At 65.6% G+C, this 57,671-nt stretch carries 49 protein-coding genes (2 of these 49 running past the window's edge); 35 read left to right on the plus strand and 14 right to left on the minus strand.

Annotated elements, in window-relative coordinates; all coding sequences use genetic code 11:
- The 4 genes from AC1DGP_RS15015 to AC1DGP_RS15030 all read left to right on the plus strand — a co-directional run.
- Positions 1-200, plus strand: partial view of an ABC transporter permease gene (locus tag AC1DGP_RS15015; protein ID WP_476832255.1) — the final stretch only. 661 nt of this gene lie to the left of the window's left edge; the window shows 200 of its 861 coding nt (coding positions 662-861); the start codon falls outside the window, past its left edge; it ends in the stop codon at positions 198-200.
- Between the two features lies 1 nt (position 201).
- A complete protein-coding gene (locus AC1DGP_RS15020; RefSeq protein ID WP_441506391.1) occupies positions 202-1,194 on the plus strand; it encodes an ABC transporter ATP-binding protein in 993 nt (330 codons plus the stop codon).
- A complete protein-coding gene (locus AC1DGP_RS15025; protein WP_476832256.1) occupies positions 1,191-2,159 on the plus strand; it encodes an ABC transporter ATP-binding protein in 969 nt (322 codons plus the stop codon). The genes AC1DGP_RS15020 and AC1DGP_RS15025 overlap by 4 nt, the downstream gene beginning before the upstream one ends.
- 71 nt (positions 2,160-2,230) lie before the next feature.
- Positions 2,231-3,139 (plus strand): MurR/RpiR family transcriptional regulator, encoded by a 909-nt coding sequence (locus tag AC1DGP_RS15030; protein ID WP_441506393.1) that lies wholly within the window; start codon positions 2,231-2,233, stop codon positions 3,137-3,139.
- A gap of 130 nt (positions 3,140-3,269) precedes the next feature.
- Here the strand turns inward: AC1DGP_RS15030 and AC1DGP_RS15035 are convergent, their stop codons facing one another.
- Positions 3,270-3,554 (minus strand): acylphosphatase, encoded by a 285-nt coding sequence (locus tag AC1DGP_RS15035; protein ID WP_441506394.1) that lies wholly within the window; start codon positions 3,552-3,554, stop codon positions 3,270-3,272.
- Positions 3,555-3,761: 207 nt separating this feature from the next.
- On the opposite strand from AC1DGP_RS15035, the gene AC1DGP_RS15040 reads away from it, so the two are divergent.
- Genes AC1DGP_RS15040 through AC1DGP_RS15065 form a run of 6 tightly spaced genes read left to right on the plus strand, consistent with a single transcriptional unit; the run spans position 3,762 to position 9,758 of the window.
- Positions 3,762-4,550 (plus strand): FadR/GntR family transcriptional regulator, encoded by a 789-nt coding sequence (locus AC1DGP_RS15040; protein WP_441506395.1) that lies wholly within the window; start codon positions 3,762-3,764, stop codon positions 4,548-4,550.
- Entirely contained in the window at positions 4,510-5,055 is a 546-nt protein-coding gene (locus AC1DGP_RS15045) for a TRAP transporter small permease (RefSeq protein WP_441490745.1), read from the plus strand. The genes AC1DGP_RS15040 and AC1DGP_RS15045 overlap by 41 nt, the downstream gene beginning before the upstream one ends.
- On the plus strand, positions 5,052-6,335 hold the full coding sequence (locus AC1DGP_RS15050) for a TRAP transporter large permease (RefSeq protein WP_441490744.1): 1,284 nt from the start codon (positions 5,052-5,054) through the stop codon (positions 6,333-6,335). Before AC1DGP_RS15045 ends, AC1DGP_RS15050 begins: the two co-directional genes overlap by 4 nt.
- Positions 6,336-6,367: 32 nt before the next feature.
- Positions 6,368-7,381 (plus strand): TRAP transporter substrate-binding protein, encoded by a 1,014-nt coding sequence (locus AC1DGP_RS15055; RefSeq protein ID WP_441490743.1) that lies wholly within the window; start codon positions 6,368-6,370, stop codon positions 7,379-7,381.
- A 44-nt stretch (positions 7,382-7,425) separates the two neighbouring features.
- Positions 7,426-8,544: a mandelate racemase/muconate lactonizing enzyme family protein gene (locus tag AC1DGP_RS15060; protein WP_441506396.1), complete on the plus strand. Its 1,119-nt coding sequence runs from the start codon at positions 7,426-7,428 to the stop codon at positions 8,542-8,544.
- Between the two features lie 8 nt (positions 8,545-8,552).
- A complete protein-coding gene (locus tag AC1DGP_RS15065) occupies positions 8,553-9,758 on the plus strand; it encodes a mandelate racemase/muconate lactonizing enzyme family protein (protein ID WP_441506397.1) in 1,206 nt (401 codons plus the stop codon).
- Between the two features lie 94 nt (positions 9,759-9,852).
- Here AC1DGP_RS15065 and AC1DGP_RS15070 read toward each other — a convergent pair whose 3' ends face one another.
- The gene (locus AC1DGP_RS15070; protein WP_441506398.1) at positions 9,853-10,629 is read right to left on the minus strand and encodes an SDR family oxidoreductase; all 777 of its coding nucleotides are present in this window, start codon (positions 10,627-10,629) and stop codon (positions 9,853-9,855) included.
- 57 nt (positions 10,630-10,686) lie between these two features.
- Positions 10,687-11,451 carry a GntR family transcriptional regulator gene (locus AC1DGP_RS15075; RefSeq protein ID WP_441490739.1) on the minus strand — a complete coding sequence of 255 codons (765 nt, stop codon included), beginning with the start codon at positions 11,449-11,451 and terminating at the stop codon, positions 10,687-10,689.
- A 118-nt stretch (positions 11,452-11,569) separates the two neighbouring features.
- On the opposite strand from AC1DGP_RS15075, the gene AC1DGP_RS15080 reads away from it, so the two are divergent.
- The 5 genes from AC1DGP_RS15080 (at position 11,570) to kce (ending at position 18,404) form a co-directional block, all read left to right on the plus strand.
- A complete protein-coding gene (locus AC1DGP_RS15080) occupies positions 11,570-12,835 on the plus strand; it encodes an ABC transporter substrate-binding protein (protein ID WP_441490738.1) in 1,266 nt (421 codons plus the stop codon).
- Positions 12,836-13,035: 200 nt separating this feature from the next.
- Positions 13,036-13,911 carry a branched-chain amino acid ABC transporter permease gene (locus tag AC1DGP_RS15085; protein WP_441506399.1) on the plus strand — a complete coding sequence of 292 codons (876 nt, stop codon included), beginning with the start codon at positions 13,036-13,038 and terminating at the stop codon, positions 13,909-13,911.
- 7 nt (positions 13,912-13,918) lie between these two features.
- A complete protein-coding gene (locus tag AC1DGP_RS15090) occupies positions 13,919-16,444 on the plus strand; it encodes a branched-chain amino acid ABC transporter ATP-binding protein/permease (protein ID WP_476832257.1) in 2,526 nt (841 codons plus the stop codon).
- A gap of 55 nt (positions 16,445-16,499) precedes the next feature.
- Positions 16,500-17,438: a 3-hydroxyacyl-CoA dehydrogenase gene (locus AC1DGP_RS15095; RefSeq protein ID WP_441506401.1), complete on the plus strand. Its 939-nt coding sequence runs from the start codon at positions 16,500-16,502 to the stop codon at positions 17,436-17,438.
- Positions 17,439-17,471: 33 nt separating this feature from the next.
- Entirely contained in the window at positions 17,472-18,404 is a 933-nt protein-coding gene (gene kce, locus AC1DGP_RS15100; RefSeq protein ID WP_441506402.1) for a 3,5-dioxohexanoate:acetyl-CoA acetone transferase, read from the plus strand.
- A gap of 113 nt (positions 18,405-18,517) precedes the next feature.
- Here the strand turns inward: kce and AC1DGP_RS15105 are convergent, their stop codons facing one another.
- From AC1DGP_RS15105 to AC1DGP_RS15120, 4 genes are all read right to left on the minus strand, one after another.
- Complete coding sequence (locus tag AC1DGP_RS15105) at positions 18,518-19,849, minus strand: MFS transporter (protein ID WP_441506403.1); 1,332 nt, start codon at positions 19,847-19,849, stop codon at positions 18,518-18,520.
- A gap of 941 nt (positions 19,850-20,790) precedes the next feature.
- Positions 20,791-22,626 (minus strand): SLC13 family permease, encoded by a 1,836-nt coding sequence (locus AC1DGP_RS15110; protein WP_441478691.1) that lies wholly within the window; start codon positions 22,624-22,626, stop codon positions 20,791-20,793.
- A 100-nt stretch (positions 22,627-22,726) separates the two neighbouring features.
- On the minus strand, positions 22,727-23,932 hold the full coding sequence (locus tag AC1DGP_RS15115; RefSeq protein WP_441506404.1) for a M20/M25/M40 family metallo-hydrolase: 1,206 nt from the start codon (positions 23,930-23,932) through the stop codon (positions 22,727-22,729).
- Between the two features lie 54 nt (positions 23,933-23,986).
- Complete coding sequence (locus tag AC1DGP_RS15120; RefSeq protein WP_441506405.1) at positions 23,987-25,537, minus strand: AbgT family transporter; 1,551 nt, start codon at positions 25,535-25,537, stop codon at positions 23,987-23,989.
- Between the two features lie 355 nt (positions 25,538-25,892).
- Between AC1DGP_RS15120 and AC1DGP_RS15125 the strand changes: the two genes are divergently transcribed.
- The 11 genes from AC1DGP_RS15125 (at position 25,893) to AC1DGP_RS15175 (ending at position 41,328) form a co-directional block, all read left to right on the plus strand.
- Entirely contained in the window at positions 25,893-27,044 is a 1,152-nt protein-coding gene (locus AC1DGP_RS15125; RefSeq protein ID WP_441506406.1) for an alpha/beta hydrolase, read from the plus strand.
- A 178-nt stretch (positions 27,045-27,222) separates the two neighbouring features.
- Positions 27,223-28,305, plus strand: coding sequence for a helix-turn-helix transcriptional regulator (locus AC1DGP_RS15130; RefSeq protein WP_441490728.1), 1,083 nt, complete (start codon positions 27,223-27,225; stop codon positions 28,303-28,305).
- 23 nt (positions 28,306-28,328) lie between these two features.
- Entirely contained in the window at positions 28,329-29,537 is a 1,209-nt protein-coding gene (locus AC1DGP_RS15135) for an MFS transporter (RefSeq protein WP_441490727.1), read from the plus strand.
- 251 nt (positions 29,538-29,788) lie between these two features.
- Positions 29,789-30,895, plus strand: a complete 1,107-nt coding sequence (locus tag AC1DGP_RS15140) for an efflux RND transporter periplasmic adaptor subunit (protein ID WP_441490726.1) — start codon at positions 29,789-29,791, stop codon at positions 30,893-30,895.
- Positions 30,892-33,981, plus strand: a complete 3,090-nt coding sequence (locus AC1DGP_RS15145) for an efflux RND transporter permease subunit (RefSeq protein ID WP_476832258.1) — start codon at positions 30,892-30,894, stop codon at positions 33,979-33,981. Before AC1DGP_RS15140 ends, AC1DGP_RS15145 begins: the two co-directional genes overlap by 4 nt.
- Entirely contained in the window at positions 33,978-35,150 is a 1,173-nt protein-coding gene (locus AC1DGP_RS15150; RefSeq protein ID WP_441506408.1) for an efflux RND transporter periplasmic adaptor subunit, read from the plus strand. Before AC1DGP_RS15145 ends, AC1DGP_RS15150 begins: the two co-directional genes overlap by 4 nt.
- A 113-nt stretch (positions 35,151-35,263) precedes the next feature.
- Complete coding sequence (locus AC1DGP_RS15155; RefSeq protein ID WP_441506409.1) at positions 35,264-36,817, plus strand: leucyl aminopeptidase; 1,554 nt, start codon at positions 35,264-35,266, stop codon at positions 36,815-36,817.
- The gene (locus tag AC1DGP_RS15160; RefSeq protein ID WP_476832259.1) at positions 36,814-37,356 is read left to right on the plus strand and encodes a DUF1269 domain-containing protein; all 543 of its coding nucleotides are present in this window, start codon (positions 36,814-36,816) and stop codon (positions 37,354-37,356) included. Before AC1DGP_RS15155 ends, AC1DGP_RS15160 begins: the two co-directional genes overlap by 4 nt.
- Positions 37,353-39,089, plus strand: a complete 1,737-nt coding sequence (locus AC1DGP_RS15165; protein ID WP_441506410.1) for a hypothetical protein — start codon at positions 37,353-37,355, stop codon at positions 39,087-39,089. The genes AC1DGP_RS15160 and AC1DGP_RS15165 overlap by 4 nt, the downstream gene beginning before the upstream one ends.
- Positions 39,090-39,126: 37 nt before the next feature.
- A complete protein-coding gene (locus AC1DGP_RS15170; protein WP_441506411.1) occupies positions 39,127-40,197 on the plus strand; it encodes a patatin-like phospholipase family protein in 1,071 nt (356 codons plus the stop codon).
- A 63-nt stretch (positions 40,198-40,260) separates the two neighbouring features.
- A complete protein-coding gene (locus AC1DGP_RS15175; protein ID WP_441490720.1) occupies positions 40,261-41,328 on the plus strand; it encodes an AI-2E family transporter in 1,068 nt (355 codons plus the stop codon).
- Here the strand turns inward: AC1DGP_RS15175 and AC1DGP_RS15180 are convergent.
- Positions 41,318-43,069, minus strand: coding sequence for a metallophosphoesterase family protein (locus AC1DGP_RS15180; RefSeq protein ID WP_476832260.1), 1,752 nt, complete (start codon positions 43,067-43,069; stop codon positions 41,318-41,320). The two genes, AC1DGP_RS15175 and AC1DGP_RS15180, sit on opposite strands and share 11 nt — an antisense overlap.
- 570 nt (positions 43,070-43,639) lie before the next feature.
- Here AC1DGP_RS15180 and AC1DGP_RS15185 point away from each other — a divergent pair.
- From AC1DGP_RS15185 to AC1DGP_RS15220, 8 genes are all read left to right on the plus strand, one after another.
- A complete protein-coding gene (locus tag AC1DGP_RS15185) occupies positions 43,640-44,140 on the plus strand; it encodes a Na+/H+ antiporter subunit E (protein ID WP_441506413.1) in 501 nt (166 codons plus the stop codon).
- On the plus strand, positions 44,133-44,423 hold the full coding sequence (locus AC1DGP_RS15190; RefSeq protein ID WP_441506414.1) for a monovalent cation/H+ antiporter complex subunit F: 291 nt from the start codon (positions 44,133-44,135) through the stop codon (positions 44,421-44,423). Before AC1DGP_RS15185 ends, AC1DGP_RS15190 begins: the two co-directional genes overlap by 8 nt.
- Positions 44,420-44,713, plus strand: coding sequence for a cation:proton antiporter (locus AC1DGP_RS15195; protein WP_441506415.1), 294 nt, complete (start codon positions 44,420-44,422; stop codon positions 44,711-44,713). The genes AC1DGP_RS15190 and AC1DGP_RS15195 overlap by 4 nt, the downstream gene beginning before the upstream one ends.
- Positions 44,710-45,642 carry a hydrogenase subunit MbhD domain-containing protein gene (locus AC1DGP_RS15200; RefSeq protein ID WP_441506416.1) on the plus strand — a complete coding sequence of 311 codons (933 nt, stop codon included), beginning with the start codon at positions 44,710-44,712 and terminating at the stop codon, positions 45,640-45,642. The genes AC1DGP_RS15195 and AC1DGP_RS15200 overlap by 4 nt, the downstream gene beginning before the upstream one ends.
- Positions 45,639-45,989: an NADH-quinone oxidoreductase subunit K gene (locus tag AC1DGP_RS15205; protein WP_441490714.1), complete on the plus strand. Its 351-nt coding sequence runs from the start codon at positions 45,639-45,641 to the stop codon at positions 45,987-45,989. The genes AC1DGP_RS15200 and AC1DGP_RS15205 overlap by 4 nt, the downstream gene beginning before the upstream one ends.
- The gene (locus tag AC1DGP_RS15210) at positions 45,986-47,521 is read left to right on the plus strand and encodes a complex I subunit 5 family protein (RefSeq protein ID WP_441506417.1); all 1,536 of its coding nucleotides are present in this window, start codon (positions 45,986-45,988) and stop codon (positions 47,519-47,521) included. Before AC1DGP_RS15205 ends, AC1DGP_RS15210 begins: the two co-directional genes overlap by 4 nt.
- The gene (locus AC1DGP_RS15215; RefSeq protein ID WP_441506418.1) at positions 47,518-49,146 is read left to right on the plus strand and encodes a complex I subunit 5 family protein; all 1,629 of its coding nucleotides are present in this window, start codon (positions 47,518-47,520) and stop codon (positions 49,144-49,146) included. Before AC1DGP_RS15210 ends, AC1DGP_RS15215 begins: the two co-directional genes overlap by 4 nt.
- Positions 49,147-49,337: 191 nt before the next feature.
- Entirely contained in the window at positions 49,338-51,149 is a 1,812-nt protein-coding gene (locus AC1DGP_RS15220) for an SLC13 family permease (RefSeq protein ID WP_441506419.1), read from the plus strand.
- A 67-nt stretch (positions 51,150-51,216) separates the two neighbouring features.
- Here AC1DGP_RS15220 and AC1DGP_RS15225 read toward each other — a convergent pair whose 3' ends face one another.
- The 6 genes from AC1DGP_RS15225 to AC1DGP_RS15250 all read right to left on the minus strand — a co-directional run bounded on the left by AC1DGP_RS15225 (position 51,217) and on the right by AC1DGP_RS15250 (position 57,490).
- Entirely contained in the window at positions 51,217-52,704 is a 1,488-nt protein-coding gene (locus AC1DGP_RS15225; RefSeq protein ID WP_441506420.1) for an alpha/beta hydrolase, read from the minus strand.
- A gap of 51 nt (positions 52,705-52,755) precedes the next feature.
- Positions 52,756-53,313, minus strand: coding sequence for an HdeD family acid-resistance protein (locus AC1DGP_RS15230; RefSeq protein ID WP_441490709.1), 558 nt, complete (start codon positions 53,311-53,313; stop codon positions 52,756-52,758).
- Positions 53,314-53,570: 257 nt separating this feature from the next.
- Positions 53,571-54,386, minus strand: coding sequence for an ABC transporter permease (locus AC1DGP_RS15235; protein ID WP_441490708.1), 816 nt, complete (start codon positions 54,384-54,386; stop codon positions 53,571-53,573).
- Positions 54,383-55,213, minus strand: a complete 831-nt coding sequence (locus AC1DGP_RS15240) for an ABC transporter permease (RefSeq protein WP_441490707.1) — start codon at positions 55,211-55,213, stop codon at positions 54,383-54,385. The genes AC1DGP_RS15235 and AC1DGP_RS15240 overlap by 4 nt, the downstream gene beginning before the upstream one ends.
- Before the next feature lie 67 nt (positions 55,214-55,280).
- Entirely contained in the window at positions 55,281-56,411 is a 1,131-nt protein-coding gene (locus tag AC1DGP_RS15245) for an ABC transporter substrate-binding protein (RefSeq protein WP_441504863.1), read from the minus strand.
- 14 nt (positions 56,412-56,425) lie between these two features.
- Positions 56,426-57,490, minus strand: coding sequence for an ABC transporter ATP-binding protein (locus AC1DGP_RS15250; RefSeq protein ID WP_441504864.1), 1,065 nt, complete (start codon positions 57,488-57,490; stop codon positions 56,426-56,428).
- A gap of 4 nt (positions 57,491-57,494) precedes the next feature.
- Between AC1DGP_RS15250 and AC1DGP_RS15255 the strand changes: the two genes are divergently transcribed.
- Positions 57,495-57,671: the 5' portion of a 2'-5' RNA ligase family protein gene (locus AC1DGP_RS15255; RefSeq protein WP_441504865.1), read on the plus strand. Its footprint extends 513 nt past the window's final position; only the first 177 of its 690 coding nucleotides appear in the window; the start codon lies at positions 57,495-57,497; its stop codon lies off the right edge, out of view.

Consider the following 57,671-nt stretch of genomic DNA (forward strand, 5'->3'; position numbering starts at 1 on the left):
TGTCCTTCCTCGGCGCGGGTGTGCCGCCGGAGACGCCGACCTGGGGCACGATGATCGCGTTGGGCCAGCAATATGCCGAGGACGCATTCTGGGTCGTCGGATTTCCCGGTGTCGCGATCGTTCTGGTCGCGCTCTCGCTGCAGATCGTCGGCGATGGCCTGCGCGACATGCTCGACCCCAAGCTCAGAAAGGCGCTGTGAGATGACCGCGCCCCTTCTCGCCATCGAAGATCTCGCCGTTTCCTTCCGCACCGAAGAGGGCGAGGTGACGCCGGTGCGCGGCGTTTCGCTACAGATCTCGGAGAACGAAACCGTCGCGGTGGTCGGCGAGTCCGGCTCCGGCAAGTCAGTGACGAGTTTCGCCACCATGGGCCTGCTGCCACGCCCGTCGGGGCGGGTCTCGCAGGGCCGCATCCTGTTCCGTCGCCGCTCCGGCGATACGATCGACCTCGCCACCGCGCCCCGGGCCACCATGCAGGCGCTGCGCGGCGCAGAGATCGCGATGATCTTCCAGGAGCCGATGACCAGCCTGAACCCCGTGCTGACCGTCGGCGAGCAGATCGCCGAGGCGGTGCGGCTGCATCTCGGCTATGACCGGCGCAAGGCCTGGGCTCACGCCGTCGAGATGCTTGGCCTCGTCGAAATCCCCGATGCGGCGCGCCGCGCCTCGGACTATCCGCATCACATGTCGGGCGGCATGCGTCAGCGCGTCATGATCGCGCTGGCGCTCTCCTGCCGGCCGGCCCTGCTGATCGCCGACGAGCCGACCACGGCACTGGACGTCACGATCCAGGCGCAGGTGCTGACACTGCTTGACCGGCTGCGGCGCGAGCTTGGAATGGGCGTGCTCTTCATCACGCATAATCTCGGCGTCGTCGCCGAGATCGCCGACCGCGTGACGGTGATGTATGCGGGCGAGGTGGTCGAAAGCGCGCCGGTTCGGGACCTCTTCAACGCACCGCGCCACCCCTATACGCGCGCCCTGCTGGAGTGCATGCCGTCGCGCGCAATCCAGGACGCAAGCGGTCGGCGCGTCGTGCGCTCGATCCCGGGGCAGGTTTCGCGCGTCGAGCGCGGCTGCGCCTTTGCGCCGCGCTGCGCTGATGCAACGCCTGCCTGCTCCATCGAGGCCCCCATGCTGGAGAATGATGCGGGGCGGCAGACACGCTGCCTGCGCTGGAGGGAACTTGCATGAGCACGGAACCGCTCCTCACGATTGCAGGCCTTTCCAAGAGCTTTGGCAAGGCACCCCACCTGGTGCGCGCCGTCAACGACGTCAGCTTCTCGCTGGCGCGCGGCGAAGCGCTCGGGCTGGTCGGCGAATCCGGATCGGGCAAGAGCACGATCGGCCGGCTTGCGCTGCGTCTGATCGATGCATCGGCAGGTCAGATCCGTTTCGAAGGACAGGACATCACGGCAGCGCCGGAACGCCGGTTGAGACTGTTCCGTCGCCAGGCGCAGATGGTGTTCCAGGACCCCTATGCCAGCCTCAATCCGCGGCTGCGCGTCAGCAGCATCGTCGGCGAGGCGCTCGATGCCCATGGCCTTGCGCGCGGCGCGGCACGCAAGGCGCGGATCGCCGAACTGCTCGAACTCGTCGGCCTTCCCGCCGCACATATGGAGCGCTACCCTCATGAGTTCTCCGGCGGCCAGCGGCAACGCATCGGCATCGCGCGGGCTCTCGCCGTCGAGCCGAGACTGATCATCGCCGACGAGCCGGTCTCGGCCCTCGATGTCTCGGTGCAGGCACAGGTGCTGAACCTGATGCAGGACCTGCGGCGGCGGCTCGGCCTGGCGATGCTGTTCATCTCGCACGACCTCGATGTCGTCGAGCTGATGTGTGACCGGATCGCCGTGCTCTATCTCGGCCGCATCATGGAAATCGGCTCGACGAAGCAGGTCGCCCGCCATCCGCGCCATCCCTATACGCGGGCGCTGATCGCCGCATCGCCGAGGCCTGACCCGGACGCGCCGCCGCGCGAGCGCATGCTGACCGGCGACATCCCGTCTCCGCTCGCTCCGCCCTCCGGCTGCGTTTTCCGCACCCGCTGCCTGCACGCGACGGAGCGTTGCGCCAAGGAGGCTCCGGTCCTGCGCGGGACGGGATCGGAACATCAGTTTGCCTGTCATTTCGATATCAGCCACAGTCCGAGCGCATGACAGACATCGTCCCTGCTGACGCAGCCGGCCGCCCCAGCGGCCCCGACGATTCGATTGGCGCCTCCGACATCATGAGCTCCATCAGGCAGGGGCTCGGCGCGATGTCCGAGAGCCAGCAGAGGGTGGCGCGCCTGTTCCTCGACGAAGTCGAATGGGTGGTGAAGGCGAATGTCGAGGATATCGCGGCGCGCGCCGGGGTCAGCGCGCCGACAATCGTACGCTTTGCCCGGCTGGTCGGTTGCCAGGGCCTGAGGGACCTCAAGCTGAAGCTCGCCGGCGCGGTGGCGCTCGGCGCGCCGTTCCTGCACCGTTCCGTGCGGATGGGGGAGACCGCGAGCGACGTGCTGCGCAACGTCACGGGCAGCATCACGACCGTGCTCGCCGAATGGCAACGCCGCATCGATCCGCTCGATCTCGATCGCGCCGCGGCTGCGATCAGCAAGGCAAGGCGGATCGATTGCCTCGGCACCGGCGCGACATCGCATTTCCTGGCGCAGGATCTGCAGGCGCGGCTGTTCCGCCTCGGCCTGAACGCCAATGCCTTTTCCGATGCGCATTTTCAGCTCGTCGCAGCGGCAACGCTGACCTCGGAGGATGTGCTGGTCGCGATCTCCTTCGTCGGCCGCATGCCGGCACTGCTGCGCGCCGTCGAGGTCGGCAAGGCCCGTGGTGCGACGATCATCGCGCTGGCCCAGGGCGGAACGCCGCTTGCGCAGCTTGCCGACGTCGCGCTGCCGCTGGATGTTCCGCACGACACCGCAATGCTGGTCGGGACGGATGCCTATGTGGTCCAGCTCATCGCCATCGAAGTGCTGATGATCCTTGTCGGCTTGCGTCAGGGCCCGCAGCTGATCGGCCGCATGAACGATGTTCAGCACGTCCTGCGCCATTACAGCGTCGACCGTGAAGACCCGTCGGTGCTGCATGCGGGCTGGCGCCAGATGCTGGACCCCGACCCGAACGCCGATCCAAAGGACTGATCGTGGGGGCCGGTGCGGCTCCGCACAGGCCAACCTCTTCGTGTCCGATCGCGCCACGATGGCGGGCAACGCGGGAGACCGGCCCGTCGCGGGACCTCGTTCTCTTCCTGTCGCCGTGCCCATCACCCGTTCAGACGCTGGGCGCGATGACGAAGCCCCGGCCCGGAGCCCCGACGAGCGAGCCATCAACCTCGCTCCGATCGATGTCCTGGACGCCGGCCCCAGGAGGCCCATCGAAGGCATCCGCGGCTAGCGTCTCGACGATGTCGGACGGCCCCGAGACCACGGCCTCCACCGTGCCATCGGCCCGGTTTCTCACCCAGCCCGCCACGCCCGCAGCGCGTGCGCGCGCACAGAACCACTGCCGATAGCCAACGCCCTGAACGCGGCCCGAGATGATCAGGTGAAGGTTCATGCCCTTCCCGTCCCTTGCGCACCCGCGATAACCGCACGCGCACCGCATCGCTCAACGGTCGCTCCCTCAGGCTGGCCCTCGCAGCCGGGCGAACGGACATCCCCATACTACCGGACACCCTTCGACGACGCATCCCCGGCAATGCCGATGCGGGCGCGTGACCGACGGCTTGCGCGCCAATCAATCATATGATGATATGATCATACGATGGCGCGCCCCTCCAATTTCCATTCGCATCTGGTCGACCGCCTTGGCCGCATGATCGTCGGAGGCCAGATCGGCAACGACGGCGCATTGCCGCGGGAAGACGAGCTCGCCACCCAATTCGCCGTCAGCCGCACGGTGATCCGCGAAGCGACGAAGACCCTTCAGGCGCTCGGGCTGATCACGACGGGGCCCCGCGTAGGCTCGCGCATCCAGCCGATATCATCGTGGCGGCTGCTCGACCCTCAGGTGATGGACTGGATCACCGATGCCGACATGGCGAGCGGGTTCGAGCGCGATCTTCTCGAGCTCCGCAGCATGATCGAACCTGCGGCAGCAGCCTTCGCCGCCGAGCGCGGCACTCCCGCTCAGATCGGGGCCGTCGCGGCGGCGCTGGAAGGGATGTCCGGCGCTCCGGGCAAAGCGGAACACGAGGCGGCCGATTTTCGCTTCCACGAGGCGATTCTGGAGGCGTCCGGGAACAGTCTGCTGCTTCAACTCAAGCCGATCCTGCACGCCGTGCTGAGGGCCTCGTTCCGGTTGTCGATGCACGACCACGAGCGGGCCCAGGCGTCCGTTGCGATCCACCGCCATGTCGCATCAGCGATCACTGCGCGCAGGCCCGAGCAGGCTCGCGAGAGCATGATCGCGCTTCTGAAAGTGGCCCAGGCCGATATCGACCTCGTCCCCGGACGGACGACCTCCGTCGCGGAAAGGAGCGAGGGAACAAGAAACTCACAGGAAACGCACCATGCTCGCAAAAGCCGAAAGATGGATCCTACGAGGGCTTGAGGCTGTCCTGGTCATCCTGCTTGCCGGGATGGTCGTGATGGTCTTCGGCAATGTCGTCCTGCGCTATGCCTTCAACTCCGGCCTCGACCTGTCCGAGGAGCTGTCGCGCTATTTCTTCGTCTGGCTGACCTATATCGGCGCCGTCGTGGTGATGCGCGAAAACGGTCATCTCGGCGTCGACACGCTGGTTGGTGCGCTTGGCCGCCAGGGCCGGCTGATCTGCATGATCATCAGCGACGCCTTCATCCTGGCCTGCTGCGTGATGCTGCTCGACGGAACCTGGAAGCAGCACGAGATCAACGCCACCGCGGTCGCGCCGGTCACCGGGCTGAGCATGGGCTATGTCTATGGTGTGCTGTACTTCGCCGGGATTGGCATCGGCTTCATCACGCTTGCCCGGCTCGTTCGCGCCCTGACGGGAAAACTCGGCGAATTCGAACTGGCCGAGTTTGCCGGCGACTACAGCGGCAACCCTTCACATGACCTGAAGGGCCACCTCGAATGACGATCACCATCTTCCTCCTCTCGCTCTGCGGGGCGATGGCGCTCGGCATGCCGATCGCGTTTGCGCTGATCGTCTGCGCGGTCGCGTTGATGCTCTGGCTCGGCGTCTTCGACACCCAGATCATCGCCCAGAACATGATCATCGGCGCGGATTCGTTCCAGCTCCTGGCGATCCCGTTCTTCCTGCTCGCCGGCGAGCTGATGAATGCCGGCGGCCTGTCCAAGCGCATCGTCAACTTCGCGCTCTCGCTGGTCGGCCATCTCCATGGCGGCCTGGGTTACGTCGCGATCTTCGCCTCCATCATCATGGCCTCGCTGTCAGGCTCTGCTGCGGCCGATACCGCTGCGCTCGCCTCGATCCTGCTGCCGATGATGCGCCAGGCCGGCTACGATACCGGTCGCTCGGCCGGCCTGATCGCATCCGGCGGCATCATCGCCCCGATCATCCCGCCTTCGATCGGCTTCATCGTCTTCGGCGTCGCCGCCAATCTCTCGATCACTAAGCTCTTTCTCGCGGGTGTCTTTCCCGGGCTGCTCATTGGACTGTCGCTGGTGATCGCCTGGTTCATCGTCTGCCGCCACGACAAGATCACGGTCCTGCCGCGGCGCAGCGGCGCCGAGCGCCTGAAGGCGACCTGGGATGGTTCGCTTGCCCTGCTGATGCCGCTCGCAATCCTCGGCGGCATCCGCTTCGGCATCGTCACGCCGACTGAGGCGGCCGTGGTCGCGACCGTCTACGCGCTCGTCGTCGGCATGTTCGTCTATCGCGAGCTCAAGCCGCGCGACCTCTACAAGGTGGCGTTGACCGCCGCCAAGACGACGAGCGCAGTCATGCTGCTGGTCGCCGCGGCCGTCGTCTCGGCCTGGCTCATCACCCAGGCGAATATCCCGGCCGAGCTGTCGAGCGTGCTCGAGCCCTTCATGGACAACAAGACGGTCCTGATGATCGTCATCATGCTGCTGGTCATGGTCGTCGGCACTGCGCTCGACTTCACGCCGACAGTGCTGATCCTGACACCGGTATTGATGCCGGTGATCAAGCAGGCGGGCATCGACCCGATCTATTTCGGCGTGCTCTTCATCATCAACAACGCCATCGGCCTGATCACGCCGCCGGTCGGCATCGTGCTCAACGTGGTCTGTGGCGTGGCCCGCATCCCGATGTCTCTGGTGATCCGCGGCGTCTGGCCATTCCTCGTCGCCCAGACCGTCGCGATGTTCCTGCTGATCCTGTTCCCGCAACTCGTGACCGTTCCGCTTGCCTGGCTGAGCGGCCGCTAATCCAAAAACCAAGGCAATCAGGGAGAAAGCCCATGCTGAGCTCACGTCTCGTCTCCATCCTCGCCGGCGTCGCGCTTGCGGCGCTTGCAGGGTCCGCCCAGGCGCAGATCAAGGAACGCAATATCCGCGTTTCCAACGGCATCAACGAGGACCACCCGGTCGGCAACGGCGTCGCCAAGATGCGCGCCTGCATGACTGAAAAGTCCGGCGGCAAGCTGAAGCTCCAGGGGTTCTGGGGCGGCGCGCTCGGCGGCGACCTGCAGGCGACGCAGGCGCTGCGTGCCGGCACGCAGGAGATGGTCATCACCTCCTCCTCGCCGCTGGTCGGCATCATGCCTGCGCTCGGCGTCTTCGACCTGCCCTTCCTCTTCACCAACGAGAAGGAAGCCGATGCAGTCCTCGACGGAGCCTTCGGCAAGTATATCTCCGACAAGCTGCCTGCCTTCGGCGTCGTCAATCTCTCCTACTGGGAAAACGGCTTCCGCAACTTGACCAACTCGAAGCGCGCCGTCTCCAAGGCTGAAGAGCTCACCGGCCTCAAGGTCCGCGTGATGCAGAACAACATCTTCCTCGACAGCTTCAAGAGCATGGGCGCCAATGCCACGCCGATGGCGTTCGGCGAGGTTTTCGCGGCGCTCGAGACGCACGCGATCGACGGCCAGGAGAACCCGCTCGTCACCATCGACACCTCGAAGCTCTACGAGGTGCAGAAGTACCTGACGATGACACGCCACGCCTATACCCCGTTCCTGGTGCTCTATTCCAAGAAGCTCTGGGACCAGCTCTCCAGCGAAGAACAGGCGATCCTGAACGAGTGCTCGACCGTCGGCCGCGATGAGGAGCGCCGCGTCTCGCGCACGCTCAACGACACGTCGATGGCGAACCTGAAGAAGCAGGGCATGCAGGTTTCGGACGTCTCGGCCGACGAATTGACCAAGATGCGCGAGGCCACCGCGGCCGTTTACCAGCGCCACGAGGCCTCGATCGGCAAGGAGACGATCGACCGCCTCAAGGCCGATCTCGCCAAGATCCGCGGCACCAACTGATCAGGAGAGCCCCGGAGCCGCACAACAGCTCCGGGGCTACCGCCATGCGCATCACCCGCATCGAACCCTTCATCCTGCATATCCCGGTGACGGGCGGCTCCATTGCCGACTCGACCCACCGCATCAGCCATTGGGGCGTCGTCGGCGCGAAGATCGTCACCGAGGACGGCCTCGAAGGCTACGGTTTCACCGGCACGCATGCCGACCTCGCCTCCGACCGGCTGATCACCTCCTGCATCCGCGACTGCTACGCCCCGTTGCTGATCGGCGAGAATGCTTCCGAGATCACCCGGCTCTGGCTGAAGCTCGCCCGCCACCCTGCCCTGCAATGGGTCGGACGCGCCGGTATCACGCAGCTCGCGCTTGCCGCGGTCGATGTCGCGCTCTGGGACCTCAAGGCGAAGGCGGCCGGGGTACCGCTCTGGCACCTGCTCGGCGGCGCGACCAAGCCGAAGCTCGAAGCCTACAACACCGATATCGGCTGGCTTTCGATCCCGCGGGACGAGCTCGTCGAGGGCTGCCGCATGGCGGTCGAACGCGACGGCTTCCGGCGTCTCAAGGTCAAGGTCGGCCATGCCGACCCCGGGATCGACATCGCCCGGCTGGAAGCCGTGCGCCATGCCATTGGTGACCATGTCTCCCTCGCCATTGACGGCAACGGCAAATGGGATCTGCCGACCTGCAAGCGCTTCTGCGCGCGGGCCGAGGCGCTCGACATTTTCTGGTTCGAGGAGCCGCTCTGGTATGACGATGTCGGCTCGCATGCCGCGCTGGCGAAGGCGACTTCGATACCGATTGCGCTCGGGGAACAGCTCTATTCGCTCGACGCCTTCCGCGCCTTCGTCGCGGCCGACGCCATCCACTACGTCCAGCCCGACGTGACCCGCCTCGGCGGCATCACCGAGTACATCCAGGTCGCGGAGCTTGCACTCGCCAGCCGCCTGCCGGTCGCGCCCCATGCTGGCGAGATGAGCCAGGTCCATGTCCATCTCGCCTATTGGCATCAGGCGACGCCGATCCTCGAATACATTCCCTGGATCAAGGATGCCTTCGTCGAGCCCGCCAATGTCGCCGATGGCTATTTCCTAAGACCCCAGCAGCCCGGCGCCGGCACGACGCCGACCGCTGAGGCGCTCACCCGCTACGCCAAGCCTCTCGCTTGAGAAACCTCATGAAAATCACTGCTGTTGAAACCATCCGCCTGACCGAGTTCGGCAACATCATCTGGGTGCGGCTCCACACCGATGCGGGCCTGGTCGGTCTCGGCGAGACCTTCATGGGCGCCGCCGCGGTCGAAGCCTATCTGCACGAGACCGTGGCGCCGAAGCTGCTCGGCAAGGACCCGCTCCAGATCGAGGCGCGCAATGCCAGCCTGAACAACTATCTCGGCTGGCGCGGCTCGGGCGTCGAAACGCGCGGCAACTCGGCCGTCGACATCGCGCTCTGGGACATCTACGGCAAGGCGATCGGCCAGCCGGTCAGCGTCGCGCTCGGCGGCAAGACGCGCGACACGATTCGCACCTACAACACCTGTGCCGGCTACAAATATATTCGCGATGCGCGCTCGCAGGCTGTCGCCAACTGGCATGTCGGCGAGCAAGGCGGCCCCTATGAGGATCTCGAAGGCTTCCTCTATCGCGCCGACGAACTCGCCCATTCCCTGCTCGAGCAGGGCATCACCGGCATGAAGATCTGGCCCTTCGATATCGCGGCAGAACGCGCGGCTGGCTGGGACATCACGCCTCAGGAACTGAACACCGCGCTGGAGCCGTTCCGCAAGATCCGCAAGGCGGTCGGCGACAAGATGGACATCATGGTCGAGTTCCACTCGCTCTGGAGCCTGCCCATGGCGAAGAAGCTGGCGGAGCGCCTGGCCGAATTCGACACCTACTGGCACGAGGACCCGTTCCGGCTCGACAATGTCCACGATCTCGGCGAGTACGCCCGCCACTCCAAGGCCTGGGTCTGCGCCTCGGAAACGCTGGCCTATACCCATTCCTTCCGAGATTATCTCGAGACCGGTGCCGCCGGGGTCGTCATGCTCGACCTGTCATGGTGTGGCGGCCTGTCGGAAGCCCGCAAGATCGCAGGCATGGCCGAGGCCTGGCACACGCCGGTCGCCCCGCATGACTGCACAGGCCCGGTCGTCTACGCGGCATCGTGCCATTTCTCGATGCATGCCCGGAACACGCTGATCCAGGAATCGGTCCGCGCCTTCTATACCGGCTGGTACACCGAGCTGGTCACCGACCTGCCCAAGGCCGAGAACGGGATGATCACCGTATCGGACGCGCCCGGCCTCGGCCTCGAGCTGCTCCCTGGGCTGGAGAAGCGCGCCGACGCTATCGTGCGCTTCAGCCGCCTCTCCGACCTCTGAACTTCGGTATCGGCGCCCGCCGTCGCATTTCCGACCCGGCCTCCGAGCGAAGCCGGGTCGCTGCAAGGATCTCGCGCCCTGCTCTGCTCCCCGCTCAGCTGAGCATGCGCGTGTCGCCGCAGACCGAGATTTCCTGACCGGAGATTGTCTTGGCGAAGGGGGACGCCAGGAAGACGATCTGCTTGGCGATGTCGTTCGGGTCGACGAACTGCTTGATCGAGACGCCCGCGAACAGGCGCTGGGTCATCTCCTCATGCGAGATGTTGAAGCTGCGCGCCTTGTTGGCGATCACGCTCTGGATACGGGCACCGTCGACCAGGCCGGGGCAGATCGCATTGGCCCTGATTCCGAACTCGCCGAGCTCCGCCGAGATCGCCTTGGTGAAGCCGATGACCCCCCATTTCGCCGCGCCATAGGGCGAGCGCAGCGGAAAGCCGTGCTTGCCGGCCTGGCTCGACAGATTGACGATGCTGGCATTGGCGGATTGCTTGAGATGCAGCACGGCGAGCCGGGTGCAGTTGTACTGACCGGTCAGATCGACTGCGACACAGGCATCCCAGTCCGCGGGATCGATTTCGTCGACGCGGCCGGTCGGCCCGGCGATACCGGCATTGTTGACGAGGCAGTCGAGCCCGCCGAGCGCCGCCAGCGCCTCATTGAACAGGTTGGCCACCGCGTCGCGGTCAGAGACGTCGCAGACCGATTGCGTGATCGCCGGATCGCTGGACGCCATCGCTGCCAGGGCCTCGCGATCGACGTCGCAGATATGGACCCTGGCGCCTTCCGCCGCAAAGGCGCGCGCCGTCGCCCGGCCAATGCCGTTGGCGCCCGCCGTAACCAGAACGCGCAATCCCTTGATCTGCAAATCCATTGTCGTCTCCCCCCGATGCCCGCGCCGTAGCGCCTCTCAGATTGCGGCGAACCCTGACTATGGCGCCAGGCCACCGGTGCTTTCGATATGGGCGGCGGCTGCAGCGATATCGGCTTCCAGCGCGGCCCTTGCAGCCTGCGGATCCCGGCGCCGCAGGGCATCGAGCAGGGCGGCATGGGAAACCACGGCGCTGCCACCGTCGAGGCGGCGCGGTTCGTGGCGCATATCGAGATTGAGGATGGGGCCGGCCTTGAGCCAGAGCCGCTCGATCATCTCGACCAAGGTCGGCATGCGCGCCGCCTCATAGAGCGTGAAATGCAGATTGCGGTTGGCTGCGACTGCGCCAGCGGCGTCTGGGGGATCGGCGCTCGCCGCCTGTCGGAACGCGGCCTCGTGCCGGGCAATCTCCTCGATCTCGGCTTCGTTTGCCGCCTTCGCCGCCTCTTCGGCCGCAAAGCCCTCGACGACCAGGCGCAGGCGCGTCAATTCGCGAAACTGTGCCAATCGCAGCAGCGGAACGCGTACGGCACGTCCGGGCAGAACCTCCAACGCGCCATCCGCGGCGAGCCGGCTGACCGCCTCGCGCACCGGCATCATCGAGACACCAAGAGCCTCCGCGACACGCCGCAGCGAGAGCTTCTCACCCGGAGCAAGCCGGCCGGCGACGAGCAGCGCCCGCAATTCCCCGGTGACCCTCTCCCCCAGGGTCTCGCGCGTCAGCGCCCCGACCTCGTCGAGCGCGGATGCATCGCGACCAGCCGAGACATCACCGATCCCATCGTCGGCAGCCGGATTCGCGAAGGACTGGACAGGGGCAACCATGTCTGCCAACCTAACTGTGATCACAGATCACGACAAGTGGATATCAAGCCGCCAGCAGAGCAGACAGCAGGTCGACAATCTCCAGCGCAAAGCGCGGAACCGTTCTGGGAGGAACGCAATGGCAGACCATCAGCAGTCGAAATTTCGTTTGTCACGACGTCAGGCCCTTGCCGGGCTTGGAGCCGGTGCCGCTACCGGATTGATTGCAAGTCCGTCGCTGATCCTGGCGCAGACGCCGGATGCCATCCGCTTCGGCCACCTGACGCCGCGCACCGGTTTCCTCGGTCCGCTCGGCGAGTACGGCGTCATGGCCGTCGACCTCGCCGTCGAGGAGATCAATGCTGCGGGCGGCATCAATGGCCGCAAGCTCGAGGCCCTGAAGGAGGATTCGGTCAATCCGCAGACCGCCTCGACCAAGGCCGAGCGCATGATCGAGCGCGACAAGGTCGCGTGCATTCTCGGCGAGATTTCCTCGGCCTCCTGCCTGACGATCTCGCAGGTCGCAGCGCGCAACAAGATCCTCTTCGTCAACACCGGCGGCAACTCCGATGCCCTGCGCGGCGAAAGCTGCAACCGCTACATGTTCCATGTCGAGCACCAGAACTCGATGTATGTGAAGAGCTGCGGCCGCTCGCTGATGGCGCAGGGGCTGGTCAAGGGCAAGAAGTGGTTCTCGCTGACCGCCGACTACGCCTTCGGCCATGACCTGCTCAAGGTCGCCAAGCGCTTCATGGAGGCCAATGGCGGCCAATTCGCCGCCGACAAGCTGGTGCCGACCGACGCAACCGACTTCTCGGCGCTCCTGATCGAAATCCGCGCCGCCAAGCCCGACATCGTGATCTCGAACCTTGCCGGCAACCAGATCACCAATTTCCTCAAGCAGTATTCCGAATTCGGCCTGACCTTCCCGGTCGCCGGATTCGGCTTCGACACGGCGCTCGCCTGGGCTGCCGGCAAGGACAATTTTGGCGGCGTCTGGCCCTGCGTGTGGCACCACCTGATCGATACGCCGGCGAGCAAGACCTTCGTCTCCGCCTTCACCAAGAAATACGGCAAGCCGCCGGAGAACCAGGCCTGGGGCGATTACATGGCCGTGAAGATCATGGCCCAGTCGATGAACGAGCTGAAGAGCACCGATACCGCCAAGATCCTCGAGCATTGGGAGAAGGGCGCGAAATTCGACGTCATGAAGACGCGCGAAGGCTATTTCCGCGCCTCGGACCACCAGCTGATGAGCGAAATGTACACGATCACGGCGCTGCCGGCAGCGCAGGTCAAGAACCAGTGGGATCTCTTCACCTCCTCGCCGCCCGTGCCGGGACCGAACGAAAGCCTCGAAGTGATCGCGACGACGGGGGACGAGGCGGTCTGCAAGATGAGCTGAGGCGCTCCCCCTTGCCAGATCCGCGCCGTCATTCCGGATCGGCCGCGCCAGCGGCGCCGATCCGGAAGCCATCGTAGAGCCCAGCGCCCTGGGATGGCCCCGGCACTCCGCTTCGTTGCGGCCGGGATGAAGGCGCCTCCCGAACCTCTCGGGCGCGCCGCGCCCCTGCCCGGCCCTGTCGATCAAGCAAAGGCGTCCCCTTGCTCATTCTCTTCATCCAGCAGGTACTGAACGGACTGCTCGACGGCGTCTATTACCTTCTGATCGCGCTCGGCCTGTCGCTGATCTTCTCGCTCGGCGGCATCGTCAATCTCGCGCATGGCGCCTTCTATGCGATCGGCGCCTATCTCACGATCGTGCTCGCGCCCCATATCGGCTTCGGCGGCGCGATCATCGCGTCGCCGGTGCTGGTGGCGCTGATCGGCATCGTCGTCGAGCGCGGCCTGTTCCAGCGCTTCTACCGCTCGGACCCGATCCTCTCGCTGCTGCTGACCTTCGGGCTCGCGATGGTGGCGGAGCAATCCCTGCGCATGATCTTCGGCGCGCCACCGCTCTCGTTCTCGATCCCGCCTGCACTGCGCGGCCAGATCTTCCTCGGCGAGTTCATCTACTCGCGCTATCGCGCGCTTCTGCTCCTGATCGCAGCAGCTTGCGTACTCGGGCTCTGGTTCCTGCTCCAGCGCACGTCCTTTGGTCGCGTCGTCCGGGCCGGCGTGCAGAACCCCGACATGGTCGGTGCGCTCGGCATTTCGCTGCAGCCCTACATGATGGCTGTAGCCGGCATCGGCATTGGGCTTGCCGGCCTGGCCGGCGTCCTGCTCGCGCCGATCTACTCGATCCATCCCGCCATGGGGCAGGAGATCATCACCCCGGCCTTCGTGGTCGTCGTCATCGGTGGGCTCGGCTCCTTCTGGGGCGTGGTCGTGGCGGCGCTGATGGTCGGCGTGGTCAAGGGCATCACCATTGGCCTCGGCTTCACGCAATGGTCGACCGCGGTGATCTACCTGATGATGCTGCTCGTCCTGCTGTTCCGGCCGCGCGGCCTGTTCGGCGAACGCATCCAGCGCTTCGAGTGAGGGCGAAATGACAGCCGCTCAGCGCGACCGCGCGCCTCTCCTCATTGCCGCCATCGGCCTCGCCGCCCTGCCCTTCCTGATGCATTTCATTGGCCTCGGCACCACCTCGGCGACCGAGATCGTCGTCTTCGCCATTGCCTGCATGGCCCTGAACATTCTCGTCGGCACGACCGGACTCGTCTCCTTCGGCCATGGCGCCTGGTTCGGGCTCGCCGCCTATGCCGCGGGCTTGATCCAGCGCAACTGGCTGCCCGGCCAGTTCGCCCTTCCGATCCTGCTCGCGGTGCTCTTCGTGGGCGTGCTCGCCTTCGCCTTCGGCGCCCTGATCCTGCGCCGCAAGGGCGTGTATTTCTCGCTCCTGACCCTGGCGCTCGCCGCCATGACCTATTCGATCGCCTTCCGCTGGACCGCCGTGACCGGCGGGGAGGATGGCCTCGGCGGCATCAGGCGCCCGCTCTTCGCAGGCGTCGATTTCGATCAGGCGCTGCCGTTCTACATCCTCGTTGCACTGATCGGCATGGCAGTGGTCTACGGGCTCTGGCGCTTCCAGCGCTCGCCGGTCGGCACCGTTCTGGTCGCGATCCGCGAAAACGAACAGCGCGCCCGGTTTCTCGGCTACCAGACGAACCGCTACAAGCTCGTCGCCTTCACCATCTCGGCGGCCCTGACCGGGCTCGCCGGCACGCTGCTGCTGTTCAACAACCGCATGACCTCGGCCGAGCCTATCTCGGTCGCCTTCTCCGGCGAATTGCTGGCGATGGTCGTGATCGGCGGCATGCGCTCCTTCCTGGGCCCGGCTCTCGGCGCGCTCTTCTTCGTGATCTTCCGCGACTATCTCTCGAGCCTGACACCAAACTGGCTGTTCTGGTTCGGGCTGCTCTTCGTCGGCTTCATCGTCTTCTCGCCCATGGGGCTCGTTGGCGTCGGCGAGCGGCTGCTGCGGCCCTTCCGCAAGCAGGCTGCCGAAGATGCGGCAATGTCGGCGCGCAAGGTCGGCGCGGTCACGCTCCCGGATTTCATGAAGCCGCAGAACTGGGTCGAGGGCGCAATCCTTACTGCGACCGGCCTCGCCAAAAGCTTTGGCGGCATCCAGGCGGTAGAGGGTGTCACTCTCGCGATACGCGACCGGTCGCTGCATGCGCTGATCGGCCCGAACGGTGCCGGCAAGACGACCGCCTTCAACCTGATCTCAGGCCAGTTTCGGCCGGATCATGGCGAGGTTCGCCTGCGCGAGCGCGAGATCACCGGGCTCTCGCCCGAAGCGATCACCCGCGCCGGCATCGGCCGTGCCTTCCAGATCACCAATCTGTTCCCGTCGCTTTCCGTCGCCGAGAATGTCCGTCTCGCCGTGCAGGCGCGCGCTCCGGAGCGCTTCGGCTTCTGGCGGGCGGCGGAGTCGCTGGGACAGGTCTCGGACGAGACGCGGCAGGTCATCGAGACCATGGGCCTGCGCGGCATCGAGAGCGCCGAGGCCGGCTCGCTCAGCTATGGCGGCCAGCGCCTGCTCGACATGAGTCTCGCCCTTGCCACCAAGCCGCGTGTCCTGCTCCTGGACGAACCACTCGCCGGTCTCGCAGCGGCCGAGCGCGAACGCGTCGGCAACCTGATCAAGTCGATCTCGGCCGACCTGCCGGTGCTGCTGGTCGAGCACGATATCGACCGCGTCTTCCAGATCGCGGACCATGTCACGGTGATGAACGAGGGCAGCGTGCTGGTCGACGGCACGGTCGAGGACGCGCGCTCCTCCCCGCAGGTTCAGGCGGTCTATATCGGCTCGGGCGCGCATGCGCTGGCCGAGAAGCCACGTCCCAGTGCGGCAGGAGAGACGATTCTGCTCGGGCTTTCCGGCGTCGACACCTATTACGGCAAGAGCCACATTCTCCGCGACGTCAGCTTCGACGTCCACGTGAACGAGATCGCGGCGCTGCTCGGCCGCAACGGCGCCGGCAAATCGACCTTGCTGAAGACGATCACCGGCATCGCACCGCCCGCCACGGGAACGATCAATCTTGCCGGTGCCGACATCGCACGCTTGCCGCCGGCCGTGATCGCGCGCGCCGGCATCGCCTATGTGCCGCAGGGGCGCGGTCTCTTCGCCGGCATGAGCGTCAAGGACAATATGGAGCTCGGCCGCCTCAAGCGCCTGACCGGCAACGGCACGCGCTGGGAGGACGACAAGATCTTCGCCTTCTTCCCACGCATCAAGCAGCGCTGGCATTCCCCGGCCGACTACCTCTCCGGTGGCGAGCAGCAGATGGTGGCCGTGGCGCGGGCGCTCTCCGGTGACACACGTGTCTTGCTGCTGGACGAGCCCTTCGAGGGCCTCGCCCCGGCTGTGGTCGAGGAACTTTTCGAGGCCTTCGACAAGCTGAGACAGGAGATCGCGATCGTGATCGTGGACCACCATCTCGACCTTGCGCTGGCACTTTCGGACCGCACGGTCGTGCTTGAGCGCGGCCAGGTCACTCATGCCGGCCCGTCGAAGGCTCTCAGCCAGGACCTGGCGCTACGCCGGCAGGTGCTCTGGCTGTGAGCGCCCTGCCTCAACCCTATCCCGACCTTCGTCGCTTCCCGCAGGATCAACACGCATGACCAAGATCGCGATCATAGGCTCCGGACTGATCGGCCGTGCCTGGGCCACCATCTTCGCCAGCCATGGTTTCGACGTCGCACTGCATGATGTCGCGCCCGGAGTGGCCGAGGCCGCCCGCACCCATATCGGCAGCAATCTTGAGGAACTCGCCGGCCACGGCCTCGTCGAGGACCCAAGGGGCTCGCTCGCGCGTATCCGCGTCGCCTCGGGCCTGGCGGATGCCTTGAACGGCGCCGACCTCGTGCAGGAGAACGGGCCGGAGGCCGTGGAAACCAAGCGCGCCCTCTTCGCCGAGATGGACAGGCTTGCCGCGCCGGAGACGATTCTCGCCTCCTCGACCTCGTTCATCATGGCCTCGGTGTTCAGCGAGACGCTCCCGGGGCGGGCCCGCTGTCTCGTCGCCCATCCCGTCAATCCTCCGCATCTCGTACCCATCGTCGAACTTGCACCGGCGCCCTGGACGGATCCGGCCGTCCTCGCCCGGGCCAAGGCGATCTATGAACAGGCCGGGCAGGTTCCGATCGTGCTGCGCAAGGAGAAGCCGGGCTTCGTCCTCAACCGCCTGCAGGCCGTGCTGCTGGCGGAAGCCTTTCGCCTCGTCGGCGAGGGCGTCGCGAGTGCGGAAGACGTCGACAAGACGATCCGCGACGGGCTCGGCCTGCGCTGGTCCTTCATGGGGCCGTTCGAGACGATCGAGCTCAACGCGCCCGGCGGTATTCCCGATTACTGCGCCCGTTACGGCGCCTCCATCGCGACCATGGCGGCACAAGCCGTTGGCGGCGACCCGTTTGGCGCGGAAACCGTCGCCACGGTCATGAGCGAATGGCCCGGAACGCAATCGGCCGAGCGGGTGAAGCGCCTGAGCGACTGGCGCGACACGCGGCTGGCCGCACTGCAGGCCCATAAGCGCGCGGCCGCGCGCAAACCCGTCTGAAATCCTTCATCCTGACCGCTGATGGGAGCCGCCATGGCCAAGAACCGCAAAGTCATGATCACCTGCGCCGTGACCGGTGCGATCCACACCCCCTCGATGTCGCCTTACCTGCCGGTGACCGCCGATGAAATCATCGACGCTGCGGTCGGCGCCGCCGAAGCGGGAGCGGCGCTCGTGCATGTCCATGCTCGCGATCCCGTCACCGGCAAGCCGGACCAGTCCCCCGAGGCCTTCGAGCCCTTCCTGAAAGTGATCAAGCAGCGCAGCGATTGCGTCATCAACATCACCACGGGCGGTGCGCCGACCATGGGTATCGAGGAGCGTCTGCGACCCTGCGCCCATTTCAAGCCCGAAGTCGCCTCGCTCAACATGGGCTCGATGAATTTCGGTCTGTATCCGATGCTGAGCCGCTTCAAGGCGTTCAAGCATGATTGGGAGCAGCCCTATCTCGAAGGCTCGAAGGACCGCATCTTCAAGAACACGTTCCAGGACATCGAGAACATCCTGACGACCTGCGCCGAGAACGGCACGCGCTTCGAGATCGAGTGCTACGATATCGGACATCTCTACACGCTGGCGCATTTCGTCGATCGCGGGCTGGTGAAGCCGCCCTTCTTCGTCCAGTCGGTCTTCGGCCTGCTCGGCGGCATCGGGCCGCACCCGGAAGATGTCGCGCATATGAAGCGCACGGCCGATCGGCTCTTCGGCGACCAGTACCATTGGTCGGTGCTTGGCGCCGGGCGTCACCAGCTTCCGATCGCCGCAATGGCTGTCGCGATGGGTGGCAACCTGCGCGTCGGTCTGGAGGATTCGCTTTGGATCGGGCCGGGACAGTTGGCAAAATCCAATGCCGAACAGGTCCGGGCGGCGCGGAAGATCATCGAAGGTCTCGGACTGGAGCTGGCGACTCCGGACGATGCGCGCGAACTGCTGCAGCTCAAGGGGGCAGACAAGGTCGCCTTTTGAACGGCGCCGCTACTAAAGCATCGGCCCGAAAAGTGGATTGCGGTTTTCGGGAAAGCCGATGCAAGGACAAAGGGTTAGATCATCGGACTGGATACGATATCCGGTCCGTTGATCTAACTCCGCCTCGAAATCGCGGCCGACCTACTGCCGGTCATCATGACGGTGCGGAACGCCTCGATCTGCGCGGCGGAAGATGCATCGTCCCTCGCGCCCCCGACGATTCGGTTCAACGGCAGCGTTTGCTGGAATGCATGATTGAGGCGACCGCCGCGGCGCAGAGGCCGAGCAGACATGCCGAGACAAGCAGGGTCGGCATGATGCCGGCCCTGTCGAACCCTGCCGCATAGATCAGCGGCATGGCCGACTGCCCGAGCATGGCCGCCATCGAGTGCAACGCCATCATCGCGCCCTGCGTATGCGGGGTCAGCGTCGCCAGATAGGTCTGAAGTGGAATGGCTGCACTGCGATAGTGCGAAGCCGAATGCCAGCAATGCGCCGAACTGCAAAGGCCAGGGAAGATGGGCACTCAGACTTGCCATGGCGAGCGCCATGACCAGCCCGCCGGCCAGGGTGAAATGGACTGGCGTTATCCAGCGCAGGGTGCGGCGCAGGCTGACCCCATAGGCAATGCTGCCGATCATGAAGCCGGAGAGCACGATGCCGACGGTGGACGCACTGGCTCCGACGAGAAAGGCAATGTGCGGGAACAAGCCCTGTGTCAGTCCGGTCAGGGCAAGCTGCAGCCCAAGATCGCGGCGGGCGCTCGCCAGCCCGAGAATCCTGCGATAGGCAGAGAACGCCGAGCCGAACCCGGCGCGCGATGACGAGACTTCGCGGGTATCGCGCAGCGCCGCCGTGACGATAGCGAAACAGCTCAGGCCGATCAGGCCGGCCACGAGCAGGCTGCCGCGCCAGCCGAGCGCATCGGCAATGAAGCCGGACCCGACGGCCCCGGCCAGCGACCCTGTGACCGAGGCCGCACTGGCCTTGCCGAAAGCCTCCTGATGCCCCTCAGGCGCGATCCGCTCCGCGAGGATGGCAAAGCACAGCGGGAATGTGCCGGCCGTGAAGAAGCCGACGACGAGCCGGGTGGCGAGCAGCAGCTCGAAACTGGAGGCAAGGCTGCCGAGCAATGTGCCAAGCGCGCTCACCCCGAGGCAGACGCGCATCACCCGCAATTTGCCGAGTTGGTCGCCGAGAGCACCGGCAATCGGCTGTGCCAGGGCATAGGCGAGCGCAAACGCCGTCGCCATGGCCACAACCTGGCTGCGAGGCACCGCAAAATCCCGGCTGAGCATGGGCAGCACCGGGTCGAACAGGAACACACCAAGCGAAGAGCCGAAGCAGGCGAGGCCGAGAATACGCAGCAATGCATGCTGTTGGTCGGGCGGTGGCTTCTGGCATGGGGCCTGTCCCCCTGGCGTGCCGACGGGCAGATTGGTCATCGGCTTGCGCAGACCCCTTTCATCGTCATCGGCTGCCCAAGTTGGCGATAGACCGTCCCGGGCACCGCGAGTAGCAGCACGGGGGCTATGTGATTTGACCCCGCGCCGACCGAACAAGATGCTCGATATCGCCCAATTCCGAGCAGATCAGCCGTTCTGGCCGCTCTTTCGGCAGCATCATTCAGGGAGGGACGTGGCTTAGAAGAGCGGGGTGATGTCTGCTTGGGTTATCGGTGCATCCATCGCGACATCGCTCTCAATGCAAGAGAGCCGGCGACACTGTCATCACACGCGACCGTCTCGGAGGATCGAGCGACGCCCGAAGGCCGGAGGATCCTGGATCTGTGTGGTTCGGAGTTTGAGTCCGGGGTAGCGGCAGCTCCTGCCGATCAGATGTGGTGTGCCGAGAAGCGTGGGAGTTCTTGGCGCTTCTCGGCGTCTGCATCCTGGCCCCAAGGCCAGCTGGACATACGTCACTACGCGGCGTCATCCCTGCGCGGCGACCGCCCGCACTGGTCCGGGGCGCGCCCCGGATTGCCCGGTCAGCGGCGGCAGACTTGCACGCGGCGGACGACCCAGCGGCCACGATGGTCGCGCACGCGACGGTTTTCCCACCAGCAGCGGCCATGGCGTGGCGCGACATGCCGCGGGGGCGAACGGTGCCATTGTGCGAGTTCGACGCCGGGATTGGTGGCAACGCTACCAGCCGATGATACCGGGGCAGCAAAGGCAGTGCCCGAACACAGTGCTCCGATAACCATCCCAGCAGCGAGCGCTGCTCCGCGAATATCAACCAATTGATCCTCCTTGGCCTCAAGCCAAATGTTGACCCGGCGCATCACCACGCCAGGCAATCGATCGGCCGCTGTCACGGCCGATCGTTCCTGCTCCGCCCGCTTTGACCGCGAGCTCGGCGAAAACTCTCGGCAGTCGGACAGAATTCAGAAGCGCCAGATGAGCGGAACGATGAAGACGGCCACCACGAAGAACCAGATCAGCAGCGGCAGGCCGAGCTTCCAGTAATCGCTGAAGGCATAGCCGCCTGGCCCCATCACCATCAGATTGGTCGGCGTCGCGATCGGGGTGAGGAAAGCTCCGGCGGCGGCAACGGCCGTGCTCATCAAGACCGGCCGCGGCGAAATCCCCATGCTGGCGGCAGCGGCCACCCCGATCGGGATGACGATCAGCGCGGTCGCGGTATTGCTGATCAACTGCCCCATGACGGCAGTCAGCACGAACAGACCCGCAAGCAAGGCGACTGGGCCGGCATCGCCAACCATGTAGACGAGCCGCTCGGCCATCAGCTTCGCCGCACCGGTTTCCACCATCGCGGTCGAGAGCGGCATCATCGCGCCGACGAGGATCACGGTGGTCCAGCCGATCGCGCGGTAGGACTGCTCGACATTCATGATGCCCGACAGGATGATCGCGCCTGCAGCCAGCAAACCTGCGACGGCGGGCGGGACGACGCCTGTGGCAAGCAGCAGAACCATCGCGACGAGAATGATGACGGCCTGCTTCGCGCCGGGGCCCATCGGCACGGCTTGACGGCGCACCAGTTCGGGCGAGCTCACGACGAGGACATCGGGATCGTCGAGATGGACGTCGAGCGCCTTCCAGGTGCCCTGCAGCAGCATGGTATCGCCGGCTTGCAGCACGATGCCACCGGAATCCTTGGTTGCATTCGCGGCGGCGAGTTCCGCCCCCGCGCGCTGCACGGCCAGAACGATCAGATCGCCACTGTCGGTGACCATCCCCGGGAAAACGGTCTGGCCGATCAGGCCGGAGCGCGGCGGGATCACGACTTCGGCCAGACCGGAGCGCTGGTTGAACAGCGTCTCCGCGCCCTGCCCCTGCTTTGCCTCCTCACGGAAGGCGAGATGCATCTCCGCCGCCAGTGTCGCGGCCGCGTCAGCCTCACCGCGAACCAAAAGATGATCGCCATCGGCAATGACCGAGCGACGGATGGGGCTTGCGGTTTCGCCCTCCTGAATGGCGACCAGCTGCAGCCCCGGATAGGCCGACAGGTCGATGCTGGCGGGCGCAGCGCCGAGATAAGGCGAACTGGCACGCACGCGCATCTGATAGATGCCGCTGGCAAGGCCGTATTGCTCGACCAGCGTCTTGGCATGCCGGCTGAAATCGGCGGGCATGGTCGCGCCATTGCGCTCAGGCAGCAGGCGCTGGCCGAAGAGGATGATGATCGCCATCGTGCCCGCCAGCAGCGGCACGCCGACCAGCGCGAATTCGAAGAAACCGAAGCTGCCCATCCCTGCATCGCTACTGGCCTCGGAGACCAGCACGTTCACGGGAGTTCCCGTCAGCGCCAGCATCGAACCCGCATGCGCGGCGAAGACCAGCGGCATCAGCAGTTGCGAAGAATTGCGCTTGAGCCGAACCGCGATGACGACAACAACCGGCAGCAATGCAGCGACGGCGCCGTTGAGGCTGATCACCGCGGTCAGCAGCGAAACGAGAATCATGGTGAGAATCAGAAGGCGGGTTCGACTTTCCTCGCCCGCTCCCTTGATCAGGAGTTGGCCTGCCCAGGCGGTGACGCCGGTGACCTCGAGCCCGGAGCTGACGACGAAGAGCGAGGCGATGAAGATGACGGCGGGGTCGCCGAAACCGCCCAGAGCCTGGGGCAGGGTCAGGACCCCGGTCGCCCAAAGGGCAAGCGCTACTCCCATCGCGACCAGAACGACGGGAATCTTGTTCCAGATGAACAAGACCACGGCAACGGCGATGATGGTGCCGGTATAGGCTATCGGGCTCAATCGCTCAGCTCCCTATTGGGCCCTGCCAGGCCGCAGAAATGCGTAGGGCGCAGCATGCCGGCGCAGTCTACGCCCCGGCACACCGCACCCAGCCAAGGCCTCAGTCTTCCAGGGTCGCCATCAGGATACCAATGCGGCAACCCTTTTCGTACTCGGTGAGATTCACATACTCCTTGATGGTATGGATCTCGGCCTGCCCGGCGCCGATGGTGATGGTCGGAACCCCGTGCTTGTCAAACCAGTTGGCGTCGAGACCACCATTGGAGAACAGATAGGTCGGCTCGATGCCCAGCAGCTTGAGCGCCTTGGTGGCACGCTTCACCACCGGAGCATCCTGGCCCAGTTCGAAGGGGGGGTAAGCCGGCTTCTGGCTGAACTTCACCTCCGCGGTGTTGCCCTCGTGATCCTTCACCTCGCCCTGCGCCTTGGCGAAGGCCTCCTTGTAGCCGTTCGCGATCTTGGTCGCGAAGGCAGCCTCCGGGCTGCGCGCCTCGCCGCGGATATAGACGTAGTCGGTGACGACATTGGTCGCATCGCCGGCCGCGACCGTGCCGCCCTTGCCGCCGAAAATGCCGACATTGCTGGTGCCGTGGCCGTCGGATTTGACGACCTTGCCGAACCAGCCGGCACGCTGTGCCTCGGCGATCGCGATGGCGCCGACCAGCGTCGCCGAAATGCCCTTTTCCGGCGCGACGCCGGCATGGGATGCCTTGCCCTTGATCTCGACTTCCCAGTTCTCCTGGCCGACTGCACCGACGAGCAGCTCCGAGGCGAGCTGGCCATCGACATTGATGCACATCGCAGCCCCGCCGAGATCGGCCGGGTTGAGTTCACGGGCACCATGCAGCCCGCTCTCCTCGCGGACGGTGAAGAGCAGGGTGATCGGCGGATGCGGCAGCTTGTGCTTGATCAGCGTCTCGGCGAGCACGACCAGGAGCGCGACGCCGGTGCGGGCATCGCCGCCGAGCGCGGTCGTCCCGTCGGAGACGATGCGGTCGCCCTCACGCCGAGGTTTGGCGCCGGCGCAAAGCGGCACGGTGTCGAGATGGGTGGAGAACAGCAGGCGTGGCCCCGGCCGCGTGCCCGGCAGATCGACGAAGAGATTGCCGGTCTCCGTCGGCACCGGGATGCGCTTGTTGGCATCGTCGAAGCGGATCGCGGATGCCGGCACCCCGACCTTCTTCAGCGCCTCGCTGACCGCAGCCCCGATCTTGGCTTCCTGACCGGTCACGCCTTCGACCGAGAGGAAATTCATCAGGTGGTCGATGGCACTTGCGACGTCGAGGGGGATTGAGGGGCTGCTCATGATGTCCATCCGATCAGGTCAGGGTTATTTCGTTTCGGGCTGCGCGACCGGCCGTCACAGGCCCCAGGGCAGGCCGAGCATCTTCCAGACCGCGAAGAGCGCCGTCCACAACACGAACATCCAGACGACATAGGGCAGCATCAGGGAGACGATCGTGCCGACACCTGCGGTCTTGTCGTATTTCTGGGCGAAGCCCACGACGAGGGCGAAATAGGCGTTGAGCGGTGTGATCGCGTTCATCGGGGAATCGCCGACGCGATAGGCGGCCAGCACCGCTTCCGGCTCGACGCCGAGCTTCATCAGCAGCGGCACGAAGACGGGCGCGAAGATCGCCCATTTTGCAATCGCGCCGGTCAGCAGCAGGTCGATGATCGCGACCACGACGATGAAGCCGAGCAGCAGCGGCAGCGCGCCGATATTGGCCGACTGCAGGACGCCCGACAGGCTGAGCGCCATGACGGTGCCCATGTTGGTATAGGTGAAATAGGCGACGAACTGGCTCAGCACGAAGAACAGGAAGATCGTGCCGCCGAGATTCTTGATCGACTTCTCGATCGCCGCGATCACCTCCGGCAACGTCCGCAAGGTCCCGGCTCCGATGCCATAGGCCCAGCCCGTGGTGAGGAACATCAGCATGATCAGTGCGATCAGCCCGTTCATGAAGGGCGAGTTGCCGATCAGCTCGCCGGTCGTCGGATTGCGCAGCGGCGCCCCCGGCGGCAGTGTCAACAGACAGAACACCGCAACCAGCGCGAGCAGGCCGAGCCCCGCGAAGCGCAGTCCACGCGTTTCCTGATCGGACAACGAAGCGCCCTGCTCCGTCGTGGTGCCTTCGGCCGCCAGCTTCGGATCGTAGACGCCAAGGCGCGGTGCGATCATCCGGTCGGTGATGAAGGCGATGACGACGGTGAGGAACAGCACCGAGGCGATCGAGAACCAGACATTGGAAGCCAGGCCGATCGAGCGGTTCGGATCAACGAGATGGGCGGCGTCATTGGTGAACTCGACGAGAACGGCGTCGAGCGGCTTGATCAGCATATTGACCGTGAAGGCTCCGGCCACGGCAGCAAAGCCGAGCGCGAGGCCGGCGAGCGGATGACGCCCAACGGCGAGATAGGCAATGCCGGCGAGCGGGATCAGGACCAGATAGCCCGCATCCGCGGCAATGCTGGCGAGGATGCCGACGAAGGCCAGGATATAGGTCAGCGCCCAACCCGGCGACACGATGACGAGCTTCCGGATCAGCGCCGTCACCAGGCCGGATTCCTCGGCCACGCCGGCCCCGATCATCGCGACGATCATCAGCCCCACGGCGGTGAAGCTCATGAAGTTCGGAATCAGCGACGAATAGATGAAGCGAATGCCTTCGACGTTGAGCAGGCTGCGTATCGCCGTGCTCGCCATCTCGACCTTATGGGTGTCGGGATTGATGCGCTCGAAGGTGACCGCCGCGCCGAACAGGCTGAGCACGGCCGACAGCACCATGACGATGGCGATGAGGATGAGGAAGATGACGACGGGATGGGGAACCATGTTCCCCACTTTCTCGACCGTATCGAGAAATCTCTGCATCGTTGTCTTTGACGCGACGTTCCCGGTAGACATGTCTTGCCCTCCCCTAAGCCTTGGACTTCGGCCCCACGGGGGGTCGCGATGAGCAGGTGTGCCGCCGGAATCGTTGCCGAGGCGGTCATACCGGCAACTTAATTCCCTGCGCGCCGAGGGCATCGGCACAGAATCCCAAAGCTTGGACCGCCTGTCCCAAAGTTGACGGCAAGCTTGCTGCCTCCGGATGGGTTCTTTATCCTGACACAGCCGCTCGAGATCCTCCGATCTCCTATTTGCAGATTGGGGACGTCGACGTGACACCGACGCACGGTAAGGCATGCAAGAGCAATTCGGTAAGCCCGTTACTGCGTGCAATGCTTGGCGCGCGCCCGAATCCTGGGGCTCTTTGACCATGGGCCGCCGCCTCGACACCTTGGGGATGAGCCTGGCGGGACTTGCCGTCGCGTTCGGCCTCAGTGCTTGCGCTTCGGCGCCACGCGGATTGCTTCAACCTGTCGAGCCCGTTGCCGGTACCGACCGTGTGAACATGCTTGCCGCGACGACGCGCGCTCCCTCGGCGGAAGCGGGTGTTCTGTTCAGCGGCGAGCGCGGAGATACGGTCTCGTTCAGCAATATCGTCGTCTCGATCCCCAAGGATCGGGAGGTCGGTACCATCCAGCTGCCGCGCACGGCTCCCGGCAATGCGGCAACGGATTTTGTCGTCACCTCGACCGCGCCGGTCGCCAAGACGGACCTCGTCAAATGGTTCAAGTCGACGGGCGGGCGCAAGCGCCGGGTCTTCGTCTTCGTCCACGGCTTCAACACGCCGTTCGACCGCGCCGTCTTTCGTTTCGCGCAGTTGACCCATGACGCCGATGCCGATGCGTCCCCGGTCCTGTTCTCGTGGCCGTCGCGCGGCCATCTGCTCGACTACAGCCGGGATTTCGACAATGCATCGTATTCCCGCTCGGATCTCGCTTATCTGCTGAAGGCGGCTGCAAGTAGCCCCTCTGTCGGCGAAATCGTCATCCTCGCCCATTCCATGGGGAGCTGGCCTGCCGTCGAGGCCGTCAGGCAGATCGCTCTCGAGCAGGGCGGCGTCCCCCGGAAGATCAACAATCTCATTCTGGCCTCGCCCGATCTCGATGTCGGCGTGTTTCGCCGGCAAGTCGAGGACATGGGCTCCCAGCGTCCGCAGATCACGCTTTTCGTCTCGCAGAACGACAGGGCGCTGCAGCTCTCCCGCTTCATTTCCCGCGGAGCGACGCGCCTCGGCGGCATCGACCTGACGCGCGACGAGTACCAGCAGCAGCTGGCGGGGTTGTCAGGCATCACGGTGCTGGATCTCAGCGCCATCAATGCCGGCGACCGCATCAATCACGACCTCTTTGCCGCCAGCCCCGATGCGGTCCGCCTCATTGGAGGCCGGCTGCTCCAAGGCCAGGTCATCACCGATTCCGACGTTTCCACTCCGCTGATGGCTGCGGATGCGCTCGGTTCGGCCGCCAGCCTGATCGTTACCGCGCCGATTCGCGTCTTCGACGCAGCGTCCCCGCGCCAGTAGCGAGCCAAGTGCCGCAAGAGGACCACCTGCTTCCTCCTGATAACGACAATTCTCGGCGGTTTATTGCTTGCCATTGCTAGCTCCGAGCGTCACAGTTTCTTCACGGAACTGAGAAACATTGACCTCCCGTTGGTACGCGGGGCCAAGATTAACGTAACGCTATCGCGAGGAGAATGCCGTGTCGGCTCTCTCTAGTACCAATTCAGGGATCCCGGGCGGAGCGGTCTTCGTTCAGAACTTCTCGACCAAGGGACTGCCCGCGGAGGATCAGTTCGACGCGTGGCGTTCTCTGCTCTCCGAGACGATCGATCTCTTGCCTACGCCGAACGCGTCCGAGCCATTCGACGCCGAGTTCTCCTCGTGGAGCTTCGGCGACGTCGTTCTGACCAGGACGCTCTACGCCGACGCCCCCGCTCGCCATTGGCGGCACAGGCCGCGGTCCTTCATGGATCATTGGTGCGTCGTGCTCGCGCATTCCTGTTCGCCTGAGTGCAACCTGCTTTCCCTGAGCCCCCCCGAGCGGCAAGGCAATCTCAGCTTCCGCTCGCTCGCCATGCCGTTCGAAGGCCAGGCCGAGGACACGGAAGTCCTGACGCTGTTCCTGCCTCGTAACTTTTGCCAGGAGGAACTCGTCGATTTCGAGCGGGCGCACGATCTGGAAATCAATCCCGAACTCGGGGCGCTGCTCACGGGCTATATGGAGAACCTCGCCCGACAACTGCCGCATATCTCGGTGGAGCATGCGCAGGGCCTCGCCACCGCGACGCGTTCGCTGGTCGCGGCCTGCATCGCGCCGCGGGTCGAACGTTCCGAGGCTGCGGAGGTGCCGCTGACCTCCCTTCTGATCGATCGTGCCCGGCGCGTCGTCCGGCAGAACATGGCCTCCCCCGAGTTTGGTCCCGAGCGGCTGGCGCGCCTCATGGCGATGTCCCGCTCCAAGCTCTACCGGCTGTTCGAGAGCACGGGTGGCGTGGCTCATTTCATCAATCGCGAAAGGCTTCGCGAGGCGCATCGCCGACTCGCATCGACTCGCGATGCCCTGTCGATCCACGTCATCGGCAATGAAGTGGGCTTTATCGATCATTCGACCTTCAGCCGGGCGTTCCGACGTGAGTTCGGCTACAGCCCCACCGAGGCGCGCGAACGGCACCTGACCAAATTCTCCTCGCTCCCATCTGGACTTGCCCAGCAGGATGCGGCGCTGGACGATGCAGCGGGAGGGAGCGGAGATGAACGCGCCGCACACAGCCTTGCCGACTAGCCGAAGAGCATGAGGTTCTCGGCATGAAGGGGGCGACGGGGCGCCTCTCCTTTCTCTACGCGGCCCTTTTCTTCGAGCTCGGCGTCAATCTGCCGTTCTTTCCGCTCTGGCTGCGCGCGCAATCGCTTGGTGACGATGCGATCGGCATCGTGCTTGCCGCACCGCTGCTGACCCGCATCATCGCAAATCCGGTCGTTGGCGTCCTCGCGGACCGGAGCGTGCGCATGACCATTGCGCTGGTTGCCTGCTCGGTGGCTGTCGTCATCGGCACAGGTTTTCTCGCCTTTGCCGCGGGCTTCCTGCCAATCCTGCTGCTGGTGATTGCGATCGCGCTCGCCCAGGGTCCACTGATCGCCCTCACCGATGCCGTAACCCTGCGCAGCCTCGAGGGCTTGCGCTCGGCAGAGCTGCGCTACGGGCGGATTCGCCTGTGGGGCTCGGCGGGCTTTGCGCTCGCCAACCTCTCGGCGGGCTGGATGCTCGACTGGCTGCCGATCTCTTCCATCATCGGAATGTTGCTGCTGTCGGCGCTTGCCACCGCGCTTGCCACGGTCGCCGTCGCAACCATTCGCCTGCCGGAGAGATCAGCCGCTCCCCACGAGAGGGCCGGGTTGGTGGAGAGGCCGCATCTGCTGATCCTGACGATTGCCGGGGCGGCACTCGTCCAGGCGAGCCACGCCGCCGTCTACGGGTTCAGCACGTTGCACTGGCAAAGCCTCGGCATTTCCGGGGGTACCATGGGAAGCCTCTGGGCGGCGGGCATCGCGTCGGAGATCACATTCTTCAGCCTGCTCGGATACGTCATCCGCGGCTCGGCCGGAGCAGGCGTCCTGCTCGCCGCCAGCGGCGCTGTCGCCACATTGCGCTGGGCCGGCATGGCTCTCGACCCGGATATAGCCTTCGTCGTCCTGCTGCAGCTGACGCATGGCCTGACCTTCGGCGCGACGCATCTGGGCAGCATCTTTCTGCTCGCGAAGTTCGCGCCGCGCAGCATGCTGGCCCAGGCTCAGGCCTGGCTTGCCGCCGGATGGGCCGGGGTGATGGCGGCTCTGACGACCCTTGCCGGCTATCTCTACGGCTCGTGGGGGGAGCATGTTTATGGCCTGATGGCGATCGCTTCCGGCATCGGCTTCCTCTTGCTGATCCCTGTCGCAGCCAGCCTGAGACGGGAGGATACGGCTCCGCAGCAAGGACCTCCGGACGCCGAGTACCCTGTCCCAAAATTGGGATGACCAGCGCAGAGTTGGGATTCTGAGCTAATCCGCGCTTCCCGGACTGTTGGTAGCGTCCGTCCCTGCCGCCCGAAGAGATTGGCGACGGACACTTGTCTTGCGCCCGAGGTTCCACGGCCTCTGCCTCGCGGTTGCCAGAGGAAGAACATGATGCTTTTGAACGGCTTGCGAGAGAACCCGTTCCCCGCGAATGGCAGGATCGTTGCAAGAACTCCGCCGTGTGCGAGGGCGGCGCTGCGAGGGCCGAAGGCATGAGCGTGCGTCGCGGCCCTGGTCCCTCCCGGTCTCTGCATGCAGCCGCGCTGACCGTCATTGCACTCGCCTCCGCAGCCTGCCAGCGCGAGGCCGACGAGGCCCCGCCGCCCGTGCGGATCGTCCGCACGATCACGGTCGACGAGCCCCGCCAGGCAGCGGACATCAATTTCACCGGCCATATCGAAGCGCAGGACCAGGCGTCGCTCTCCTTCCGCATCGGTGGCCGGCTGGCGGAGAGGCGCGTCGCGGTCGGCGCGACGGTACGCGAGGGAGAGGTCGTTGCCCGCCTCGACCCCGAGAACGAACTCAACGAACTGCGTTCGGCGCGGGCGGCACTCACGGCTGCTCAGGGCCTTCTGAGAAAGGCCGACAACCAGTTGCAGCGCCAGAGCCATCTGCTCCAGCGCAATGTCACGACGCAGGCTGATTTCGAGGCTGCCGAGCAGGGGCGCACGGCTGCCCGGGCTCAGGTCGACGCCGCACAAGCCCGCGTCAATTCCGCAGAAGATGTCGTCGGCTTCACCACCTTGAAGGCCGATGCACCAGGCGTCGTGACCAGGATCGGCGCAGAGCCGGGCGAGGTCGTCGCTGCCGGCCGGATGATCGTGCAACTCGCAAGGCGCGAGGGGCGCGATGCCGTATTCGAGGTGCCCGCCGCATTGATGCGCAGCCTGCCGGCCGATGCGCGCGTGTATGTCGCGCTCACCGGCGATCCCGGCACCACCGTCAGGGGCCGGGTACGCGAGGTCTCGCCCCAGGCCGACCCGGTGACGCGGACCTTCCGAGTCAGGGTCGGTCTCTCAGAGCCTCCGCAGTCCTACCGGCTCGGGACCGCGGTCCTCGGCACGATCCGCGGCAGCGAAGCCTCGGCCATTACCATACCGTCGACGGCGCTGGTGCGCCGCGAGCAGGATACCGGAGCCTGGGTCGTCGATCCCAAGACGCTCACCGTGTCGCTGCGCAAGCTCGACGTCCTCAGCGCCGACCCCGCGACGGCCCTGATCGGCAAGGGCCTGGCACTTGGCGATGTTATTGTCACGGCCGGCGCGAGCCTTTTGCAGGAAGGCCAGCATGTGCGGCTGACCGGGACGGAAACACGATGAGCTTCAACCTCTCGGAATGGGCCCTCAAGAACCGCTCGGTCGTGATCTATCTCATGATCGTCGCCGTCGCGGCCGGCGTGCTCGCCTTCGTGCGGCTTGGCCGCAATGAAGACCCCTCCTTCGTCATCAAGTCGATGGTCGTCTCGGCGGCCTGGCCGGGCGCGACCATGGAGGACACGCTGACGCAGATCACCGAGCGGCTCGAGCGCCAGCTCGAGGAAACGCCCGGCCTCGATTTCGTCCGCAGCTTCACGACGCCCGGCGTGACGACGATCTTCGTAAACCTGAAGCAGTCGGTCCCGGCGCGCCACGTGCAGGACACCTGGTACCGGGTCCGCAATCTCGTCGGGGACATCCGCCATACCCTGCCCCAGGGTGCGGTCGGGCCGTTCTTCAACGATCGCTTCGGCGACACTTTCGGCATCATCTACGGCTTCACCGCAGATGGCTTCACCAGCCGTGAGCTGCGCGACCATGTCGAAGCAGCCCGTTCGCGCCTGCTCCTCGTGCCAGACGTCTCGAAGATCGAGATCATCGGCGCCCAGGACGAGCGCATCTTCGTCGAATTCTCCGTCAGGGAACTCGCCAATCTCGGCATCGATCGCTCGGCCCTGCTCGGCGCCCTGCAGAGCCAGAACGTCGTGCGCCCCGCCGGCATCATCCAGACTGAGGACGAGAAGGTCTCGCTGCGCGTCTCGGGCGCCTTCCAGTCGGAAGCCGATCTGCTGAACGTCAATTTCCCCGTCGGCGATCGCATGGTTCGCCTCGCGGACATCGCCACCGTGCGCCGCGGTCATGCCGATCCGCCTCAGCCGATGTTCCGCGTCAACGGACGGGAAGCGATCGGACTGGGCATCGCGATGCGCGATGGCGGCGATATCCTGGCGCTTGGCAAGAATATCCAGCGTGCAATGGCGACCATCACCGCCAATCTGCCGCTCGGCATCGAGCCGCGCCTGGTCGCCGATCAGGCCGTGACGGTCGATCACGCGATCKACGATTTCATGACCTCGCTCTGGCAGTCGATCGCGATCATCATGGCGGTGAGCTTCATCAGCCTTGGCGTGCGCCCCGGCCTGGTCGTTGCGCTGTCCATTCCGCTGACGCTCGCGGTGGTCTTCGCCGTGATGCTCGTTGCCGGCATCGACATGCAGCGGATCTCGCTCGGTGCGCTGATCATCGCGCTCGCCCTGCTCGTCGACGACGCCATGACGACGACCGACGCGATGGTGACGCGTCTCGCCGCCGGCGAGGAGAAGGCAAAGGCGGCGACCTACGCCTTCAAGAAATATGCGATGGCGATGCTTGCCGGAACCCTGGTGACGATCGCCGGCTTCGTGCCGATCGGTTTTGCAGCAAGTTCGGCCGGCGAATACACATTCACCCTCTTTGCCGTGGTCAGCATCGCCCTGGTGGTGTCCTGGTTCGTGGCGGTGATCTTTGCACCGGTGCTTGGCGTCGCGATGCTGAAGGCGCCGGATCCGGCATCGAGCAATGCCGGCCCCGGCAGGGTCGAACGAACCTTCCGGCAGCTCCTGTCCGGGGCCATCAGGCTGCGCTGGGCGACCATCGCGGTGACGCTCGCATTGTTCGTCGCCTCCGTCCTCGCCCTGCCGCTGGTGCCCCGCCAGTTCTTCCCCGCCTCCGACCGGCCCGAGCTTCTGGTCGACCTGACACTGCCGCAGAACGCCTCGATCTATGCGAGCGAGCAGCTCGCGACCCGGTTCGACGCGGCACTCAAGGGCAACCCGGATGTCGATCGCTGGAGCACCTATGTCGGGCGCGGCGCAATCCGCTTCTATCTGCCGCTCAATGCGCAATTGCCCAACGACTTCTTCAGCCAGGCCGTCATCGTCGCCAAGGACGTGCCGGCTCGCGACCGCCTGCAGGCCAAGCTGGAAGAGCTCCTGGCCAAGGAGTTTCCGAATGTCGTCGCGCGCGTCTATCCGCTCGAACTCGGGCCGCCGGTCGGCTGGCCCGTGCAGTACCGCGTCAGCGGGCCCGACATCGCCGAGGTGCGCTCGATCGCGATGAAGCTGGCTCAGGTCGTCGCGACGAGCCCCAAGACCGAGCAGATCAATTTCGATTGGATCGAGCCTGCGCGCGAGCTGCGCCTGCGCGTCGATCAGGATGAGGCACGCCGCCTCGGCCTGAGTTCGCAAGCGCTTGCGGCGATCCTGAACACCGTCGTTTCCGGCACAGTCGTGACCCAGGTGCGCGACGATATCTATCTCGTCGATGTCGTCGTGCGGGCCCAGGACGCCGACCGCGTCTCGCTGGATACGCTGCGGACCATGCAGGTCGCGTTGCCCGGTGGACGCTCCGTGCCGGTGTCGCAGTTCGTGACGTTCAGCTACGGGCTGGACGCGCCGCTGATCTGGCGGCGCGACCGGGTTCCGAACCTGACAGTCGCCGCGGACGTCAAGCCCGGAACGCTGCCGGAGACCGTCGTCTCCGCCTTGCAGCCCTCGATCGACGCGCTGCGGAAGACGTTGTCGCCCACCTACAGCATCGCCGTCGGAGGAACCGTCGAGGAAAGCGCCAAGTCGCAATCCTCGGTCATTGCCGTCGTGCCGGTCATGCTGCTGATCATGTTCACCGTGCTGATGGCCCAGCTGCGGAGCTTCAGACTGTTCGCCATCGTGCTCAGCATCGCGCCTCTCGGCCTCATCGGCGTGGTCAGCGCACTGCTCGTGTCGGGCAAGCCACTGGGTTTCGTCGCCCTGCTCGGCATCCTGGCGCTGATCGGCATCATCACCAAGAACGCGGTGATCCTGGTCGGCCAGATCGAGGCCGAGCGGGCCAGCGGCAAGAGTGTCGTCGAGGCGGCGCTCGACGCCAGCAGCACGCGCTTCCGGCCTATCATGCTGACGGCGGTCTCGACCGTGCTCGGCATGATCCCGATCGCCCCAACGGTGTTCTGGGGCCCGATGGCCTTCGCCATCATGGGCGGCCTCCTGGTCGCGACCGTCCTCACTCTCATCCTGCTGCCCGTGCTTTATGTCGCCGTCTTCGGCGCAGGCTCGCCCACACCGAGCAAGACGAAAGCCCGGGCGACGGCCGCTGCGGGAGTTTCTTCGCGATGAGACCGATCTCAGCCATCCGGTTCCAGCCCTCGGCCACGCGCATTCTCCGCGCCGCTGCCGCCTCGATGTTCGTCCTGGCGCTCGCTGCCTGCCAGAACCAGGAGGCCGCCCCTTCGGAGGGCCGCCCGGTCCGCGTGGTCAAGGTCGAGGCCGGCAAACTCGCCAACGACATCAAGCTGAGCGGCGAGATCCAGGCCGAGAAGAATGTCGGACTCGGCTTCCGCATCGGCGGCCGTGTCGCCGAGCGGCCGGTCAATGTCGGAGATCGCGTCGCAGCCGGACAGATCGTTGCCCGCCTTGACCCCTCGCTCGAACGCAACGCTCTGACGGCCGCCAAGGCAACGCTCGAAGCGGCCCGCGGCGAGGTGAACACGACGCGAAACACGTTCGAGCGTCAGGAACGGCTGATGGCGCAGGGCTTCACCACCCGGCCTCGTTTCGATCAGTCGCTCAAGGCGCAAGAGGCCGCGCAGGCCCAGCTCGAGGACGCCGAAGCGCAAGTCGAGCTGGCACAGGACCGGCTTGGCTTCACCGAATTGCGCGCAGGCGTCTCGGGCGTCGTAACCGCGCGCAGCATCGAGCCCGGCGAAGTCGTGCAGGCTGGGCAAGTCGTGCTTCAACTGGCGCGCGAAGACGGCCGTGACGCCGTCTTCAACGTGCCCGCCACGCTGCTGGAAACGCTGGAAGGCGACACTCCGATCCGGGTCGCTCTCGCCGAGGCTCCGACAGTGCGCGCATTTGGCCGTGTCCGAGAGGTGGCCCCGCAAGCCGACCCCGTGACCCGGACCTTTGCGGTCAGGATCGGCCTGATCGATCCGCCGGAGGAGATGCGGCTGGGATCGACCGTGGTCGGGACCATGGAGCTCACCTCGGCCTCCATCGTCTCCGTTCCGGCCAGCGCCCTGACCCAGCAGGACCTGTCGCCGGCAGTCTGGATCGTCGACCCCGTGAAGTCGACGGTCTCGCTGCGCAATGTCGACGTCCTGCGCTTCGACCCCGGCCTCGTCATCGTCTCGCAGGGGCTCGAGCCCGGCGACGTCATCGTCTCCGGAGGTATTCAGGCGTTGCACCCAGGCCAACGCGTGCAGCCGCTTCCCGCCGCGCGCGAGGCCGGCCGCACTGCGGCGGCGGCCCGGCCGCCGGGAAGCCCGGCGCTCCCGCCTTCGTGACGCATGAGGCCCCTTCTCCGCCGCGGGCGGACCCCTGCAACCAGAGGGTATCCTGGCAGGATCACACCATTCACCAGTCAAGCGATGCCATGATGTCCTCTCGGAGACATTCTATGGAGATCATCCCCGCGGTCGGCGAGGCTGAAAGACTCAGAACCGAACTCCTCGTCGTCGGCGTATTCAGCGGCGGCGCATTGGTCGGGTCGGCGCGGCGTCTCGACGAACGGGCAGCCGGCAAGCTGTCCGCGATTGTCGGGCGCGGCGAACTTGGCGAGGCCGCCGGCGCAACCTTGCTGCTCCATCATTTGCCGGGCTCCGTCGCGACCCGCATCCTGCTCGTCAGCCTCGGCAAGCCCGAAGCCTTCTCCGACCGCGCCTATCTGCGGGCTCTTTCGGCAACGGCGAAGTTCATCGCGGAGAGCGTCGTCGCCGAAGCCGTCATCGCCCTGGCCGAACACGAGGTCCCCAAGCGCAGCTTGAACTGGCAGGTTCAACAGGCTGCGCAAATTCTGGCCGATGGCGGATACGTCTTCGTCCTGCCCGGAACCCATCCTCGCCGCCAGATCGCGCGGCCCCGCCCAGTGCGCAGCATCATGCTGCTCGTTCCGCAGACCCTCACCTCGGAACTCCTCGGCGCGCTGCGGCAGGGCATCGCGGTCGCCGAAGGCGTCGCCTTGGCGAAGGATCTTGGCAATCTGCCGGGCAATATCTGCACCCCCGCCTACCTCGCCAGCACCGCGAAGGAGATGGGGAGGGAGTTCGGCTTCAATGTCGAAGTCCTGGAGCGCGAGGATCTCGAAGCGCTCGGCATGGGCGCCTTTTTGGTCGTCGGCAGGGGCTCCGCCAATCCCTGCAAGCTCGTCGTGATGCAGTCCAATGGACGCAAGAGCCGGAGCCGGCCGATCGTCCTCGTCGGCAAGGGCATCACCTTCGATATCGGAGGCACGCCGCTGACCCCGGGAGGCGACCCCGACGAAATGAAGTTCAACATGAGCGGTGCCGGCTGCGTTCTGGGGGTGATGCGTACGGTCGCCCGACTGGAGCTGCCGATCAATGTCGTTGGACTGATCGCCGCGGCCGAGAACATGCCGGGCGGCAGCGCCAGCCGCCCCGGCGACATCGTCACCTCGATGTCGGGCCAGACCATCGAGATCCGGACCCACGAGGCCGAGGGGCGGCTTCTGCTGTGCGATGTCCTGACCTATGCCGAGCGCTTCTCGCCGGCCTGCGTCATCGATGTCGCGACCTTGACCGAGGCTTGCGTCGTGGCGCTGGGCTCGCATGCGAGCGGCCTCTTCGCCAATGACGATGCACTCGCCGCGGAACTCCTGAGATGCGGGGGCGTGTCGGGCGATCGTGTCTGGCAGCTCCCGATCTGGGACGACTATTTCGGCCAGCTCGGCAGCAGCTTTGCCGATACCAGCAATCTCGGGGGGCCTGCGGCCGGCGCGATCACCGCCGCCTGCTTTCTCGCCCGCTTCGCCAGGGCCTATCCCTGGGCCCATCTGGATATTGCCGGCACCGCGTCGATCTCCGGCGCCACCAAGGCCTCGACCGGCCGGCCGGTTCCACTGCTCGCCGAATTCCTCATCGGCCGCGCCGCGGAAGCAGCGTCGCCGAATGGCCTTTCCCTCCCCTCCCCCTCAGCAATGGAGCTGCACTCATGAGCGATCTGGTTTTCATCGGCTTCCCGACCGAACAAAAGGCCGAAGAGGTCCGTCAGAAGGTCCTTTCCCTCCAGCGCGAATATCTGATCGAGCTCGGCGACGCCGTTGTCGTCGTCAAGGACGAGAAGGGACAGGTCAAACTCAACCAGATGATGAACCTGACGGCGGCAGGCGCAGCGTMGGGCGCCCTCTGGGGCACCTTGATCGGCTTCATCTTCCTCGCCCCGCTGCTGGGCACGGCTCTCGGTGCGGCCTCAGGCGCATTGGGCGGAAAGCTCAGCGATGTCGGCATCAACGACCAGTTCATGAAGGACGCGGCCAGCGCCTTGCAGCCCAACACCGCCGGGCTCTTCCTGCTGATCCGCAAGATGACCACCGACAAGGTCCTTGCCGACCTGAAGGGCGTCGGCGGCACGCTGATGAGCACCTCCTTCGACGAGACCAAGGAGGCTGCGCTGCGTGAGGCGCTGGCAGCCAGCGCCAGCGCCAGCGCCAGCGCCAGTGCCAGTGCCGAAGCGGCTCCTCCGGCCGCCACATGACGCTGGACTGGGGCGCCGGAGCGGGAGCAGAACAGGCCCAATGGGCCATCGCGACGGCGCGCCTCGACGATTTCCGCCCCCTGCTGCCAGCAGAGGAGGAGGTCGTCGCCAAGCTTCTCAGCGGGACTTTCGACCGCCTGGGAGATGGCTCGCGCCCCGAGAAACCTGACCCGGCGCGGGTCATTCGCGCATCCTTCCTGCGCTTTCTCATGCTCGGAGGTGAGGAAGGCTGTCGGCCCCACGAAAAGGGCGTCAGGATCAGCGGCGCCTGGATCACGGATGTTCTCGATCTCGAAGCCTGTCGCGTCTTTCGCGACATCGGCCTGAACGATTGCCATTTCGAGGCCGCGCCGATCTTCAGGGCCGCGATCATCAACCGCCTGTTCCTGGACGGCTCCTCGCTTCCCGGGCTCCAGGCTGAGCGGCTCGAGGCGCGCGGCGGCGTTTATCTGCGCGGCGCGGAGGTCACTGGCGAGGTTGATCTCGTTCAGTCGCGTCTCGGCGGCAATCTTGAATGCGATGGCGCCACCATTCGCGCACCAAGCGGCTACGCGCTGCTCGCCCCGAGCCTGGAGGCACGCAACGTCCTGCTGCGGGGGGCGACACTACGGGGCGGCATCAACCTGTCCGGTGCAGTGCTTGCCGCAGATCTCGACTGTGCCGGCGCCACCGTCACCCGCACTGACGGCATTGCAATCGATGCCAACGAAATCGAGAACCGCGGTAGCGTCGTGCTGCGCAGCGCGCGCATCGAAGGCGAGATCCGGCTGATCGCCTCACAGATCGGCGGCGACATCGACTGCTCAGGCGCCGTTCTCGCCGCCGCCGGCCAGACTGCGCTGGACATGAGCCGCAGTGCGATCAAGGGCGCGTTCTTCCTGCGCCGGGATGCCCAGGTGAACGGTGCGCTGGTGCTGACCGGCGCTTCGATCGGGACCATCCATGACGAGGCGGCCTGCTGGCCCAAGCAGGGCGATCTTCTCCTGAATCGCTGCCGCTATGGCGCCTTCATCGACGGGCCAGTCGATGCCGAGAGCCGGCTCGACTGGTTAGGGCGGCAGGTGCCCGAGCGCTGGGGCGAGGATTTCTGGCCCCAGCCCTATGAGCAACTGGCCTCCGTCTTCCGCGAGATGGGACATGGCGAAGATGCTCGCGCCGTGCTTGTCGTCAAGGAGCGACTGCAACGCCAGGCCCGGCGCAAGCGGGCGGCCAATCCCGTGCTCCGCGGGCTTCTGACAGCCGCCGACGGTGTGCTTGGAATCACCCTTGCTTATGGTCGTCAGCCACTGCTGGCCTTCGTCTGGCTCCTGTTCTTCTGGTTTCTGGGCGTTGCCATCTTCGGTTATGCCGAGCACCGGGGGGCCGTGATGCCCAATAGCGCCGTGGTCCTGCGTTCGCCCGAATGGACCTTGTGCGGCATCGAACGATCCGAGCAGCGCTCCCTGATCGCCACCCAGCAGACGAGCGGCCTGGCCGAGCCCGGCCAGACCCAGCTCGCCTGCTTCCGCCAGCGCTGGGAGGCCTCGAGCTACCCGGCCTTCAGCCCCTGGATGTACTCGCTCGATACGCTACTGCCGGTGCTCGACATGGGGCAAAGAACCTTCTGGCGGCCCAATCCGTCCAAGCCTGGCGGTCGCATCGCCATCAACTATTTCTACTTCCAGTCGATCGTCGGCTGGGCTTTGAGCCTGCTGGCAGTTGCCGGTTTTTCGGGATTGGTGAAGTCGCCGTGACCCGGCCGACCCGCCTCGCATTCAGGATGGGAACGACGTGAGCAAAGCCCCGACATCTGCGCGCGCCCCCCGCAGCGGCGATGACAACGCCAATCGCGAGCCCCTCGCCATCGACCTGGCGCTTCAGGGTGGCGGCGCTCATGGCGCCTTCACCTGGGGCGTGCTGTGCCGGATCCTCGAGGAGGACTGGCTCGAGATCGAGGCGATTTCGGGAACCTCGGCCGGCGCGATGAATGCGGCCGTGCTGGCCTCCGGCTATGCCAAGGGCGGCCGTGCTGGCGCACGCGAGGCACTCGAGCTCTTCTGGCGAAAGGTCTCGGAAGCGGCGCGCTTCAGCCCGTTCCAGCGCAGCCCGCTGGACATTCTGCTCGGGCGCTGGACGCTCGACAACTCGCCGCTCTTCGTCGCCATGGACATGATGTCGAGGGTGGTCTCGCCCTACAGCCTGAATCCCACCGGCTCGAACCCGCTGGCCGATATCCTCGCCGAGGTGATCGATTTCGGCAGCCTGGCGACAAGCCCGATCAAGCTCTTCATCACCGCCACAAATGTGCGCACAGGCCGGGGGCGGGTGTTCCGCAATGCCGAGATCACGCCCGACGTGCTGCTGGCCTCTGCCTGCCTGCCGACCCTGTTCCAGGCGGTCGAGATCGATGGCGAGAGCTACTGGGACGGCGGCTATTCCGGCAATCCGACGATGACACCGCTGATCAAGCACAGCGATGCGCTGGACACCATCCTGGTTCAGATCAACCCGGTCGAGCGACCCGAGACACCGCGTACTGCGCGCGACATCCTGAACCGACTGAACGAGGTGTCGTTCAACGCGGTGCTGCTCAAGGAATTGCGGATGATGGCCCTGCTGCGGCAGAAGGCCAATCCCGAGAGCGGTGAGGGCGCGCGCTGGGCCCGCATGCGCCTCCATCGCATCACCAGCGACGCCATGACCGAGCTCGGCTACTCCTCCAAACTCAATGCCGAATGGGAGTTCCTGACCATGCTCCACAACGAGGGAAGGCGCTCGGCAGAGTCCTTCTATCGGGAGCATCGGGACGACATCGGCAAGACCTCGACGCTCGATCTCGACGAATTGACCGAGGGCATCTGAGGATAGCGAGCGGATCTGCCGCGCGCTTCAGCACCGACCTCCCGACACCAGGCCTGACCAGGAATGAAGATGACCTCCGGCAAGATCTATCAAGGCGCCCTGATTCTGATTGCGACGATCATGGCGGTCGCCGCGTTGTCGATCGCCAGCTCGGTCTTCGCGCCGGTCGCCTTCGCGCTCTTCATCATCGCGCTCGTCTGGCCGCTTCAGAAGAGCCTGCAGGCCTTCCTGCCCCGCCTGCTCGCGCTCGCGATCAGTGTCGTGGTCATGGTCGTCGCCTTCTTCGCCTTCGGGTCGCTGATCGTCTGGGCTTTCGGCCGTGTCGGCCGCTGGATCGTCAGCGACGCTGCGCGCTTCCAATCCTTCTACGACCAGATCACGGTCTGGCTGGAAGGGCATGGCGTGGCCGTGGCCGGCGTCTGGTCGGAGAACTTCAATGTCAGCTGGATGCTGCGCACCGCCCAGACCATCACCGGCCGCCTCAACAGCACGATGAGCTTCTGGCTCGTCGTCCTCGTCTACGTCATCCTCGGCCTGCTGGAAGTCGACGATTTCGGGCGCAAGGTGCGCACCATGCGCAACCGCGAGACCGGCCAGGTTCTGCTGCAGGGCAGCACGGCCACCGCCAGCAAGATCCGCCGCTACATGGTGGTCAGGACCCTGATGAGCCTCATCACCGGCCTGCTCGTCTGGGGCTTCGCCAAGGCTGTGGGCCTTCAGCTTGCGGAGGAATGGGGCTTCATCGCCTTTTCCTTGAATTACATTCCCTTCCTGGGTCCGCTCGTCGCCACGGTTTTCCCGACCCTGTTTGCGATGACGCAGTTCGGGTCCTGGCAGGCGGTGATCGCGGTCTTCGCCTGCCTCAACCTGATCCAGTTCATCGTCGGCAGCTATATCGAACCACGCGTCGCCGGCAGCGCGCTCTCGATCTCTCCGGCGACCGTACTGTTCTCCGTGTTCTTCTGGAGCTATCTCTGGGGCGTCTTCGGCGCCTTCATCGGCGTCCCGATCACGATCGCATTCCTGACCTTCTGCGCCCAGCATCCCTCGAGCCTATGGCTCGCGGAGCTCTTCGGCTCGCCGGAGAAGGATGCGCCTGCGATCCCGATCGACGCAGCCGTCAAGAGCTGAGGCCGGCGTCCGGCCTGGGCGCGACCTCGATCCGCTGCGGCGCGAGCAGGGCAAGCCCGCCATCCGTGGCGGCTGCGAGCGTGTGAATATAGAAGCCGGTTGCCTCGTCATCGGTCGCCTCCATCACGGGAGACGGCGCCGAGATGATCTTCAGCGGACCGCAGCGCCCGATCCAGTCGACATGGCGGTGGCCGTGCATCGCGACGAGCCGGTGCGACATCGGCTTGAGCTGGCGCACGAACCGGCTGCCATTGATCAACGCCGTGCCGATGCGCTCCGAGAAGGCCTTGGCTGGCTTCGGATATTCCACGGGATGGTGATGCAGCGCGATGACCCAGCGCGCCTTCGGGTATTGGCGCAGGATCGCGAGCATCGCTCGCATGTCCTCTTCCGAGACGAGGCCCAGCGCATTGGTGAAGGAGAAATGCGTTTCGGCGTTCGAGTTCAGCAGCACGAGCCCTAACCCGTCCGCTTCCGCCGGCGGCAGCAGCATCGGGAAGATATCGTCCCAGATATTGGCCAGCCCGGCCGACAGGCGCAGCGAGCCCGCATCGGCGAAGGCGGCGATCGTCCTTCGATGAGGCTCCAGCGCCGCCGACAAGGTGCTACCCAGCCCCGTCCGGTCCTGGTCGACGACCCGGACCCGGTCGCCCTGGATGGCGGCCATGGCCGACAGCGTCCGCATCTGTCTCAGGCGCTTCCCGGGACTCGTCGGCAATTCCAGTCGAGCCGGATTCGCGCGATCCACGATGTTCACGTCGTGGTTGCCGGGGAGGATGAAGCTCCTTTCGGCCAGCGCGGGATGCCGCGCCATCGCGTCCAGGAATTCCGCCCATTCCGCCGACCGGCCCGCATCCGTCATGTCACCGGTGATCAGAACGAAGTCGAGCGGTTCCTGGGCATGGATCTCGTCCAGTTTCTCGAGAACCTGGGCAAGCCGCTCGTTGCCACGCGGGCCGGCGCGCCCGCTTTCGATCCGAAAACCATAGCGCTCCCCGACGACATGGATGTCGGAGAGATGCACGACCCGCCATTTGCGGGCTGACGGCGGCGCCTCGTCATAGACCCCGAGATCGCGCGGCTGATCCATCAACCCATCGGCAAGGCCCCAGGCGAGCGAAGCAGCGGCGAGATATCCGCTCATGACGGTCACCGTATTGGCCAGCGCGGGAACGACCAGCCGCAAGGGATTGGCAAGTTCGGCTATCTCGCCCGACCAGCGTGTCGCGGGCCAGGCTAGCGCGGCAATGCCCGCGGCCATGAGGAAGGCAGCAAGGCCGGCGCCAATGGCCGTCGCGGCCCGCAGGCCCGCGCGCTTGTCCTCGCTGGCCTCGGTCGTGAGAAAGCGCTCGGCCAGGTGCCGCAGACCCTCGCGGCACAGGGCGTAGCCCGGTTGGACGGCGAGCGAATTCAACGACCAGAAGCTGCGTTCGGCGGCACGGAACAGGGGCCTGAAACCGAACCAGCCGAGGGCCGCGATCAGCGCCAGGAGAATGAGCGGCCCGATTCCTGCCAGCGCGTAGATCCGGCCCGACATCGAGGTGAACCAGGCCGTGGCGACAAGCGGGGCAAGTCCGAGCAGGACGCCCGGCAAGAGAGCGAGGATGATCCAAGCCAGCGCAAGCTTGGGCAGGTTGATTTCCCCCAGCATGCTTCCGGCGATGGCAATCAGGGAGCGCTTCTTGGTGCTGCTGGCGTCGTCCTCTGCATCTCCGGCCCGCGGTTCGATGATCATCGGCATGGTCGGTCACGATCCAGGAAAACTGCGCTCGCCAGGACAGATCGGCGTCGAATGGTCATGCCTTGCCCCGCAGCAACATCAGGATGCACACAACTCAGTTGCCTCGAAGGACATAACCTTGATGCCAGAGTCATGCACGCTTTCACGGCCAATCTTTCATACCCGAACCGAGAATGGGACGCCGAGCACAGAAGTGAGACACGGGGCTGATGACCGAGGAAAGGGCAGATGCTACTTTAAAATCAGATACTTACACAAGTTGTAACGTGATTTCAATAGAATTGAACGCGCCAATTCAATGCACGAAAGACAAAACTTCAGCGATATTTCGGGAATCATCCGCCAAAATCAGCGTTGGCGAGGCCTTGGTTGCTGTGACCTTATATTACATGAGCCACTGTCGCTCCGGAAAATGAAACCGCCATCTTCGATACTCGTCTTATCTAAGCTTCAAATCGGCCAAAATACTTGCGCACGAGCATCGTCTCGAGGCCGCGACCGGCATGCGATCATCGGGCTGCCGGCCCCGCCCACCCCTGGCTCGCGCCAGCCGGCCAAAGGGGCATGGTCATGACCACCGAAGCCAGGGCGCCGCCCCTTGCCATGCTCACGCGCAGTCTCGGCTTTCTCGCGCTATGGCTGATCCTGATGGGCCCCGCCCTGAAGGATCTGCCCATCGGCCTGATCGCCGCAGCCGCAGCGACCTGGACGAGCACGGCGCTTTGGCCGGAAAGCGGAAAACTGTCCACGCCCGGCCTCTTGCGCTTCCTGATCCGCTTCATACCGCAATCAGCCGTGGCCGGCGTCGATGTCGCGCGCCGCGCCTTTGCCCCACAGCCGGCCCTGTCGCCAGGCTTTGTCACTTATCGCACCGTGCTGCCGCCCGGCATGGCCCGCAGCGCCTCATGTGCGGTCATGAGCCTCCAGCCCGGCAAGCTGCCCGTCGCGGCGGATGCGGATGGCACGCTTCATATCCATTGCCTCGATCTGCGCGAACCGGTGGCGGAACAGATCGCCGCTGATGAAGCAGCCTTCTGCGGCACTCTGGAGAACGGGGGCGATCATGGCTGACCTCTTCACGGGAGCAGCGCTCTTCATCCTGACCGTCACGGCGCTTGGACTGTTTAAGGTGCTGCGCTCCGACATACCCGTCGAACGCATGATGGCAGTTCAGTTGCTGGGCACGGGGGGCGCTGCCGCCGTGCTGCTGCTTGGCGCCGCTTCGCGTTCCGCCGCCATGACGGATGTCGCCTTGCTGCTGATGCTCCTGGCCGCCGTCTCCTGTGCTGCCTTCACCTTCGGGCAGTCCGGCCTCGGCGCCGACGCATCCGAACAGACGGAGGACGAGGCGTGACGGCGCTCGTCAATACCTTCACGCTCATAGCCGTCGGCGGCGGCGCTCTTCTGTTTCTCGCCGGTACGCTCGGCCTGCTGCGCTTCCCCGACACGCTCAGCCGCCTTCACGCGTTGAGCAAAGCCGACAATCTGGGGCTCGGGTTGATCGTGCTTGGGCTCCTGCCGCAGGCCGAGAGCTTCGCGGGCGGCCTGAAGCTGGTCTGCGTCTGGCTGCTGGCCCAGATCTCGGCCGCAACGGCGAGCCAGTTGATCGCCGGGGTGCTCTATCGGCGCAAGCCCCGCCCATGACCATGCTTCTCGATCTCGCGCTCGTCGCGTGGCTTCTCGCGCTGGCCGTCCATGTCGCCAGGGCCAGGGATGATCAGGGTGCGATCATCGCCTTCATTGCCTTCGGTCTGCTGCTTGGACTGGGCTGGACGCGGCTCTCGGCGATCGACGTTGCCATGACCGAGGTGGCGATCGGCGGCGGGGTCACCGGCATGCTTCTGCTTCGGGCCGAAGCCCGGCTGCGCAAGCGCTCATCCCGCCCCCCAGCCCCCAACAGAACCGCCAAGGCAGGCGCCGCGATCGCCTGCACGCTCGCGGCGGCTGGCCTCGCACTCGCCGTGCTTTCCTTCCCCTCGCCCGCCCCGACACTCGCACCTGCCGCTGCCGCGGCGCTGGACGCGACCGGCCTCGGCAATCCCGTGACGGCCGTCCTGCTGGCTTACCGGGCGTTGGATACACTGCTTGAGAAGGTCGTTCTGCTGCTCGCCCTCCTGGGGGTGTGGTCGCTGGCGCCCGATCAGCTCTGGGGTGGTGCACCAGAGGTGAGGCAAGCGCTTGCGCCGCCGCCCTTTGTCTACCTCGCCCGCGTATTGCCCCCCTTTGGCGTGCTGATCGCCGTCTATATGTGCTGGGTGGGGGCCGACGCGCCGGGCGGGACGTTCCAGGCTGGCACCGTGCTTGCCGCGATGTGGCTGCTCGTCATGTTGGCCGGCCTGCGTCCCGCACCGGAAACGAGGCGGACGACGCTGCGACTTCTGCTTGTCGGGGGGCCGGCCCTGTTCTTCGCGATCGGCTTCCTCGGCTTTGCGATCGCAGGCGGCTTCCTCGCCTATCCGGAGGGTGCGGCCAAACCCATCATCGTCGGCATCGAGGCAGCGCTGACGATATCGATCGCCCTGACGCTCGGCCTGCTCGTGGCCGGCCCCTCCAGCAGGGCACCGGCCCCATGAGCCTCGCATCCCTCGGCCCTGCCACATTGTTTGGCCTGTGCGGCGCGGCGCTGGCCGGAATCGGCCTGTTCATCGTGATCACCCATGCCGGCCTCCTGCGCAGGATCGTCGGGTTCAACATTCTCGGCGCGGGCATCTTCCTGGTCTTTGGCGCGGCGGCACGGCGCGGAGCAGCCGCCGGATTTTCCGGCGACCCGGTTCCGCAGGCCATGGTGATCACTGGCATCGTCGTCGCATTCTCGGCGACCGCCCTTGCCGTCGCGCTGCTCCAGCGCCTGTTCGATCTCACCGGCCGCGAAAGCCTGGACGCGCCAGCCGCCGGCGACAAGCAGCGGGCCGAGCCATGACCCCTCTCGCGCCCGCCTCCGTTCACCTTGCCACTCCCGGCGGCTATCTGCTGGTCCTTGCCGTGACCTTGCCCGTCCTCGGCGTGCTGGCCATGCTGATCCTCGCCCCGCGCCATGCCAGGCAGGTCGCGCTTGTCACCGTCGCCGCCGGTCTCGTCACCGCGATCGCTATCGTGGCCGAGTTGATCCGGACCGGCAGCGCGCTCACCTATGTCGTTGGCGGCTGGCAACCGCCGCTTGGAATCGCACTGCGCGCCGACGGGCTTTCCGCGACGATGATCGCGATGACGGCGGTGGTGCTCACGGCAACATGCCTGTTTGCGCGGGACCTCTATGCGCTGGCCCCGAAGACGCAGGACGGGAGGGCGCCGACGACCTTCTGGGGCTTGCTGCTGGCAACCTGGAGCGCGCTGAACGCGGTCTTCGTCGGCGAGGACCTGTTCAACCTCTATGTCGCCCTCGAGTTGCTGACATTCGCCGCAGTCCCGCTGGTCTGCCTCGATGGCCGCGCCGAGACCGTCGCCGCAGCGTTGCGCTACCTGATGTTCGCGCTGCTCGGGTCCCTGCTCTACCTGCTCGGCACCGGGCTGCTCTATGGCAGTTACGGAACGCTCGATATCCAGATGCTGTCGCGCCTGAGTGAAGGCGGGCCGGCCCTCTCGGTGGCACTTGCCCTGATGATCGTAGGGCTTCTCGCCAAAGCTGCCCTGTTTCCGCTGCATCTCTGGTTGCCCCCGGCCCATGCCGGCGCACCCGCAGCCGCGAGCGCGGTGCTCTCGGCTCTCGTCATCAAGGCGCCGGTCTTCCTGATCCTGCGTCTCGTGCTCGACATCGCCCCCCCGCAGGCAGCGATCCTGGCCGGTCAGATCCTGGCGGTTCTCGGCGCGTCCTCGATCCTGTTCTGCAGCGTCATGGCGCTTCGGCAGGCGCGGCTGAAGCTGATGATCGCCTATTCGACCGTGGCGCAGATCGGCTATCTCTTCATCGTCTTCCCGCTCGCAGCCGGAAATGAGGCGCAAGCTCCCTGGGAAACCATCGCCTGGACCGGAGGTGTCCTCCAGCTGGTTTCTCACGCGTTCGCCAAGGCCGCGATGTTCCTTGCGGCCGGCGTCATCGCCGAGGCCTTTGGCCATGACCGGATCGCCGATCTCGGCGGGTTCGGCCGCGTACTCCCGATCAGCGCGGCGGCCTTCGGCCTCGCCGGCCTGTCCCTGATGGGGATTCCACCGAGCGGAGGCTTCATTGCGAAGTGCCTCTTGCTGACGGCCGCGGTGCTGAACGGCCACCCATGGCTTGCCGCCACCATTCTGGCCGGAGGCCTGCTTGCAGCGGGCTATGTCTTTCGCGTCGTCGACCGCGCCCTGGCAACACCGGCCATCGCGCTCGTCGCACAGAAACCGATACCGCGGCGCCTCGAGCTCGTGGCCCTTGTTCTGGCGGTGGCGGCCGTGCTGCTTGGTTTCGTACCGCTCGAGCCCTTCGGCTTCCTGCAGCTGGGGCGCTCCGGTGTCATCGCAACGGTGGCGCCATGAACGCTTCCGGCCTGCTCCTTGCCTCTTCGTTGCTCCTCCCGCTCGCAATGGCGGCCTGCTGCATCTTCGGGCGCTTCCGGACCCGTGCGCTGTCGCTGCTTGCTGTCGCGCCCCTGCCAGGCCTGCTCGCGGCGCTTCTGGTGCCGGACGGAACCTCGGTCTTCTTCCCGCCGCCATTCCGGATGTCGCTCCTCCTCGATCGGCCGGGTGCAATCCTGCTCGGCGGCGCCGCCCTGCTCTGGAGCGCAGCGGGCGCCTTCGCGTCCTCCTACATGGGCCGCGAGCCGGCCGCTGCCCGCTTCGCCGTCTGGTGGCTGCTGACGCTGACAGGCAGCCTCGGCCTCTTCATCGTGGGCGATATCGCGAATTTCTACCTGCTCTTCACGCTGGCGAGCCTCGCCGCCTATGGGCTGATCGTGCATGAGCAGACCGCACGCGCTCACAGAGCCGGCGTCGTCTATGTCGTGCTGGCACTGCTCGCAGAGGCGTTTCTGCTGCTGGCCTTCGTGATGCTCGCGGCCGGCCACCCCGACGCCAATCCTGCGATCCGGGACGTGGTCGCATCCCTGCCAACATCCCCGATGCGCGACAGCATCGTTGCCCTGCTCATCCTCGGCTTTGCCTTGAAGATGGGCCTCGTGCCGTTGCATGTCTGGCTGCCGCTCGCCCACCCCGCCGCGCCGATGCCCGCTTCCGCCGTGCTCAGCGGGGTGGTCGTCAAGGCGGGCGTGATCGGCTTGATCCGCTTTTTGCCCTTCGAGGCCGGCCTGCCATTCTGGGGCAACGTGCTGATCGCGGCCGGCATCGTCACCGCGTATTTCGGCGTCATCGTCGGTGTGACCCAGACCCGCGCCAAGACCATCCTGGCCTATTCCACGGTCAGCCAGATGGGTCTGCTCGCCGTCCTTCTCGGTGTCGGGCTCGAGAATGCCGATACCGGGGCGACGAGCCTCGTTGCCTACTACGCGGTGCATCATACGCTGGTGAAGGGGGCCCTCTTCCTGGCGGTCGGCATTCTGGCTGCGACCGGGCAGGCACGGTTGCGTCCCGTCCTGCTGCTCACCGCCCTCCTGGCGCTCAGCCTCGGCGGCATGCCCCTGACCAGTGGCGCCCTTGCCAAACTCGCGACCAAGCCGATGCTGGGCTATGGCTATGTCAGCCACGCGATGGCGCTGGCCGGCGCTTGCAGTACGCTGCTGATGCTGCATTTCCTGTCGATCGTGGCGCGCGACGCACGGGAGAACTCCCCGTCCTCCGCTCCTCCCGGACAGCTCCTCCCCTGGCTCATCGTCGCGGCCGCCTCGCTGGTGATCCCATGGTCGCTCTATCCCGCAATTGCGGGCGAAGGCATCGCCAGCCTGCTGCAGCCCGACGCGCTCTGGAAGGTGGCCTGGCCCATGCTGCTGGGCGCGCTTGCCATGCTGCTGGTTCGTCGCATCACGGCATTGCCTGGCTCCATCCCCGAGGGTGACATCGTCGTGCTGGCAAAGGCCGGTACCTCCGTCATTCAGCGCCTCGCTGCCGGCATCGAGCAGGTGGACGCCCTGCTGCGCCGCTGGTCGGTGGCCGGGCTGTCGCTCATCCTCGTTGCCGTTCTGCTGGGAGCGCTGATGTATCGAGCCTGAACGCGAGCGGGTCTGTGCTCCCTGGCTCCCTGGCTCTCTGGCTCTCTGGCGCCCCGGCCATGGTCGGATACAGTACCCGCATCCGCCCTTCTGCAGCGGAGCACATGACCCCGCTTCGGTGAACGACCAGGACAGCGGAGGCCTCGTGCCGTGGCCGCTTTGACACGCATCATCACAGGACTGGACCAGACTTGAGCCCGATCGAGAGTACCGCCGTCGTCACCGTGATCACGATTGCCCTGTTCGCCTGGAACAGGCTGCCGGTCATCGTCGTGGCCATTGGAGCAGCGCTTTCGCTCTGGGCGACCGGTGCCGTCACGCTCGAACAGGCTCTCGCCGGATTTGGCGATCGCGCGGTGCTGTTCATCGCCAGTCTCTTCATCGTCAGTGCCGCGCTCGAGAAGACGGGCGTGACCGCCTGGGCCGGACAGCTCCTGATCGCCAAGGCGGGCGAGAACAGGCGGACCCGCCTGCTGATCATCATCATGACGGCCGTCGGCTGCCTGAGCGCCCTGATCAGCGGCGGCGGCGCGGTGGCAGCCCTGATGCCGGTCGTGGTGATGGCCGCGATCCGGCTGCGGCAATCCCCGTCGCAGCTCCTGATGCCGCTGGCCTTTGCGGCCCATGCCGGCTCGAACCTGCTGCTCACCGGTGCCCCGAAGAACATCCTGGTCTCGGAAGCGCTGGAAGATGCCGGGTTGCAGGGCTTCGCCTTTGCCGAGTTCGCTCTCGTCGGCATTCCCCTGCTCGCCGGCACGATGGCGATCATCCTGCTGCTCGGGAAGCGCCTGTTGCCCGAGCAGAGCAGCGCGCGCTTGCCCGCCGACTTCAGCCGCCACGCCCAGACGCTGGTCGAGCACTACGGACTGAGCGACGGCGTCTTCCGGCTGCGCGTGCGCGCCACCTCGTCCTATATCGGGAGTGCGCCCGCAGCCCTGGACTTCGCCGGCGATCAGCGTCTCACCTTGATGGCCGTTCAGGCCGGAGATTCCGGCACGCCATTGCGCGCGCCGGCGATCTCGGAGGGCGACTACCTGCTGGTGAAGGGCGATGCGGCAGCCGTCGCCGATCTCGCAGCGGAGAAGCACCTCGCCTTGCGCGAGGACCGAGGGGACGACGAGGCCGGGCCGAGCCTGTTCAACCGCCGCTCCGGCCTCGCGGAAGTCGTTATCCCGCCGCGCTCGGCCCTGATCGGGCGCGCGATGTTCCCGGGCATGATCACCGATAGCGGCGATCTCGTGGTGCTCGCGGTGCAGCGGGCCGGCGTCGATCTCGAACCCGACGATGCTCTCCAGGCTGGCGATACGATCCTGCTGGAAGGCAGCTGGAAAGCACTCGACCTGCAGCTCACGGACCCCGACATCCTGGTCGTCAACTCGCCCGATCTCGTCAGGCGCCAGGCGGTGCCGATGGGCGCCGGAGCCGGCGTCGCCGTCGCAGTGCTGGCCTGCCTCGTCGTGCTGCTCGCCACGGGCATCGTCCCGCCGGCGGTGGCCGGGCTCGTCTCGGCCTGCCTGCTGATCCTCACAGGCATCGTCACGGTCGAGCAATCCTATCGCGCCATCAACTGGACGACGGTGATCCTCGTCGGTGCGATGATGCCGCTTTCCACCGCCATGGTGCAGTCGGGCGCGGCACAGCTCGTGGCCAATTACCTCGTTGCGCTCACCGGCGATGCCGGACCGATCGTCTTTCTCGCGGGCCTTTTCGTGCTGACCGCAAGCCTCGGCCAGATCATGAGCAATACGGCCACCACGATGCTGGTCATCCCCATTGCCATGGCGGCGGCCACCGGCATGGGGGTTTCGCCCCGCCCGATCCTGATGAGCCTGTGTATCGCCGGTGCAGCGTCCTTCATGACGCCGATCGCGACCTCGACGAACATGATGGTGATGGGCCCCGGCGGCTACAGCTTCAATAGCTACTGGAAGCTCGGGACGCCGCTGATGATCTGGTTCTTCATCATGGCGGTGTTCTACGTACCGCTAATCTGGCGGTTCTGAACTCCGGCGGTCCGGACTCGAACCGCCGCCCATGATCCAATCGGCGCGGAACCGGCTCCGCCGCCGCCTATCGCGTGGCGGGTACGGCAGGAGATGCGGACGCCGCGCCACGCAGCGGTTCGTCGATCCGGTCGATCAGATAGGGAAAGAAAGGGTTCGACGACATGCGCAGCAGCGAATCCAGATTCACGATCAGGGTGCCGCGCTCACCGCGGGCGGCGACCGCCCCGAGCTTGATGCCGAAATCCTCCGCCGGATCGGGCTTGAGGCCGTAGAGGCCATCGGTGACCGGGAATGGCAGGGCGACATGCGACAGTGAAAACACGTCGAAGGGATAGGACAGCCCGAGGTCTCGCACGGTCTCGGCCGATGCGCCGGCCTCGGTCACCCGTTCGACGACATCGCTGGAATCCTCGCTGGCATTGGTGATGATCGACACCCGGAAATTCCGCGGCGGTGCCGGCAGCATGCGGCTCAACAGCGTGTCGGAGGCCGAACTCAGCAGCGGCCCGAACTTGGTCGAACGGTTCAGGTCGAACAGGACGAGCTCGCTGCCATTCGCCGGCAGATGGGCATAGAGCGAGGTGATGATCGCCCGCGTGCTCACGGTGAAATCCATCACCGACTGGAAGCTGATGAGCGGCGCCAGGTCCTTCAACCGGTTTTCCCGCGCCAGCCGCAGGATCTTCTGCTGCAGGGCGCTGGTCAGCAGATGCGACTGGCGCGCGCCGTTGACCGGGAAGGAATTGTACTTGAACGGGTTGAACTCGGGCAGGACGCTGAGCCAGGCCGCCTTGGCGAAAGCCGGCAGGATGGCCGGCAGGCCGGCAAGCCCGGCGAAGCGTGCGAAGGCCGTGATCCCAATCATCGGCGAGATCAGGACAAGGCGGTCCGGCCGCGCCAGTTCCTTGTTCTCGAGCGCTTCGAGCGCATACATCAGCGCAAGTGCGCCGCCATTCGAGAACCCGACGAGATGCAGTGGCGCGGCGGGCTCGACCCGCTTTCTCGCCTCCCTGACCGCGAGGCGCGTCGCAGCCAACCAATCCTCCCATTCGATCTCGGTCAGCCCGGCCGGCACTGTGCCGTGTCCTGGCAGACGGATCGCGATGGCGACGAAACCACGGTCACGATATTGCCGTGCGACGTGGCGCAGGCTGTAGGGCGAATCCGTCAGCCCGTGCAGGAACACGGCCACGCCGACCGGCTTGCCCTCCGGCTCCATGACATAGGAGCGGTTCCAATCCTGCTTGAAATGCTCGGGATGAATCGCGCTGCCGTCGAAATAGCGATTGACCGGAACACGCTCCTCAGGGGCGAGCTTTTGCGTGACCTCCGCCCGCACGCCCGCGAAAGCTGCCGCCTCCGCCTTGAGATAGTCGTCCCAGCTGCCGCGATCGAGCTCCTTGATCGAGAGTTCATGCGGCACATAAATGTGCCAGGGTTCAAGCGGCGCGCCGCGCTGGGTGTCGTAGATGCGCAGTCCGAGCAGGGACAGCGCGACGATCGCGAGGACGGCGCCCCCGCGTTTCAGCGTCTTGCCGATGAAACCGCGCATGCCTGGAACCTTCGAGAATCTGCTCTGCCGATGATACGCCGGACCGGGAGGTCAGGCAGCAGCCTTCCGGGCGGCGAGCGCGATCGCGATATAAGCCCAGCCGGCGAAGAGCAGCGAGACGCCCACCAGCGTGCCGGGCGCATAGATGCCGCCATAGGGGAGCCGCATCGCCAGCGCGACGCCAACGACGATCGTGATGATGCTGGACAGGAACATCCAGCCCACGCCGCTCTGCGCCCGCATCTTGATGGCAAGCCCGAGCTGGGCGAGGCCTTCCGCGATCAAGACAAGGGCAATCACCAAGGTGATGGCAATCGCCCCCTTCATCGGGTTGAAATACACCAGAATGCCGCCCAACAACTCGATCATCCCGACCAGCAACTGCCAGACGAAGCCACTCCACTCCTTGACCATGAAGGACTGGACCACCTTGAATGCGCCAGCGACAGCCAGGATCAGGCCAAGGAACAAAGTCACCGCCATGGTCGAGATGGCAGGGCTTGCAATCGCGATGATCCCGCAAATGACCAGGGCGATCCCGAGTGCGATGATCTTGCCTGACATCAGCCGAACGAGGCTGTGATCGGACCTGCTTGAATTCTGGGCCATGAGTTGCGCAATCCGTCGCTGTAGAAGCAAGCGATGGCCTTGCCGCCGAGGCCGCCCGCCGCACCGGCAGACAGTCGCAATCGGGCAATGCCGTCATGAGCAGTTATGCCGCGCCTGGTCTCGGGACGGATCAGCAGGGAATCCCAAAGCTAGTCAGGGAATCCCGTTTTCATGGATTTTGGCGGGCAGCGGCCCGGGTGTGCCGGCGCAATGACGCGACGGACGCCCGGACCGCGATCAGGCGCGGATCGGAGGCCTCACGCACCGACCTTCGCCAGGACGTCGGCGCGCAGGAAGCGCTCGATGAACAGCATGAACAGCACGGACGGGACGAGCAGGATCAAAGCCGTGATCGACGCGACCTGGTAGTTGCCGCCCATCGCCGCGTTGTAGAGCAGCAGCGGCAATGTCGTGACCTGCGGCACACCGACGAAGAAGGTGCCGGTGAATTCGTCGAGCGATTCCAGGAACACGAAGATGCCGCTGGCGATGATGCCAGGCGCAGCCAACGGCAATGTCACGGTGGCGAAGGTACGCAGGGGTGACGCGCCAATATTGCGGGCGGCGAGCTCCAGGTCCTTGTCGACTGCGGCAAAGGCCGCCGCCGCGATCCAGACGGAATAGACGAGGCCGTGAGCGGCATGGACGAGGACCACGGCAAAGACCGTGCCGTTGATGCCGATCTGGTAGAAGACGCGCGCGACGTTGATGTAGATCGCGACGGACGGGAATGCCTGCGGCAGCAGGAACATCACCATGAACAGCGCGCGCACCGGCAGCTTCAGCCGCGCCAGCGCATAGCCGGCCGGGATCGAGAGCGCGAGCGCGACAATGACCGTCAGCACCGCGATCCATACGCTGGTACCGAGCGAGGCCATGGCGTCGCCGGTCGGGCGGAAAACCTGCTCCCAATAGCGGGTGCCATAGGTCACCGGCAGCTTGTAGGGCGTGTACCAGCGCTCGGCGACGGACCACAGCGCAAGGTTCGCAAGCGGACCGATGAGGACGAAGGCGAAAGCGGTGAGAAGGGCGGCAGCCAGCGCCGCCTTCGCCGTGGAGGCAAGCCGGATCATGGTGCGGCCTCCTTCGACATGCCGCGTTTCAGGTAGAGGATCGCGGCACCGGCACTGATCAGATAGGTGATTACGCCGAGCGCATTGGCAGTGGCGTAGTCGCCATAGGCGTTGATGCGGAAGGCCATGTCGACGGTCAGCATGGTCGGCTGCGAACCCGACACCATCATCGGCACCGAGAGCACAGAGAGCATCGTCACGAAGGACAGGACCAGCGCGACGAGGAGCGTCGGCATCACCTGCGGCAGCGCCAGCTCCACCAGCACCCGCAGGCGCGAAGCGCCGAGATTGCGGCCGGCTTCGAGCGTCGCCCGGTCGATCGACGCCAATGCGCCGGCCAGCAGCAGGGCCACGAACGGCGTCTGCTTCCACACGAAGGTCGCGATGATACCGCGCCAGTCGAGAAAGCTGGTCGCGCTCAATGGGTCCATCAGGCCAAGCGAGACGAAGGTGTTGTTCATCAGCCCGTTCTTGGCGAGGAAGGTCCGCATGCACTGCGCCGCGACGATGAAGGGGATGAAGAGCGGCCAGCGATAGAGCGCCTTCAGCGTGCCCACGACCCATCTGTTTTCGCCGAGCGTCAGCGTTCCCGCGATAGCGATCGCAGCCAGTGCCGTCAGCAGGCAGGAGGACAGCACGATGATCACCGTGAAGACGATATCGCCGGAGTAAAGCTCAAACGCCTTGGCGAACCATTCCAGCGTCAGCGAGCCGTCCGGGCGCGTGAAGGCCGAGACCAGCGAAAAGCCGAGCGGATAGAGAAACAGAGCCGCGACGAGGAGCAGGCCCGGCGCGATCAGGATCAGCGCCAGCTGGCGTTGGGACATGGGCAGATATGCCGATCGAGAGGAGAGGTGGCCCGACTTGCGTCGGGCCAGGAGGTGGTGGAACGTCTCAGTTCGCGACCTTCTTCTCGTAACCTTCGAGAATGTCGTTGAAATAGGGCGCGATCGGGAACGCCTTGGCGTTCTTGGACAGGTCCGTCGGGGTGATGTCGGTGAAGAGCTTGTTCCAGGCAGCCTGGTCGAGCTTGCCTTCAAGGTTCTTGGCATCGATGCCCGGATACCAGTTGAACTTCTTCACGATGCCGTCCGCCTGCACCTGCGGGCTGGTCGCGAGCGCGATGAACTCCTCGGCGAGCTTCCGGTGCGCGGTCTTCTCCGGCACGGCGTAGTACATCGGCTGGCCCGGCATGCCGGGGGCCGCGAGCTTCAGCTTCATGTTCGGCGGCAGCTTGCCGTCAGCCTGCCAGGAATAGAACATGTCGACCCAGACCGGCCCGATGGCGATCTCGCCGCGGTTCAGCATGTCGAGTGTGCCGGCATTGCCGGGGGTGATCACGACGCTCTTGTTGAAGTCCTTCAGGTCGGCAAGCGCGCCATCCCAGGTTGCCTTCACCGCCGGATCGTACGGTCCCTTGATCAGCTTGTCGGCGTCGCCGCCGAAGGCGTAGACCCAGCCCGCCACGAAGGCGACGCCGGACATGCCGCCCTTGATGCCGTTATAGCCGAACTGCTTGGGGTTCTTCTTGGCCCAGTCCTTCAGCTCCGCATAGGTCGCCGGAGGCGATTTCAGCATGTCGGCATTGTAGGCGAGCGCGGTCTGCGACTGGAACATCGGGATCACGAAGCCGGAAACGTCGGCGCCKAGCGAGTTCTTCGCGGTCTCGCTGGAGACGAGCTTCGCGGTGTCGACCTTGTCGGTATACTTGGCGAGGAGGCCTTCCTTCACCATCGTGCCGGCGGCCTTCTGATGGATGACGACGACATCGAAATCCGAAGCGCCGGCGCTCTTCTGGGCGTCGAGCTTCTCGAAGATCTTCTGCGATCCGGAGTCGCCGGCGCCGGTTCCGACGGAGACGACCTTCACGCCGGGATGCGACTTCTCGAACATCGGTCCGAGATAGTCCTTTACGTAGTCGACCATGTTCTGGTCGCCGGCGGTGGCGACGTTCAAGGTCTGAGCGGACAGCGGCATCGCCACCATCAGCGCTGCAATCGAGCAGGCAACTGTAAGAATGCGCATGAGCTGACTCCCTGTCAGGCGGCGATCCCGGCCTCGGATGCCGGGAAGATGTGGAGGCGCTGCAGCGGAATGCGCAGGCCGACTTTCGTTCCGAGTTCGTGACGGGCAGCGTCGTCGACCGTGATCTGGCGGCCGGCGGCTTCGACCCGGTAGCGGTAGACTCCGCCGGGATAGGCGCGAGCCGCAATGCGTCCGGGCACCAGCAGGTCGTCGGAGGCTGGGGCGTCGGCCGCATCGAGGCGCGCGACATCGTCGCGGAAATAGGCGACGGCATCTCCGACAGGCAAAGCATCGAACGCCTCGGCCGCGATCTGGGCCGTGGCGTCCCCTGCCCTCAGCGAGGCGCCGCGCTCGGAGCGCTCGACATGAAGGGGAAGGACATTCTCCGCCCCCATGAAATTGGCGACGAAGGCCGTCGCCGGGCGATCATAGACCTCTTCCGGCGTGCCGACCTGCGCAATCCGCCCCGCCTGCATGATGACGAGCCGATCGGCCATGGTCATTGCCTCCTCGCGATCATGCGTGACATGGACGGCAGTCAGGCCAAGACGCTGCTGGATCGCACGGATCTCATGGCGCATCGTCATGCGGATCTTGGCGTCGAGATTGGAGAGCGGCTCGTCGAGCAGCAGGATGCCCGGATCGATCGCCAGCGCCCTGCCAAGCGCAACGCGCTGACGCTGCCCGCCCGAGAGCGCCGTGACCTTGCGGTCCTCATATCCGGTCAGGCCGAGGAACTCGAGCATGGACGCGACCTTGGCGGCGATTTCGGCCTTGGACGCACCACGCAGCTTCAGCCCGTAGCCGATATTCTGCAGCACCGTCATATGCGGCCAAAGCGCATAGGACTGGAAGACCATCGCCATCCCGCGCTTCTCCGGCGGGAGTGACGCGACATCATTGCCGCCGACGATGATCGAACCGGATTGCACCGGCACGAAGCCGCTGAGCGAGCGCAGCAGAGTGGTCTTGCCGCAGCCGGACGAACCGAGCAGCGCCGTGAAGCTGCCGGGCGTGAAATCGAGGCTGACGCCGTGCAGCACCTGCGTGCCGCCATAGGCGACATGCAGGTCACGCACGCTGATGGCCGCGCCGCTGCGCGCCCTGTCCGGCACTCCCACTTGCAAAACGCCTTCTCCCTTGTCGCGACCTTTTTTCCAGCTCTATGGAATATCTCTTCCATTTTCTGGACCGCTTGGAATAAACATAACGAACACTCGCGCCGATGTGCAACAGGTTTATGAAGGCTTGATGTCACCC

It is taken from the genome of Allobosea sp. 05T433 (assembly GCF_056396065.1).

What these genes read in the sequence shown, in the direction of transcription:
- AC1DGP_RS15020 (WP_441506391.1), top strand. Translation starts at nt 202, where the DNA reads ATGACCGCGCCCCTTCTCGCCATCGAAGATCTCGCCGTTTCCTTCCGC.
- AC1DGP_RS15025 (WP_476832256.1), top strand. Translation starts at nt 1,191, where the DNA reads ATGAGCACGGAACCGCTCCTCACGATTGCAGGCCTTTCCAAGAGCTTT.
- AC1DGP_RS15030 (WP_441506393.1), top strand. Translation starts at nt 2,231, where the DNA reads ATGAGCTCCATCAGGCAGGGGCTCGGCGCGATGTCCGAGAGCCAGCAG.
- AC1DGP_RS15035 (WP_441506394.1), bottom strand. Translation starts at nt 3,554, where the DNA reads ATGAACCTTCACCTGATCATCTCGGGCCGCGTTCAGGGCGTTGGCTAT.
- AC1DGP_RS15040 (WP_441506395.1), top strand. Translation starts at nt 3,762, where the DNA reads ATGGCGCGCCCCTCCAATTTCCATTCGCATCTGGTCGACCGCCTTGGC.
- AC1DGP_RS15045 (WP_441490745.1), top strand. Translation starts at nt 4,510, where the DNA reads ATGCTCGCAAAAGCCGAAAGATGGATCCTACGAGGGCTTGAGGCTGTC.
- AC1DGP_RS15050 (WP_441490744.1), top strand. Translation starts at nt 5,052, where the DNA reads ATGACGATCACCATCTTCCTCCTCTCGCTCTGCGGGGCGATGGCGCTC.
- AC1DGP_RS15055 (WP_441490743.1), top strand. Translation starts at nt 6,368, where the DNA reads ATGCTGAGCTCACGTCTCGTCTCCATCCTCGCCGGCGTCGCGCTTGCG.
- AC1DGP_RS15060 (WP_441506396.1), top strand. Translation starts at nt 7,426, where the DNA reads ATGCGCATCACCCGCATCGAACCCTTCATCCTGCATATCCCGGTGACG.
- AC1DGP_RS15065 (WP_441506397.1), top strand. Translation starts at nt 8,553, where the DNA reads ATGAAAATCACTGCTGTTGAAACCATCCGCCTGACCGAGTTCGGCAAC.
- AC1DGP_RS15070 (WP_441506398.1), bottom strand. Translation starts at nt 10,629, where the DNA reads ATGGATTTGCAGATCAAGGGATTGCGCGTTCTGGTTACGGCGGGCGCC.
- AC1DGP_RS15075 (WP_441490739.1), bottom strand. Translation starts at nt 11,451, where the DNA reads ATGGTTGCCCCTGTCCAGTCCTTCGCGAATCCGGCTGCCGACGATGGG.
- AC1DGP_RS15080 (WP_441490738.1), top strand. Translation starts at nt 11,570, where the DNA reads ATGGCAGACCATCAGCAGTCGAAATTTCGTTTGTCACGACGTCAGGCC.
- AC1DGP_RS15090 (WP_476832257.1), top strand. Translation starts at nt 13,919, where the DNA reads ATGACAGCCGCTCAGCGCGACCGCGCGCCTCTCCTCATTGCCGCCATC.
- AC1DGP_RS15095 (WP_441506401.1), top strand. Translation starts at nt 16,500, where the DNA reads ATGACCAAGATCGCGATCATAGGCTCCGGACTGATCGGCCGTGCCTGG.
- kce (WP_441506402.1), top strand. Translation starts at nt 17,472, where the DNA reads ATGGCCAAGAACCGCAAAGTCATGATCACCTGCGCCGTGACCGGTGCG.
- AC1DGP_RS15105 (WP_441506403.1), bottom strand. Translation starts at nt 19,849, where the DNA reads ATGACCAATCTGCCCGTCGGCACGCCAGGGGGACAGGCCCCATGCCAG.
- AC1DGP_RS15115 (WP_441506404.1), bottom strand. Translation starts at nt 23,932, where the DNA reads ATGAGCAGCCCCTCAATCCCCCTCGACGTCGCAAGTGCCATCGACCAC.
- AC1DGP_RS15120 (WP_441506405.1), bottom strand. Translation starts at nt 25,537, where the DNA reads ATGTCTACCGGGAACGTCGCGTCAAAGACAACGATGCAGAGATTTCTC.
- AC1DGP_RS15125 (WP_441506406.1), top strand. Translation starts at nt 25,893, where the DNA reads ATGGGCCGCCGCCTCGACACCTTGGGGATGAGCCTGGCGGGACTTGCC.
- AC1DGP_RS15135 (WP_441490727.1), top strand. Translation starts at nt 28,329, where the DNA reads ATGAAGGGGGCGACGGGGCGCCTCTCCTTTCTCTACGCGGCCCTTTTC.
- AC1DGP_RS15140 (WP_441490726.1), top strand. Translation starts at nt 29,789, where the DNA reads ATGAGCGTGCGTCGCGGCCCTGGTCCCTCCCGGTCTCTGCATGCAGCC.
- AC1DGP_RS15150 (WP_441506408.1), top strand. Translation starts at nt 33,978, where the DNA reads ATGAGACCGATCTCAGCCATCCGGTTCCAGCCCTCGGCCACGCGCATT.
- AC1DGP_RS15155 (WP_441506409.1), top strand. Translation starts at nt 35,264, where the DNA reads ATGGAGATCATCCCCGCGGTCGGCGAGGCTGAAAGACTCAGAACCGAA.
- AC1DGP_RS15165 (WP_441506410.1), top strand. Translation starts at nt 37,353, where the DNA reads ATGACGCTGGACTGGGGCGCCGGAGCGGGAGCAGAACAGGCCCAATGG.
- AC1DGP_RS15175 (WP_441490720.1), top strand. Translation starts at nt 40,261, where the DNA reads ATGAAGATGACCTCCGGCAAGATCTATCAAGGCGCCCTGATTCTGATT.
- AC1DGP_RS15180 (WP_476832260.1), bottom strand. Translation starts at nt 43,069, where the DNA reads ATGCCGATGATCATCGAACCGCGGGCCGGAGATGCAGAGGACGACGCC.
- AC1DGP_RS15185 (WP_441506413.1), top strand. Translation starts at nt 43,640, where the DNA reads ATGACCACCGAAGCCAGGGCGCCGCCCCTTGCCATGCTCACGCGCAGT.
- AC1DGP_RS15190 (WP_441506414.1), top strand. Translation starts at nt 44,133, where the DNA reads ATGGCTGACCTCTTCACGGGAGCAGCGCTCTTCATCCTGACCGTCACG.
- AC1DGP_RS15200 (WP_441506416.1), top strand. Translation starts at nt 44,710, where the DNA reads ATGACCATGCTTCTCGATCTCGCGCTCGTCGCGTGGCTTCTCGCGCTG.
- AC1DGP_RS15205 (WP_441490714.1), top strand. Translation starts at nt 45,639, where the DNA reads ATGAGCCTCGCATCCCTCGGCCCTGCCACATTGTTTGGCCTGTGCGGC.
- AC1DGP_RS15210 (WP_441506417.1), top strand. Translation starts at nt 45,986, where the DNA reads ATGACCCCTCTCGCGCCCGCCTCCGTTCACCTTGCCACTCCCGGCGGC.
- AC1DGP_RS15215 (WP_441506418.1), top strand. Translation starts at nt 47,518, where the DNA reads ATGAACGCTTCCGGCCTGCTCCTTGCCTCTTCGTTGCTCCTCCCGCTC.
- AC1DGP_RS15225 (WP_441506420.1), bottom strand. Translation starts at nt 52,704, where the DNA reads ATGCGCGGTTTCATCGGCAAGACGCTGAAACGCGGGGGCGCCGTCCTC.
- AC1DGP_RS15230 (WP_441490709.1), bottom strand. Translation starts at nt 53,313, where the DNA reads ATGGCCCAGAATTCAAGCAGGTCCGATCACAGCCTCGTTCGGCTGATG.
- AC1DGP_RS15235 (WP_441490708.1), bottom strand. Translation starts at nt 54,386, where the DNA reads ATGATCCGGCTTGCCTCCACGGCGAAGGCGGCGCTGGCTGCCGCCCTT.
- AC1DGP_RS15240 (WP_441490707.1), bottom strand. Translation starts at nt 55,213, where the DNA reads ATGTCCCAACGCCAGCTGGCGCTGATCCTGATCGCGCCGGGCCTGCTC.